The 57,671-nt window shown below is 62.2% G+C and carries 43 protein-coding genes, 1 CRISPR repeat array and 2 riboswitches (1 of these 46 running past the window's edge); of the genes, 12 read left to right on the plus strand and 31 right to left on the minus strand.

What is annotated here, in order from left to right; all coding sequences use genetic code 11:
* Positions 1–235: 235 nt before the first annotated feature.
* From JSS27_17085 to JSS27_17105, 5 genes are all read right to left on the minus strand, one after another.
* Positions 236–430, minus strand: a complete 195-nt coding sequence (locus JSS27_17085; GenBank protein MBS0210659.1) for a hypothetical protein — start codon at positions 428–430, stop codon at positions 236–238.
* A gap of 292 nt (positions 431–722) precedes the next feature.
* Complete coding sequence (locus JSS27_17090; protein MBS0210660.1) at positions 723–1,478, minus strand: isoprenylcysteine carboxylmethyltransferase family protein; 756 nt, start codon at positions 1,476–1,478, stop codon at positions 723–725.
* Between the two features lie 75 nt (positions 1,479–1,553).
* Positions 1,554–2,780, minus strand: a complete 1,227-nt coding sequence (locus JSS27_17095) for a glycosyltransferase (protein MBS0210661.1) — start codon at positions 2,778–2,780, stop codon at positions 1,554–1,556.
* Positions 2,781–2,978: 198 nt separating this feature from the next.
* The gene (locus JSS27_17100) at positions 2,979–4,661 is read right to left on the minus strand and encodes a DUF3520 domain-containing protein (GenBank protein ID MBS0210662.1); all 1,683 of its coding nucleotides are present in this window, start codon (positions 4,659–4,661) and stop codon (positions 2,979–2,981) included.
* Between the two features lie 118 nt (positions 4,662–4,779).
* Positions 4,780–5,370: an RNA polymerase sigma factor gene (locus tag JSS27_17105; GenBank protein ID MBS0210663.1), complete on the minus strand. Its 591-nt coding sequence runs from the start codon at positions 5,368–5,370 to the stop codon at positions 4,780–4,782.
* Positions 5,371–5,592: 222 nt separating this feature from the next.
* Here JSS27_17105 and ispD point away from each other — a divergent pair, with 222 nt between their 5' ends.
* From ispD to JSS27_17120, 3 genes are all read left to right on the plus strand, one after another.
* Positions 5,593–6,336, plus strand: a complete 744-nt coding sequence (gene ispD / locus JSS27_17110; protein MBS0210664.1) for a 2-C-methyl-D-erythritol 4-phosphate cytidylyltransferase — start codon at positions 5,593–5,595, stop codon at positions 6,334–6,336.
* 83 nt (positions 6,337–6,419) lie between these two features.
* On the plus strand, positions 6,420–7,709 hold the full coding sequence (locus JSS27_17115; GenBank protein MBS0210665.1) for a tyrosine--tRNA ligase: 1,290 nt from the start codon (positions 6,420–6,422) through the stop codon (positions 7,707–7,709).
* Positions 7,710–7,757: 48 nt separating this feature from the next.
* Positions 7,758–8,486: a hypothetical protein gene (locus JSS27_17120; protein ID MBS0210666.1), complete on the plus strand. Its 729-nt coding sequence runs from the start codon at positions 7,758–7,760 to the stop codon at positions 8,484–8,486.
* Here JSS27_17120 and JSS27_17125 read toward each other — a convergent pair.
* The 16 genes from JSS27_17125 to JSS27_17200 all read right to left on the minus strand — a co-directional run bounded on the left by JSS27_17125 (position 8,459) and on the right by JSS27_17200 (position 33,511).
* Complete coding sequence (locus tag JSS27_17125) at positions 8,459–8,839, minus strand: hypothetical protein (GenBank protein MBS0210667.1); 381 nt, start codon at positions 8,837–8,839, stop codon at positions 8,459–8,461. The two genes, JSS27_17120 and JSS27_17125, sit on opposite strands and share 28 nt — an antisense overlap.
* A 4-nt stretch (positions 8,840–8,843) precedes the next feature.
* The gene (locus JSS27_17130) at positions 8,844–9,902 is read right to left on the minus strand and encodes a hypothetical protein (GenBank protein MBS0210668.1); all 1,059 of its coding nucleotides are present in this window, start codon (positions 9,900–9,902) and stop codon (positions 8,844–8,846) included.
* Between the two features lie 27 nt (positions 9,903–9,929).
* Entirely contained in the window at positions 9,930–10,541 is a 612-nt protein-coding gene (tmk, locus tag JSS27_17135) for a dTMP kinase (GenBank protein ID MBS0210669.1), read from the minus strand.
* Positions 10,542–10,624: 83 nt separating this feature from the next.
* Entirely contained in the window at positions 10,625–11,626 is a 1,002-nt protein-coding gene (locus JSS27_17140) for a WYL domain-containing protein (protein ID MBS0210670.1), read from the minus strand.
* Positions 11,538–13,880 (minus strand): TolC family protein, encoded by a 2,343-nt coding sequence (locus tag JSS27_17145; GenBank protein ID MBS0210671.1) that lies wholly within the window; start codon positions 13,878–13,880, stop codon positions 11,538–11,540. Before JSS27_17145 ends, JSS27_17140 begins: the two co-directional genes overlap by 89 nt.
* 433 nt (positions 13,881–14,313) lie before the next feature.
* Positions 14,314–16,485: a hypothetical protein gene (locus JSS27_17150; protein MBS0210672.1), complete on the minus strand. Its 2,172-nt coding sequence runs from the start codon at positions 16,483–16,485 to the stop codon at positions 14,314–14,316.
* 74 nt (positions 16,486–16,559) lie between these two features.
* Entirely contained in the window at positions 16,560–18,992 is a 2,433-nt protein-coding gene (locus JSS27_17155; GenBank protein MBS0210673.1) for a DUF1549 domain-containing protein, read from the minus strand.
* Between the two features lie 24 nt (positions 18,993–19,016).
* The gene (locus JSS27_17160; protein MBS0210674.1) at positions 19,017–21,401 is read right to left on the minus strand and encodes a PPC domain-containing protein; all 2,385 of its coding nucleotides are present in this window, start codon (positions 21,399–21,401) and stop codon (positions 19,017–19,019) included.
* A gap of 327 nt (positions 21,402–21,728) precedes the next feature.
* Positions 21,729–23,030 carry a DUF1501 domain-containing protein gene (locus JSS27_17165; GenBank protein ID MBS0210675.1) on the minus strand — a complete coding sequence of 434 codons (1,302 nt, stop codon included), beginning with the start codon at positions 23,028–23,030 and terminating at the stop codon, positions 21,729–21,731.
* Between the two features lie 465 nt (positions 23,031–23,495).
* Positions 23,496–23,726: a carbon storage regulator gene (locus JSS27_17170; GenBank protein ID MBS0210676.1), complete on the minus strand. Its 231-nt coding sequence runs from the start codon at positions 23,724–23,726 to the stop codon at positions 23,496–23,498.
* Positions 23,727–23,921: 195 nt separating this feature from the next.
* Positions 23,922–24,209: a hypothetical protein gene (locus tag JSS27_17175; protein MBS0210677.1), complete on the minus strand. Its 288-nt coding sequence runs from the start codon at positions 24,207–24,209 to the stop codon at positions 23,922–23,924.
* A gap of 231 nt (positions 24,210–24,440) precedes the next feature.
* Positions 24,441–25,421, minus strand: a complete 981-nt coding sequence (locus JSS27_17180; protein ID MBS0210678.1) for a PmoA family protein — start codon at positions 25,419–25,421, stop codon at positions 24,441–24,443.
* Positions 25,422–25,671: 250 nt separating this feature from the next.
* Positions 25,672–27,749: a CRISPR direct-repeat array (repeat unit 36 nt; unit sequence GTTGCGGGTTGGTCGCAGGCAGGGATCAGTTACACT).
* Positions 27,750–27,799: 50 nt separating this feature from the next.
* Positions 27,800–28,105 (minus strand): CRISPR-associated endonuclease Cas2, encoded by a 306-nt coding sequence (gene cas2 / locus JSS27_17185; protein MBS0210679.1) that lies wholly within the window; start codon positions 28,103–28,105, stop codon positions 27,800–27,802.
* Entirely contained in the window at positions 28,093–29,034 is a 942-nt protein-coding gene (cas1, locus tag JSS27_17190) for a type II CRISPR-associated endonuclease Cas1 (protein MBS0210680.1), read from the minus strand. Before cas1 ends, cas2 begins: the two co-directional genes overlap by 13 nt.
* Positions 29,035–29,149: 115 nt before the next feature.
* Positions 29,150–32,173, minus strand: a complete 3,024-nt coding sequence (gene cas9 / locus JSS27_17195; GenBank protein ID MBS0210681.1) for a type II CRISPR RNA-guided endonuclease Cas9 — start codon at positions 32,171–32,173, stop codon at positions 29,150–29,152.
* Positions 32,174–32,740: 567 nt separating this feature from the next.
* Entirely contained in the window at positions 32,741–33,511 is a 771-nt protein-coding gene (locus JSS27_17200) for a hypothetical protein (protein ID MBS0210682.1), read from the minus strand.
* A 221-nt stretch (positions 33,512–33,732) separates the two neighbouring features.
* Between JSS27_17200 and JSS27_17205 the strand changes: the two genes are divergently transcribed.
* Positions 33,733–34,692 carry an SDR family oxidoreductase gene (locus tag JSS27_17205; protein MBS0210683.1) on the plus strand — a complete coding sequence of 320 codons (960 nt, stop codon included), beginning with the start codon at positions 33,733–33,735 and terminating at the stop codon, positions 34,690–34,692.
* Positions 34,693–34,704: 12 nt separating this feature from the next.
* On the opposite strand, the gene JSS27_17210 is transcribed toward JSS27_17205, so the two are convergent.
* Both JSS27_17210 and JSS27_17215 read right to left on the minus strand, forming a co-directional pair.
* On the minus strand, positions 34,705–35,391 hold the full coding sequence (locus JSS27_17210) for a DUF4157 domain-containing protein (GenBank protein MBS0210684.1): 687 nt from the start codon (positions 35,389–35,391) through the stop codon (positions 34,705–34,707).
* A 12-nt stretch (positions 35,392–35,403) separates the two neighbouring features.
* Positions 35,404–36,132 (minus strand): hypothetical protein, encoded by a 729-nt coding sequence (locus JSS27_17215; GenBank protein ID MBS0210685.1) that lies wholly within the window; start codon positions 36,130–36,132, stop codon positions 35,404–35,406.
* A 249-nt stretch (positions 36,133–36,381) separates the two neighbouring features.
* A riboswitch (cobalamin riboswitch) is annotated at positions 36,382–36,589 on the plus strand.
* A gap of 35 nt (positions 36,590–36,624) precedes the next feature.
* On the opposite strand from JSS27_17215, the gene JSS27_17220 reads away from it, so the two are divergent.
* Complete coding sequence (locus JSS27_17220) at positions 36,625–38,760, plus strand: TonB-dependent receptor (protein ID MBS0210686.1); 2,136 nt, start codon at positions 36,625–36,627, stop codon at positions 38,758–38,760.
* Between the two features lie 194 nt (positions 38,761–38,954).
* Here the strand turns inward: JSS27_17220 and JSS27_17225 are convergent, their stop codons facing one another.
* Positions 38,955–39,773, minus strand: coding sequence for an energy transducer TonB (locus JSS27_17225; protein ID MBS0210687.1), 819 nt, complete (start codon positions 39,771–39,773; stop codon positions 38,955–38,957).
* A gap of 220 nt (positions 39,774–39,993) precedes the next feature.
* A riboswitch (cobalamin riboswitch) is annotated at positions 39,994–40,273 on the minus strand.
* Positions 40,274–40,609: 336 nt separating this feature from the next.
* Between JSS27_17225 and JSS27_17230 the strand changes: the two genes are divergently transcribed.
* Positions 40,610–41,803, plus strand: coding sequence for a DUF1559 domain-containing protein (locus JSS27_17230; GenBank protein ID MBS0210688.1), 1,194 nt, complete (start codon positions 40,610–40,612; stop codon positions 41,801–41,803).
* 144 nt (positions 41,804–41,947) lie between these two features.
* On the opposite strand, the gene JSS27_17235 is transcribed toward JSS27_17230, so the two are convergent.
* Positions 41,948–42,415, minus strand: coding sequence for a hypothetical protein (locus tag JSS27_17235; GenBank protein MBS0210689.1), 468 nt, complete (start codon positions 42,413–42,415; stop codon positions 41,948–41,950).
* Positions 42,416–42,670: 255 nt separating this feature from the next.
* Here JSS27_17235 and JSS27_17240 point away from each other — a divergent pair, with 255 nt between their 5' ends.
* The 3 genes from JSS27_17240 (at position 42,671) to JSS27_17250 (ending at position 45,171) form a co-directional block, all read left to right on the plus strand.
* Positions 42,671–43,015, plus strand: a complete 345-nt coding sequence (locus JSS27_17240; protein MBS0210690.1) for a DUF3467 domain-containing protein — start codon at positions 42,671–42,673, stop codon at positions 43,013–43,015.
* A gap of 135 nt (positions 43,016–43,150) precedes the next feature.
* A complete protein-coding gene (locus tag JSS27_17245; GenBank protein ID MBS0210691.1) occupies positions 43,151–44,254 on the plus strand; it encodes a D-TA family PLP-dependent enzyme in 1,104 nt (367 codons plus the stop codon).
* Positions 44,255–44,289: 35 nt separating this feature from the next.
* Positions 44,290–45,171, plus strand: a complete 882-nt coding sequence (locus tag JSS27_17250) for a recombinase RecA (GenBank protein ID MBS0210692.1) — start codon at positions 44,290–44,292, stop codon at positions 45,169–45,171.
* Positions 45,172–45,227: 56 nt separating this feature from the next.
* Here the strand turns inward: JSS27_17250 and JSS27_17255 are convergent, their stop codons facing one another.
* Positions 45,228–45,545, minus strand: coding sequence for a tetratricopeptide repeat protein (locus JSS27_17255; GenBank protein MBS0210693.1), 318 nt, complete (start codon positions 45,543–45,545; stop codon positions 45,228–45,230).
* Between the two features lie 338 nt (positions 45,546–45,883).
* Between JSS27_17255 and lpxA the strand changes: the two genes are divergently transcribed.
* Entirely contained in the window at positions 45,884–46,735 is an 852-nt protein-coding gene (lpxA, locus tag JSS27_17260; GenBank protein ID MBS0210694.1) for an acyl-ACP--UDP-N-acetylglucosamine O-acyltransferase, read from the plus strand.
* 288 nt (positions 46,736–47,023) lie between these two features.
* Here lpxA and JSS27_17265 read toward each other — a convergent pair whose 3' ends face one another.
* Positions 47,024–49,759, minus strand: coding sequence for a pyruvate, phosphate dikinase (locus JSS27_17265; protein ID MBS0210695.1), 2,736 nt, complete (start codon positions 49,757–49,759; stop codon positions 47,024–47,026).
* 198 nt (positions 49,760–49,957) lie between these two features.
* Between JSS27_17265 and JSS27_17270 the strand changes: the two genes are divergently transcribed.
* Positions 49,958–50,350, plus strand: a complete 393-nt coding sequence (locus JSS27_17270; GenBank protein MBS0210696.1) for a type II toxin-antitoxin system RelE/ParE family toxin — start codon at positions 49,958–49,960, stop codon at positions 50,348–50,350.
* Complete coding sequence (locus JSS27_17275) at positions 50,347–50,673, plus strand: XRE family transcriptional regulator (GenBank protein ID MBS0210697.1); 327 nt, start codon at positions 50,347–50,349, stop codon at positions 50,671–50,673. Before JSS27_17270 ends, JSS27_17275 begins: the two co-directional genes overlap by 4 nt.
* Before the next feature lie 34 nt (positions 50,674–50,707).
* Here JSS27_17275 and JSS27_17280 read toward each other — a convergent pair whose 3' ends face one another.
* From JSS27_17280 to JSS27_17295, 4 genes are all read right to left on the minus strand, one after another.
* The gene (locus tag JSS27_17280) at positions 50,708–52,624 is read right to left on the minus strand and encodes an acyl-CoA/acyl-ACP dehydrogenase (protein ID MBS0210698.1); all 1,917 of its coding nucleotides are present in this window, start codon (positions 52,622–52,624) and stop codon (positions 50,708–50,710) included.
* A 213-nt stretch (positions 52,625–52,837) separates the two neighbouring features.
* Positions 52,838–54,553, minus strand: coding sequence for a long-chain fatty acid--CoA ligase (locus tag JSS27_17285; protein MBS0210699.1), 1,716 nt, complete (start codon positions 54,551–54,553; stop codon positions 52,838–52,840).
* A 30-nt stretch (positions 54,554–54,583) separates the two neighbouring features.
* Positions 54,584–55,744 carry an acetyl-CoA C-acyltransferase gene (locus tag JSS27_17290; protein MBS0210700.1) on the minus strand — a complete coding sequence of 387 codons (1,161 nt, stop codon included), beginning with the start codon at positions 55,742–55,744 and terminating at the stop codon, positions 54,584–54,586.
* 110 nt (positions 55,745–55,854) lie between these two features.
* Positions 55,855–57,671: the 3' portion of an enoyl-CoA hydratase/isomerase family protein gene (locus JSS27_17295; protein ID MBS0210701.1), read on the minus strand. 337 nt of this gene lie beyond the right edge of the window; only the last 1,817 of its 2,154 coding nucleotides appear in the window; its start codon lies off the right edge, out of view; the stop codon is at positions 55,855–55,857.

Consider the following 57,671-nt stretch of genomic DNA (forward strand, 5'->3'; position numbering starts at 1 on the left):
CGTCAACGTCCAGCCCGACGCGGCCGGCAACCCGGCCAATCATATCCACTGCATTTGGCGTGATATGGCGGGGGATTTCGCGGTGCCGCTGAAGAAGTGAGGCGGCGTGGAATGGTGGCTGCTTTTTGCCAGTTGTCCGTGGTCCGTTGTCAGTTGTTGGAAGTCAATACGCTCAATTCCAGCATTGAGCTCGTATCTGAATGCAACTGACAACGGGCAAATGACCACTGACAAGCTACCGCACCGCGTACCTAAGCTCTTCTTCGGTCTCGTGCAGTTCGTCGATCATCGCGCGCAATTCGGTAAATTGCCACTCGGCCCCGGCGAACGCCGGCTGCGGCCTCGTCTCGCGATGTTCCCAGTGAGTCACGCGCAAGCGGACTTCTTCGGCGCGTTCGTCCAGAAACAGCCAATTCCGCCAGCCACCCATGATCGAAGTTCTCCTTGTAACCGCACCCCGATTCCCAACTGAGCGAATCACGTTCAAGCGTATCGCAATCGAAGTCTCGCACCACGGTATCTTCGATCCAGGCGGCGCGGTCACCCCATGAAATTTCAAGCGGGGGATGCCTGGCTGGAGCAATGGGAAAACTTTGCCAGATCGCGCTCGACGCCGGTTGTCTGATCGGTACGACCGGAACGTGGGCGCGGGCTGTTTTGGCTGGAAAAGTCGGCAAAAGCGCCGGGCGCGGCGCTGCGCTTGCCGCACAAGATTTGGCGGCCTAGGGCAGCCACCAGCCGTGCGGCCACCAAGGTTGCAATTGCAACTGGGCCAGGCAATCGGCCAAGAGGGGCAAGAATATCCAGCGGAGCGCGCGACGAGCTTCGGCCGAAAGAGCAGGCACGTCGACCAGCAGCTTTTCGCCCAGGTGCAAATCGCGCCACTGCGGCCAGAAGCGCGGCGTCCGCCGCATGTACGCTTCGTAGTCGGCCCCCAGACACGCGACGAGTTGCGACTCTTCAGCAGGGATGGTGCCGACGATGTAGAACACGATCGCCGCCATGATCCCCACGGCGAAGGTAACACTATGGAGGAACACTGCGGCCGACAGCCAGATCAAGAACGTGCCAACGTACAGCGGATGCCGGCAGATCGAGTACGGCCCGGTGCAAACCACCAAGTGCGACTTGCGGCCCCCCACATACAACGTGGCCCAAAAGCGGAACGTCAGCCCAGCCAGGAACATCGACCAGGCGGCCGCGTCCCAGGCGATGTCGCTCCAGCGGCCCGAGCGTGGAAACGGCGCTGTCGAAGCCAGCACGGCCAGCGAAGCCGCCAGAATTGCCAACCCGCCGGCCCAGCCACGGGCACGGAACGACCAGGGCCTGCGCCGTGCGACGTCGGCCGTCGCCACTTGCGCTTCGGTCGTGGGCCAATCTGGCTCGGCGTTCTGAAGATCGGTGTTATGCAAATCAACGCGGTGCGGCGGGCGACCGGTGCCGTGGCGACTATCAATTCGTCTTTGTGCGGTAAGCATGCTCAAACTAATTCGGTCGGATTCGGTGTCTTGTTTCAACGGCCTGTGGTCGCGAGTTGTCGTCCGGCCTAGGCGCTAAGCGGCGCGGCGGTGTTCCTCGGCCGCGGGGGCAGCCGGTACAGGGAATCGAATCGTCGTCGGCTCGGTAGGAACATCATCCAGCGGTATCAGCCGGGTGCCCATCGCCAGCCGGTAGCGTGTGCCGCGCCAATTGACCTGCCCCTTAAAGGGCCCGGCCAGCCAGATACCGGCCATGAGGAAGTCTTTCAGCCACATGCAGGGAATGAACCGCAACTGCGGCCACCTGCCGCGAAACGATCGCATGGCGATGGATTCGCAGGTTGCCTTGAGCACCATGGCCGCGGCGAGGAACCACAGCCCCTGCCAGCCCAGCCAGAGCGACGGCACCAGTGCGATCGCCAGCGGATTCGAAAGCCATTCCAATGGGTAAGCCAGCGGCTGTAGCCGGCAACGCATCGAGGCGTGACGAACGTGACGACTGAGCGAAGCCTGAAAGGACCAGTTGACGTGAATCGCCCGCACGGGCACCAGCGAAAGCTTACAGCGCCAGCCGGCCTGGTTCATGGCCACGCCCATCAGGTAGTCTTCGGCCAGCACGTCGCGCAACTGGCTGAACTCACCAATGTCATGGAGCGCTTCGCGGCGGATAAGGATTCCCTTGCCCATCACCGCGTCAACGCCCGCCATGTGCTTGGCCAGCAAGGTGGCCGTGGCCGCCATTTCGGACAGGCGGAAGTTCTCGATCGCCGCGGCCGCGGTCTCTTCGCCTTGGCCCACGACCGGCTGAAAGACCAGGCCGACTTCCGGCTCCTGGGCTTCCGCGACCAGTAATTTCAAATCCTGCGGCTCGATGCGTACATTGCTGTCGCTGATCAGCAGAAACTGACCCTTGGCCAGCGGCAGCATCCATTCAAGCAACAGCACTTTGGGGTTGGCCGAGTAACCGTCGGCGCCGGCCACGATTTCGATCGGGCTGTTGGGGAACTCGGCGGCCACGCGCCGGGCGACATTCAGGCCAGGATCCTTGGGATCGCGGCTGCAGCACAAGATTTGCAGCGCGGGATAGTCGAGCCGGGCGAACGAGCGCAGATTCTCTTCAAGCTGTTCGTCAATGCCGCGCAGCGGCTTCAGAATTGTCACTAAAGGCCAACGCTTCAGGTCGTGAGGCTCGGCCAACCAGCGCGAACGCGCGCGACGCCAACCAATGGCCATCAGGGTGGCTACCGCATAAGCGGTCATTGCCAGCAGGAACACCAACGTAAGTGGTGGCAAGAAACCCATCAGAGGAGCCTTCCAAAGCGTCGACGCGGAGTAGCTTTCGCCTAGGGCTACAGGGGGCGTAAGTTATCAAAACGGAAGGCCCAGGACTACGGCACTTTCAGCGACTGGGGGAACTGAGCATGCCGGTGAAAAGCCGTGGAATTCACGCGGATTTTGCCATTTGCGGCAGGGGAGAATCGCCCCGACCAGCCGGGCACGCTAGCGTGGGCGAGGAAGGCTGCTGGCCAGTTGCACCAACGCGAGCAATTCGCGGCCGGCGGGATGATGGGCGATGGCCTCTTGAGACTGGCACCAGCGCGACAGCTCGCGCCAGCCAAGCGCGCCGACCGTCGCTTCGTGCCGCAGCAGCAAGCCTGCCGCCACGGCCGTCACCGCCCGCTGGGTTACCGGGGCCGCCTGGGGGACCAGCCGGGCGTCGTCAATCACGGCCAGCTCGCGCTTCTCCGCCGTCGCTTGATCCCCGCGCGTGAAGTGGACCTTCACGGTCATCAGCTCGGGACGCTGCTGAGCAGCTTGTCTCGTCGCCTGGTACTTAAGCGGCACCGAGCTGCCAGTTGCCGGAACTAGCTCGTAAACCGTGGTCGTGCTCGCACCGGCGGGCAGATCGACCGAAACCGAGCGTTCATCGCGCAACATCGTGGCCGATACCAGGGCCGTGCGCGACGAGAACGTGCGAAACGCCGCGATGCGCGGGGCGTTGACTTCGACTTCGGCCACGACGTTATGCAGCACCGAATCGCGATTCGACGGGATCGCGGAGATTGATGCCGGATCGGTCGTGATCGTGACGATCACCAATCGATGGGCCGGTTGCCAGGGACAGACGACCGTCTCGCTCCACAGGCTGACACCACGGCTGCGCTGCGTCCCTTTCAAAGTTCGATTCTTGTCCGCCGCTGGCTGCGCGAAGCGGTTGACGAATTGGGAAACATCGATGGACGACGAAGCCGGCCACCGGCCCGTCGACAGCTCGCGAATGGCCTGTTGCACCGAATCGTCGCCAATTTGCAGCGCATTGAGTAACAGCGGAGCGCCCCGTGCCGAGACGAATCGAGCGGTCGGCCCGGTCGAGGTGCCTTGTACCGAGGCTGAAATCGCCCCAACACCGATCACGTTTCGCCGACTGGCGATCGTCGGCAGGCTGTCCCCTGCTGCTGGATAGCTGGCTGCCGAGTGTTGCGCGATCGGCTGGTTCAGCACTGGTGTCAGATCGTGTAAGTATTCCGCCGAGCGATTCCAGTTGGCGCGTTCGCGCGGCAAGGCAAGTTCCAACTCGCCGATCAGCTGCGCGCCGTGTGTTACCAGGTCGCGAACCATCGCGACCGAAGTGTCGTGATCTGGCTTACGCTCGTCCCCCGCCGCCACGGTCGCTTCGCGCAGGTCGATGAGCACGGACGCTGCGTCCGTATCAGCCCGGTCCTGGCTAACCGCCATCTCGTTAGTTGTGCGTGACCGTGAACCAATCACGGGGTTGGCGTCAACGGTTGCCACTAATGCTTGATCTGCGTTGTCAGCAACTGGCGCTCGGGCCGCCGCAGCGAAGTACCAAAGCGCACCGAGGTTCAACAGCAGCGAAGCGGTCAGCCCGGCGACGAGCGCGGGCCGACGAAAGCGAGAACGCTTGTCGGGCATCAATGTCAGGGCGACGGCACGAGTTGGCTCGGCCAGTCGCGCTGCGATCAGATTGCGCAGCGAGGAACTTGCCCGGGGGAGCGGCTCTGTCCGCCGCTGGCGTCGTAGTTCATCCGCCAAGCGCGAGATCGCCTCGGTCACGGCAACCCCGTCGGGGTTGCCGGTCAGCAGACGTTCAGCCTCGGCCCGCTCGGCGGGATCAAGCTGACCAAGTGCTAACGCGGTTTGTAAGACGTCACGGTCGCTCATTACCCAGTTCTTTTCGATACTTAGAGACTGTCCGTCAGCCCACCTGATTCAATAGTTCCGTCGATTGAGTTCCCCTGCCCCTGATGACGGCCCAAGGGCCGTTTCGTTTCACCCAAGTTCACGTTTCCAGGGTTGCATTTTGCCCCAGCCACTGGGCCACCTCGGGGTCGGCACGCATCTGTAGCAAGGCCCGGTGCATGAGCACCCGGACGTACGGCTCATCGTGCCCGATGACTTGGGCAATCTCGCGATAGGCAAAACCTACGGACCAGAGGTGAACCACCTGTCGCTGCTTCTCGGGCAACAGGTCAATCAGCCGGGCCAGCCATTGGCTGCTGTCGTGAACCTCGGCCGTCAGGTGTGGGTCGGGCTCGCGGCTACAAACGGCCATGTCGGCGTGGCCCGAATCGGCCGAAGTGTCCGTTTCGAGCTGCACCAGTCGGAGGGCTTTGCGGCGGAAGTCGATCGCCCGATGGTGACAGACCGTGTAGAGCCAGGCCGCGATGTTACCGATGGTGTGGCGTTGCTGCTCGCAAAGCCGGAGGAATACGTACTGGACGACGTCGCGCGCCGATTCCCAGTCACCGGTCAGTCGCTGAGCAAAGCGGGTCAGCGGCTGCTCGAACTGATCGACACAGTCGAGCACCCAGCGACGATGGGCGTCGGCCGAATCGTGGAGGGGCTCGGGCTGGTGCGATCCGGTCGGCATGCGTGGCGGTTCCCAGTCGAGGTGCTTGCCTATCGAATGCCGATAGACAACGCGCATCCGTATTGCGACGGTCAACGAGCCCCTTTTATATCAAGAAATCGCCTGCCAATCGCCCATTTGCCGGCAAGCCAGCGGCCCAGGCTTGATTGACTCGCCGGGGCGAATCCTGACAATGTGAGCAGTTTACGCACGTACGACGCTTGTTACGCCTGGGTGAAGCCGATGGCCGCCACGTTTGCCGTCATTTTGCCGGCCGCCGGTCAAAGCAGCCGGTTCCGCGACAAGACCTACAAAAAGCCCTTCGCCCCGCTGGGGGGCAAGGCGGTTTGGCTCCATTCGGCCGAGCGGTTCCTGAACCGGGATGATGTCAAGCAGGTCTTGTTGGTGATCGCCCCCGAGGACCGCGAGGAGTTTCAGACCAAGTTTCAGGCCAATGTGATGATCCTGGGCATTGAGGTCGTGAACGGCGGCGCCGAGCGGGCCGATTCGATTCAAAATGCCCTGGCCAAGGTCCAAAGCGACATCGACTTTGTAGCGGTCCACGACGCGGCTCGGCCATGCGTGGCCGGCGTGTGGATTGACCGAGTCTTCGCCGCGGCTGAAAAGCATGGCGCGGCTGTCCTGGGAGTACCGGTGTCGAGCACGCTGAAACGGGTGAATAGCGATCAGCAGATCGCGGAAACCGTCTCGCGAGACTACTTGTGGGAGGCCCAGACGCCTCAGGTGTTCCGCCGACAATTGCTGATCGACGCCTATGCCCGGCGGGCTGGTTTCAAGGCCACCGACGATGCCCAGTTGGTCGAACGGCTGGGTCAGCACGTGGCGATGGTGCAAGGTTCGTCAATGAATTTGAAGATCACGACCCAAGAAGACTTGCGCCTGGCCGAGCAGGTGCTCAAGGCGTTGCCCAAGCCCAAGGGATTGGGGCCGTTTCATCCCTTTGCCGACGATGACAAGTGGCGCTGAGCGCGCGAAGGCGCAATATTGGCATTGATTGAATTCAAGGAAGGCTGGCTGCTGTGCGGCCGGTCGATAGGTGACACGACAAGATGAGTGGCATGGATATTGTCGACGAGCTGCGCTGGCGCGGACTGATTCACCAGACGACTGACGATGCGCACCTGGCCAAGTGGCTGCTGGAGAAAAGCCGGACGGTTTACGCGGGCTTCGACCCGACGGCCGACAGTTTGCACGTGGGGCACCTGGTGGCGTTGACGATTCTGCGCCGTTTTCAGCAAGCCGGGCATCGACCGATCGCCGTGGTGGGCGGCGCTACGGGGATGATCGGCGACCCCAGCGGCAAGAGCGACGAGCGCAATCTGCTGTCGCTCGAGCAATTGCGGCACAATGTTTCGAGTATCGAGCAGCAAATGCGCCGCTTCCTCGATTTTGGCAACGGTGCGTCGGGCGCGCTGCTGGTCAACAATTTCGACTGGATCGGCAAGTTCAGCTACCTGGAGTTCTTGCGCGACGTCGGCAAGAACTTTCCGGTGAACGTCATGCTCGCCAAGGATTCGGTTCGCGCGCGATTGGAGCGGAGCGACTCGGGCCTGAGCTTCACCGAGTTCAGCTACATGCTGCTGCAAGCCTACGACTTTGTGCATCTGAACCGCACATATGGCTGCGAGTTGCAAGTCGGCGGCAGCGATCAGTGGGGGAATATCACGGCGGGCATCGACCTTGGCCGCCGGATGCACGGGGTGCAACTGTTTGGCATCACGTCGCCGCTGTTGACCAAGAGCGACGGCACCAAGATGGGCAAGACCGAAGGGGGCGCGCTGTGGCTGGCTGCCGAGCGGACTTCGCCGTTTCAGTTCTACCAGTATTGGATCAACGTCGACGACGCCGACTGCGGCAAGTGTTTAAGGTTCTTTACCGATCTTTCGCGGGGCGAAGTCGAAACGCTCGACGCCGCTCGCACCGCGAACCCCGCGGCCCGAGAGAGCCAACGCCGACTGGCCGAAGAATTGACCCGGATGGTTCACGACGAGGAAGGATTGGCACGGGCCAAGCGAGCAACCGAGATTCTGTTCGGCGCGGAGATCAGCTCGTTGAGCGATGCCGAGTTGAACGAAATCTTCGCCGACGTGCCGAGCCACGAGTTGCCGGCGGCGGCGCTGGCGGCGCCGGGACTGGGCATTCTGGAAGCCCTGGTGAAAGCCGGCCTGGCCAGCAGCAACGGTGAGGCCCGTCGCACGGTGCAGCAAGGGGGCGCCTACGTGAACAATCGCCGGATCGACCGACACGACTTGCAATTGACGCGCGAACATCTGGCCAGCGAGTCAGTCATTGTCTTGCGAACCGGCAAGAAGAAGTACGCGCTGCTGCGTTGTCGCTAGCGAGGCTGATTCGTTCGGAAAGAGTGTCAAAGGAGCGGCGGTCAGGCGATGGCTCGGAAGCTGTTCATCATCGTGGCCTTGGTGGTTGTCGGGCTGTTGATCGCGGCGGCCAGCGGCTGGTTCGCGCTGCGGCACGAGCCCGATTTCTATGCCAAGGCGCTCGATCGCGAACCCATCGAGCAAGAGAAAGCCAGCGACGCCATGCTGGCCCAGGCCACGGGGCTGGCCAGCCAGGCGCGCAAGCCGGGCCGCTGGAGCGCGGTGATCACCGCCGACGAGATCAACGGCTGGCTGGCGGTCGACTTGCCCAAGAACCACGCGCGGAATATTCCCCCCGGAGTGTCCGACCCGCGGGTGCGCATCGTTCCTGGCGAGGCGCGACTGGCTTGTCGCTATGCCGACGCGCCGGGGGGGCCGGCGGTGATCTCGGTGATCGTCGATGTCCATGTGGCCGAGCCGAACGTGTTGTCCATCCGCCTACGCGGCCTGAAAGCCGGTGCCATTCCGCTGCCCCTAACGTCGGTGGTCGAGGAAGTGACGCGCTTCACCAACCAATGGCAACTGCCGACTCAATGGCGGACGCAGCATGGCGATCCGGTGGCGCTGGTGGACCTGAAGGCGCTGCTGGCCCAGCAGGATTCGCACTATCAGCTCGACGCCTGCGAATTCAAGCAGGGCGAACTCTGGCTGGCCGGCGAGACATTGCCGGCGAACAAGCCCGCCGCAACGAACAACGCGCCGGCAGTCCCTCAGTCGGGCGCGGCACCCGGCCGATAGTGCCAGGTCCAGTGGGTTGCATCCGCCGCGGCTCGAGTAAGCTCGACCTTTCCGAGCAGTTTCTGGCAAATTAGGCGAGCGGCAAAGTGATTTGCCTCGTCGGCGATTACTTCGTATTGGCCGGCATCCCAGCGGATGACGCTGCCGCGGTCGTCTGACACCGGACCTTCATACTCGAGATATACCAGGCGATGATCAGGTAATGCCGTGACCGGGGCGGGAACAACGACATCGGGCAAAGTTTCAATGGCCCAGGTTCGCAGCACGCCACCGACTTCGAACATCAGATCCCAATGCGATGGTCGGCCGGAGCTAGCCGGTAGCTCGTGACGCAGCACGACGAAGCGCGGCATGGGCTCACCTTGCCAGGACGGCGGACTGTTCGCGCGCCAGGTCGTCCAGCCAACATTCGATGACGTTGGCCTGATTGATGAAACGGTCCAAAGTTTCGCGCGCCGTCAATGTGCGCTCGACGCACAACGCCGCCAGCTCTTCGTCGGGCCAGGCCAAGGCCGCGTCGGCCGCCGCCTTGGTCAACAGGGGCGCACCGCTGGCTGGTCCGCCGACCAGCCGCCGCGAAACAGCCGCGAAGAAATCGGTGGTTATCTCGAACACGGGGCGAATCCGCTCGCGCTTGGCCGAGGCTTCCTTGCCCGCTTCGTCGGCGTAGGCCAACAGCATCTTGGCGGCGGTCAGTTGATCGAACGGGGCGGCCGCGAGCAATTCGAGCCAGCGCTGGCGAAACCGCTGCAAGTCTTCGCTGGCCAGTGTCTCGACGGCGTCCAAGCTGCCATTGGCCAACTCGGCCCACTGGCGAGCGGTGGCCGCGTCGGGTGCGCGGCCCGTCTTCATCAATACGCGCGCCGAGACGTCCGGCGCGAGCGGTCGGAAGCGGATGATCTGGGACCGCGAGCGAATCGTCGGCAACTGGCGCTCGATGTTGGTGCCGATCAGAAACACGATCGCGCCGGGCGGAGGTTCTTCGAGCGTTTTCAGCAGCGCGTTGGCCCCTTCCTCGTTAAAAAAGTCCGCGTCGTCGATGATCGCCATGCGGCGACTACCGGGCAGGGGCTTCTGCCAAATATCGTGACAGAGCCCTTCCTGCATCCGGTGTTCCTGGCGACCGACGATCAGCTCAACGGGGATGAAGTTCTTTTCCTTCGGCATGCCGACTTGCAGCAGGTCGGGATACGTCCCGGCCACGATTTGCACGCAGCTGGGACACTTGCCGCAGGGATCGAGCAACTCGGGCCGGCGCTCTTGGCAGACTAGGGTTTGAGCCAAGCGCAGCGCGAAGGTTCGTTTGCCGACGCCCGCGGGACCGACGAACAGGAACGTGCTGGCCAACCGCCCGCGCGCGAGAATGCGGCGGAACTGCTCGGCAACCTCGTCGTGTCCTTCAATGTCGAGCCACATGGCGGTTGGATTCCTGCTGTAATTCGATTAGCGATTCCAGGCCGGCAGCGCTTCGATCTCGCGGCGAATCGCGCCCTGCACTTCGTCGACGCTGCTCGAGGCGTCAATCACTCGGATCGAGTCGCGATGTTCGGCCGCCTCGGCCAGGAAGCCTTGGCGTACGGCGGCGAAGAAGGCTTCGCCACGTTGTTCCATGCGATCGAGCGAGCGATTGATTCTGGACCGGGCCACTTCGATCGGCAAGTCGAGCACGATGTTCAAGTCGGGCAGCAAGCCGCCGGTGGCCGTCAGCCCGACGTTCCAGATTTCAGCCGGTGGCAGCCCGCCCGCGTGTCCCTGATAGACCACGTTGGCCAGTAGAAACCGGTCGGAAAGAACCGTCGCTCCGCGGGCCAAAGCCGGGCGAATGACCTGTTCGACCATTTGCGCTCGGGCCGCCATGTAGAGGAGCATTTCGCCGCGTCGGCCGATCGGGGTGTCGTGCGTCCCCAGCAGGATTTCTCGCACCGCTTCGCCTAGTTCCGTGCTGCCCGGGTCGCGGCAAGTGACCAACTCGCCGCGCGCGGCCAGCCAGCCGGCCAGCAGCTTGAGCTGGGTACTCTTGCCGGCTCCGTCAACGCCATCGAGCGAAAGAAACATGCGCGGCCAGAGTCAGGAACCAAGGAACGAATCTCGCGACGCTCGCGACCTGCGAGCATTGTACCTGATCGTCGCGCCGCGCGTCAGGCGTCGGCCGCTTCGCCATCGCCGTTGGAGGTGGCGTATTTGTCGAGCAACTTGCGTCCTCGTTCGAGGACGATCTCGCGCAACCGCCGCGGACGAATCACTCGGGCGTGATCGGCATAGCCCAGGATCCACCACGAGATTTCGTGCAGCCCCGAGACCTGGGCGTGGAAGTCAAGTGTCCCGTCGGCTCGCCATTCCAGGCGTTGCGTCTTGTGCCAGAGCACCTCGGCCACGTTGTGGGCCACGAGCTTGTCGAAGCGGACGGTCACATGCTCGTCGGGGCCGGGCTCGGGGATCAGATTCCAGGCGTTGCCGAGCATTTGATCGACGTTGAAGCCGCGCGGCACTCGAAACGATTCGTCCAGGAGTTCCAGCGCGCAGATGCGGCCGATATTGAAGGTGCGGATCGCGCGGTGCAGGCTCGACCGGCCCACGACGTACCAACTGCGGCGATTGAAGAACAGTTGATATGGGAACAGCTTGGTGCCGATGCGTTCCCCTTCGGCTAGGCTGTCGTAGGTGATCCGCGCCGCTTTGCGCCGCTGGGTGGCTTGCAACAATTTGTCATAATGATCGTGCCGCTCGGCCAGCGGATTGACCGGCCCGAGCCTGATTCGCACGGCACGGGACGCTTCCCGCAGCTCGTCGCGCAGGGGCGATGGCAGCGAGCTTTCGATCTTGGCCGCGGCCGAGCGCGCCGCGCCGTACAGGGGGATGCCTCGCGAATTGCCCAATTCCTGACAAATGGTCAACAGGGCCAGCGCTTCTTGGGGCGTGAAATTGGTGGGCGGAAGCAAGACCGCGCCGGGCACGTGGTAGCGCTGGCGATCGTCGTTGAACTCGAGCGGCACGCCCGCCTGGCGCAAGATTTCCAGGTCGCGAAAGATTGTCCGGCGGCTGACGCCGCATTCACGCGCCAAGGAACTGGCGGTGTGACCCGGGCCGGCTTGCAACAAGCTGATTAGCTCGACCAGTCGTACGATGCGCGTCTTGGGCATGTCGTGATCCGGGCTCGGTGAACGGCTTGTCGAAGATCCCTTGGCGACGGGGCGCGGCCACGGCTTTTCGAGCCACCTGGGCGACTGGTTGCCACACCGAGGCGATCGCTGGCACATTTTGGCCAGCCACGCCAGCGGCTGCAACGCCTTCGCCGCGGCCCAAGCGGTTGATGCTGGTCGACTGGCCTGGGGCTGGCGAAGCCGGCGGCGGCGCCACCTGTTCGGCGGCGGGTTGCTCGGTGGCCGGAGTTGGCTGGGCCGACGGCGGCGAACCGAGGTTCACGCCAGGCAACTGGTTGATCGCTCCACGGCTGACCACGTTGGGCCGGGTGAAGCCATAGTTGATGAACATGCCCGAGTCGCGATTTTGAGCCCGCTTGCGAGCATCGACGTAAGCCTTGTCGGCCCAGGGGCCTTCCGACAGGTAGACGCCGTTGTATTCCAACAGCGAACCCTTGCGAGTGTGAACCTGCGAGATGGTCTGGTTGTACAGGGCCAGCACGTCGTAATAGGTGCTTTCGGCGTCGGCCAACTGGCGCTGGGCGTCGAGCAACAGGTCCAGCGTCACGGTGCCAGCGTCGTACGCGGCCCGCACGGCGGTCACCTGTCGTTCGGCGGCGACGCGGCGGTTGAAGTTGGTCTGGCACAAGGCATAGAACCGGTCGAGGTTGCGAATGGCGTTGGTCAATTGGTGCGAGACTTCGAGTTCCTGATCTTGCAGGATAGCTCGCTCGCGCGCCAATTGCAGTTGTTCATTCCGCACCGCGGCCAGACCTTGGCGGAAGCCGAGCGGCATTTGGAAGTTCACGCCCAATTGCCATTCCTGGTAGTTGCCGCCGAGCAGACTCCCCCAGGCGCTGCCGAATGGAACATTCTGGCCCAGGCGGTTGTCGGTGAACTGGTTGCTGTTGAGCAGGTTGTTGCCCAGGCCGCGCCAGCGGTATAAGGCCTGGGTAGTCAATTGGGGCAAGAGGTAGTTCTTGGCGGCAATCAATTGCAGTTCGTGCTGCTTGATGAACCAGCGCTGCTTGCGCAGTTCTGGTGCGCGCATCATGGCTTCGGAGTTGATCTCTTGCCAATCGAACACCACGCGAGCCGTGGTGGGCTCGTCGGCCGGACGAATCAGCCGGCCATCGGTCGGGGCCAGACCCATCATGTACCGCAGTTGGTTTTCGCTGGTGTACAGATCGCTGAGCGACCCTTCGACTTGGCTGCGGAACAGGAAGTATTGGGCGCGAGCCTGGGCCTCTTTTTCCGCTTCGCCGCCGCGCGAGCCGGCGCGGTACAGGGCGTAGATCTTCCGCCAGGTGGCCAACGCGCTGTCGCGGCCGGCAACCTTGGCGTCGAGATCGCGATAGTTGTAATACAGGCGCCAGTAGGTCAGTTCGACTTCCTGGACCAGGTTGCGGACGCCAATTTCGACGTCGGCCACCGATTGGTCGTGATTGATGCGGGCAATTTCCACGCCGGTGTAGTTGCCGGGAGTGGAGTTCGGACCGGCAATGCGGTTGAACTGGGCGCCGGCCCCTTGCAGCAAGGGATGGTCGAATTCCATTTCAATGTCCGGCTGCCAGACATTGTGGAACTGCAGGGTGCCCGAGTTATTCATGTCGTAGTACGTATGGTTGCGCAAGTAAGCGGTGCCGCCGGTCGCGGTCTTCTTCGACAATTGGTTGGTCTGTTGCGCGTAGTCTTGCTGGTAAATGGCCGGCTGGAAGACGACGCCGTTGATGGCCACGACCGAGTTCTGGGGGCGGTCGTTCTTCTGCCAGAAGGTGTTGCTCGAAAACTGGGCGTCGAACTGCGACAGCGCCGCCTCCACGCCCGTTTGCGGATTGCTCTCGACGATCGACGGGCCGAAGGTGGTCTGCACGGTCGCCGGCGCCGTGGTCAAACGGGTCGGGTCGCCGAACCGGCTGCCACCCGCCAGCGAGGGCGAGATGAACGCCTGGGCGCCGAGCGAACGCATGACCTTGCTGTTGCCCAGCGTGGATTGAATGGCATCTTGCAAAGTCAGATCCCAGACCTCGCGAGTTTCGCTGTTGCTGACGGTCAATGGCGCCTGGCTGCGGGTAACTTCCAAAAGAGTATCCGTCTTGGTGTCGGGATACTCGACTTTGGTGGCCACGCCCAGATAGTGCGACATGTCGCCGTCGTCGCGGAAATAGAATGGCCGCGAAGGCGAACAGCCTTGGGCCAAAGCCGCGAGCAGCATGATGGAAACGACAATGCGTTGATGGAGACGCCGCTTCATAGGTTTACCGGTCCTGCGAAGGCAACTTCGATCTCTCCCGCGTCGCACGTTCTGGAGCGGCGGAAGCATTCCGCTACCCGGCGAGCACGGCCTTGGCCTGACGCTCCGCGTTTGCTGGCTGGGTGAAGACCCTGCGCGCAAACCCCCGGTCGGAGTTTCAGGCAACTAGAAGATCGGCGTGGAGAGCCGGCAAACTTTGAAAAATCGTTAAGATCGTTCTATTCGATACAGATTGCCATGTTCGTCTGGTCAATCTGGGGGGCCGCAATTCGCGGCCTGAAGAGCGACTGGCGCGAAAATAGAGAGTCGGCGACGATGAGGCGGAGCCACACCTCGGCCACGGTGTGAAATGATGGCAACGCTAGCACCGCCTGCGTTGCGCCATCGAAGTGCTAGGTTCCGGTCAATACTAGCTGTGACAGCAGCGTCGAACTTATTTGGCCACACTGGCTTGTTGCTGCTTCTTCACGGCGTCGTAGGCTGCCCGCTCGGTCTGAGTGCGGGCCAGGGCGTCCTTGGCAGCCGCCAGACGTTCACGCAGGCCAGCCAGCGCCACCTCGCGCTCGGCCAAGGCCTTGGCGACCTCGGGCTTGGACTTGTTCAACTTTTCGAGCGTGGCCTTCAGGGCGACTCCCTGGTCCTTGGTCGGCTTCACCACGGCCACCTTGGACTCGCGGTCCTTCTGCATTGCCGATCGAGCTTCGGTGATGTCAGCGATCTGCTTGCGCACGCCGTCCAAGCGTTTTTGCGAGTCGGCCAACTTCGACTCGGCGGCTTTGCTGGCCTTGTCAGCAGCGTCCTTCGCCTTGGCCAGTTCCTCGGTCGGCTTGCTGTCCTTTTGAGCCTGCTCCAGCTTCTTGGCCTGGTCGGCCAGGGCTACTTGCGACTTCTTGGCATCGTTTTGAGCCGAGCGAAGTTGCGGCTCGACTTCGTTCTGCTGCTTGCGGAGCGCTTCGATCTGGGCGACCGCTTGCTTCATTTTGGCTTCAAGCTGCGGCAGTTCCGTCTCGAGCTTCTTACTTGCGGCGGCGTTACTTGCGGCGTCAGCTTCCGCCTTTTTCAAGGCGGCTGCATGGTCATCGACCGGCTTCTTGGCGCCGGCGACGGCATCTTCGGCCTTCTTTAATTCGGCGGTCAGGGTCGCAATCTGATCCGTCTCACGCTGAACCAACACATCGAGCGTCGGCGGGTTTTGTTGGAACGAGGCCAACAACTTGCCGTCGGTGGTTTCGAGAATGCAAATCTCGCCGGTCCAATCGCCCGCCAACACGCGGTGGTTGTCATAGGCGGCCGCCACTTCCAGTACCTGATCGGCCATGGCCGGGAAGGCCCGCAACGACTTGCCGTTTTCGTCCCAAAACTGCACTCTTTTATCGCGGCCGCCGCTGACCAGTTTACCATCGCGGGTGTATTGCACCGCCGTGGCGCCACCACTGTGAGCGCCCCAACTCTTGATCGGTTTGCCTTCGTCGACGTTCCAAAGCTTGATCGTGCCGTCTTCACTGGCGCTGGCCAGGATTTTGCCGTCGGCCCGCCAACTCAACGAGCCGACGCCGTTGGTGTGGCCAGCCAGGTTTTGGTATTCGCGCCCGGTCTTCGCTTCCCAGACCAGAATGCCGCCGCTGCGGTCGCTCGTGGCCAGGTACTTGCCGTTGGGGCTGAACTCGGCGGCGTAGATCCAATCGGTATGCTTGCGCAGGTCGTATTCCATCTCGCCATCCGAAACGTCGTACACGCGCACAATCCGGCGCGGGCCACCCAGGGCGACCAGCGTCTGGTCAGGGCTAATATCAGCGGCGAGTACCGTGTCGACTTCGTCGCCGATCTCGGTCACGCGCTCGGCCTTCTTCACGTCATACAGCGCGACGCGGCCCGATTGGCCATTGCGTCCGCCGGCGGCGAGCAGCAACGAGCCATTGCGGCTGAACCGCAACACTTGCGGCACACCCTCGGCGAACGGCAGCACGCCAATCATCTGGGCCTTGTCCGTGTTGAACAGCAAAATCTGCTTCTGGCCCGCGGCGGCGGCCAGGGGGGCCCAAGGGCTGGCGGCCAGGGCGGTGATCGCGCCGGGCCGGGCCGAAACCACGAGCGGTTGGCGGAACACCTGCTCGGGCATCGGCGGCGGACCTGCGGGCTTTTGCATCGAAGCCGTCGCGTTCAGTTCCAGGTTCTTTTTCTTGGCCGTCTTGATCTTCGAGTTGGGGTTCTCGAGCGCGCCGTCCAGAATCCATTGCTTGATGATGTTCAGCTTGGCCTCGGGCAGCTTGTCCTGCTCCGGCGGCATCTTGGGTGCTTCTTTATGCGACACCAGGGTCCACAAACGCGAATTGTCCAAGTCACCGGCAAACACCACGTCGCCGCCAGCGCCGCCACGCATGGTCGACGCATACGAGTCGAGCGCCAAATCGCTCTTGGCCTGATCCTGGTTGTGGCAGGTGTAACAATGCTCGCGGAAGACAGCCTGGACTTCGGTGAAAGTCACCCTGGGCTTGTCGCCGGCGGGCTTGGCGTCTTCGGCCATCGCGGCCGGAGCGGCCAGCCCCAGCAGGCCCCAGGTGGCGATTAAGCAAGCATGTCGCATCGTCTGGGCGGCGAACAACATCGAATCGGATACTCCTCAAACTTCGCCGTCGGGCGACGCTTGATTGGTCGAACAGGTAGGATGAACGGGCAGGTTTAGTGGTTGAACAGGAACTCACGCGAGTTCAGCAGCGCCCAAAAGACGTCGGTCAGCACTTGGGCCTGGTCCTTCTCGCCGACCATCGCCAGCAAGCGAGACTTTTCTTCCTCGGTTGGGCGCCGCGTCAGGCAGCGAATGTACATCGTGTCGATGATCTCGGCCGGCGCCTTCTTGGCCTGTAACATCTTGGTGATGATGCCGCCGGCGGCGATTTTGCCTTCGACCGTGGCGCCGTTGATCAGGTGCAACGACTGGGACAGCGTCGGGTCGGTCTTGGCGTCGGCGGCACAAACCGTCTCGCGCGTCGAGCGGCCGAACGTGGTCAGGAAGTAGCTGCTCGTCGCGCCGTCCGGAATCTCGGTCGCGTGCGAACCCTGGGCCAGGCCCCGGAACCGCTCGGGCGCTTCGGTCGCCTGGCTGATGCAGTCCAACAGGCATTCGGCCTTGATGCGGCGGATGTTGCCGTGGGCGAAGTTCTTTTCGTCGTCTTCGTTGCTGGCGTTCCGCTGAGTCGCCCGCTGGTACGCCTGCGAATTGCAAATATCGCGAACCAACTGCTTCATGTCATAGTTGTACTTCACCAATTGGTCGCCCAAAGCGTTGAACAGTTCGGGATTGCTGGGCGGGTTGCTAACGCGGATGTCGTCCACTGGCTGGACGACCCCCATGCCGAAGAAGTGTTCCCAAATCCGGTTGGCCACGCTGGTGGGAAACAGCGGATTGTCCGCCGAGGCCAGCCAGTCAGCGACCACTTGCCTGCGATCCTTACCCGCCACGGCCGGAGTCGGGCCGCCGAGGAACTTGGGGGGCATGGCCTTCTTGACAACTGGGTGATTCACTTCTCCGCCACCGCGATTGAAGATGATGTACTCGCGCGGGTCTTCGGCCTGCTTGCGGCCAACCTGGGTGAAGAACGAGGCAAAGCTGTAATAGTCGTCCATCGTCCAGCGATCGAACGGATGGTTGTGGCACTGGGCGCACTGGGTGCGAATGCCCATGAACACCTGGGCCACGTTCTCGGCTGATTTCAGCGCATCGGGCTGGGCCAAGTAGAAATTGGTGGCCGGAGTGGCGAACGAACTGCCGCTCGACGCCAACAGGTCATGGACGATCTTGTCGATTGGCCGATTCTGGTGAATCTGGTCGGTCAGCCACTTGGAATACAGGTAAATCCCCTTGGGCTGCATGATCTGGTTGTTTGAGCGCACCAGCAGAATCTCAGCCCACTTCATCGCCCACAGTTCCGAGAACTCGCGGCGTTCCAACAAGCGATCGATCAGCTTGGCCCGCTTTTGCGGATCCTTGTCGGCGGTGAATTCTAGGAACTCTTGCTCGCTGGGCAACAAGCCGGTCAGGTCAATCGTGATGCGACGCAAGAAGGTCGCGTCGTCGCATTGCTCGCTGGGAAGGATGCGCAGCTTTTCGAGCTTGGCGTTCACCAGTTGATCGATGTAGTTCACCGGCTGCATCTTCGGCGCTACATAGTCGAGACCCTTGGGCAGGACCAGCACTTGCGATCCGACCGAGAAGGTGTCGAAGCGGGCCATGATGAAGGCCTCGCCACGCGCCGCCGCCGTCACCACACCCTCGGGCGTCATTTGGGCCGAGGTTTCGTTGTTCGACGAGAAGACCGTCAGGTCCGTCACGTCGCGATCGGTGCCATCGGTGTAGACCGCCCGGGCGATGAACCGCTGCTTGGCGCCGGTCCCTTCAAGCACCGCGCTCGGCGGATAAATCTCAACGCGGACCACCTTGGGCACCTGCCCCACATCGTTCGGCGCGCCGGCTTCAAGCCAACGGAGGACCGTGGCGTAGTAATCGCTGTTCTTCTCGAACCGCTTGCCACCGGTGTGAGGCACCGAGCCGTCGGCTTTCTCCAGCAGCATGCTCTCGGCCGGCAGGGCCAAGTTCACGCGGCGGAAGCCCAACTCGTGGGTAATGCGATAGTGATCGCCGGCCGGGTCGAAGCCGAACAGCGACATGTTAAAGCCGTCCTTGCCGCGCGCCGCGCCGTGGCAGCTACCCGTGTTGCAGCCAGCGCGGGTAAAGACCGCCATCACGTCGAGCGTGAAGCTGACCGGGCGTTCGGTCTTGGCTTCCTTGACCGAGACCGCTCGTTCGACCTTGTGGCCGTTGAATTCGATTTCGAGCTTGGTGCTGCCGTCGGCGACGGGCAGGACGGTGCTCCCTTCGATCTTCGCGATCTTGCCATCGGCCAGCTTGGCTTTGGCCTGGGACGTCACGTCGAGTGTCACGCCGTCGCTGCGCTCGGCTACCACGACGAAGCTTTGCCGATCGCGCGACGTCGTCAGATTCAACTCCGGCGGAAAGACCTCGACCTTGGTGATCGTGGGGGCCGCCTCGAGCGCGGCAGGCAAAACCCAAGCGCAAATCGCCAGACAAATCGGGCGCGCGATATTCCATCCCATGCGAGTCACGTTCAACTCCTCGTGTTACTTCGACTTCTGCGCAGGTGCGGGAGCCGGCTTCTTTTCTGTTTCTTTCTTCACCAGCGGCACATCGACGCGCAACTCAGCGGGGCCGAGCATGTGGATGATCGGCTCGCCGTCTTGCATGACCGTGGCGCGGCACATCAATGACTTGTGACGGCCGCCCGGCGTCTTGGCCGTGGTATCGACCTTGAGCGTTACCTTTTCGGCCTGGGCGTCGAACTCGATCGGCTCGGCCTTGGCTTCCGCCGGCAGGCCCAGCAGTTCGAGCTTTGCCTTGCCGGCGAACTCGCGGGCCACGTCGACGTCGATGGTGAAATCAGTCGACTTCCCCTGATCGACGGCCATCGGCTTGAAGGCAAAGGTAAAGAACGATTCTTCGACCTTCAGGACCACCATCTGCGTGGCGACTTCGACCCGTTGACCTCCGACCTCGGCCGAGCCGACGACCACGATTCGCCAGTCGCCGGTCTGGGCATCCTTGCTGGCTGTCAGCGGCATGATCCCTTCGGTCTGGCCTTCGTTGATCATGGCCGAGCCCGACGAGCTGACACCCGGCGGGTTGTAAACCATTCGCATGGTGACCGGGGCCTTGTAGTCCTTGTCGCGAACGCAGCGAACCTTCAGTTCCATCGAACCGTTGCGGACCAGCGGAACCTTCGGCTCGACAATTTCCAGATGGAACGGCACCGGACGAATCACGGCCGTGGCCATCCGCGTTTCGGTGCGGCCGAACAGGACGCGGTTGTTGTTCACGCGAACCATCATGCTCAACTGTTCCAGGTGGCCGTCGATGGTCACGTCCTTGTCGCCTTGTTTGGTCTTCAACTGGCCAGTCAGGTCAACCAGTCCACCACCAATCGCGGCATCGTCCGCCGCCGAGACCAAGAACAGCGTCTGTGATTGGTTGGACGGCATCGGCACGACTTCGGCTTTGAAGCCAGGCGGCAGATCCTTGAGCGTCACGGCCACATCGCCCGAGCAATCGCGGCGCTGGGCGCTCATCATCAGGGCCATCCGGTTCCCTTGCGGCACCGGCAGCACAATGTCTTCATAGCGGCGCAGCTCGGGCAGGCTGAGCGACAGCGCCGGCTGGGCCTGGGTAATTTCGACGCGATAGACGAATCGCGGGCCGCCGCGATTGAGCATGTCCTTGACGACCACCACGTACTCGCCGTCGGCCGGGACGTTGAACTTGAGCGCGCTGTCCGGATCATTTCCCACGTCGTCGTTCGACGCCACGGCGCCACCGGCGGCGCGTTCGATCGTCAGCACCGAGTCGATCGGCGAGCGCAGACTGCGCCCGAACAGCCGGACGTCGTACGATTCACCCTTCTTGGCGGTAAACTTAAAGCGGTCGATGTCCCCCTCGGCTTGCAAAATACCGTTCAGAGCGACGGGCGCCGTCACCGGCGTGGCCTTGTCGCTCGTGTCGTTCGGTTCGGCTTCCAAGGCGTTTGCCAGCGTGCTGAGCCGGAAGGGAATGCCGCTCGGCGCGGCGCCGCGATCGTCGTGGGCCTGAATCTCGTAGCGATAGCTTGCTTTCTTGGGCGTGGCCAGGGCCAGCGTCGTATCGCCCGCCACGTCGCCAATCAGCTTGACGCTCACCGTCTGGCCAAGCGGGCCGCCGGGGGGATAAGCCGCGCGGGGCTGCGGATAGCGGCCAATGTGAACGCGATAAGCGCCATTGCCCAGCAGGGCCATGTCGCGCACCAGGATGAAGTACTTTCCCTCTTCTGGAGCGACGCACGAGGCGATGGCGTCGCAGTTGATCAGCACGTCATCATCGGAGTTGGCCAATTCGTTAAGGTTGGCATCGGAGATCGAAACGAACGGGTCGAACAAGCCGCGCCCCAGGCGAATGCCTTCGATTTCGGCCGTGAGCCGTTCCCCCTTCTTGGCCTGGACGACGTAATAGTCCAGGTCGTCGCCGTTGGCCGTGCCGTTGACCGTGGTGTCAAGTTCGATCTGCTGAGCCTTTGCCGGTTCGTTGTTCGGTTCCTTTTCGGTCACTTCGGCCAATGCGCCGATTGAAAACACGCCCAGTTCGCTGATGCCGTAAGCCGTCACCACGCGAATCGAATGTTGGCCCAAGCGACAATCGCTGCTGATGGCCAACGTGAGTTCGGCGGTGCGTTCGTCGAGCTGTTTGACCCCCTTCACCGTGATGCCGGGCTCATAGACGATCAGCCCCTCGACCTTGGACAAACCACGGCCGGCGATCTTGACCGTCAACTCGGCGCCGCGCGAAGCGCCCGGCGGAACCACGTTGGCGATTTGTGCGACCTGCTGGGCGGCGGCTTGCTGGGACGAAACCAAAATGGCGGCCAAAGCAACGATCAGCCCGGGGCACGGCGACAGGAAGCGGCGAGGAGAACTTAGTTTCATCGTCAGGTACCGCGAAGGATGTGAGGGTTCTTCGGAAGTTTTTCGGGGATCACGCGGATGGAACAGTTCAGATTGAGTGAACGCGGAACGCCAGCCACGGCGGCGCGTCTCACCCAGACGTTCTCGAAGTGTCACGCTCTGGGGAATGCGGGGTCGAGCGCGATTCAGGTTGGGCGGGCCAGGAACAAATCAGGGATCACACGGGCAGGTTGGCAATGCGCTCATCGCCGGCTGGTTTGCTGGCCAGCCGGCGACGGTGCGCTTGGTTTCATTCTAATTGCGAGGCGCGATTCGTCGACGATTTGTTCGCCGGACGAATTGCGAAAACTAGGCAATCAATTCCTTGAGCAGTTTACCGCCGTCGCAAATCTCAATCGGGCGGTCGCCCGGAGCCATCAACTCCTTGTCGGCCACGATGCCCAACTGGTTGTAAACCGTGGTCGCCAGGTCGGCGGGCCCGACCGGATCGTCCTCGGGTTCGCTGGCCGTGGCGTTCGACGTGCCGTAGGCCATGCCGCGCTTGACGCCGCCACCGGCGAGAACCACGCTGAACACGCGGGCCCAGTGATCGCGGCCGGCCGTACGGTTGATCTTCGGCGTGCGGCCGAACTCGGACGACACCATGACCAGCGTTTCGTCGAGCAAGCCCTGCTTGTCGAGGTCGCCGATCAACATGGCAAAGGCCTTGTCAAAGTCAGGCAACGTGCGCTGCATGCTCGAGGTGATCCGATCATGCATGTCCCAGCCACCGTAGGTGAGCGAGACAAACCGCACGCCAGCAGCCACCAGCCGGCGAGCCATCAGCATCCGCTGGCCAGCCTGGTTGCGACCATAGGCGTCGCGAACAGCGGCCGGTTCGGCGTCGATGTTGAACGCTTCGCGAGCTTGCTTCGAGCTGATCAGGCTATAGGCCCGATCATAGAAGGTGTCCATCGCCTTCAGACCGTCCGACTTTTCCTTGGCGGCGAAGTACGAGTTCACCGCTTCCAGGGCGGTGCGACGACGGGTGAAGCGATCTTCGGTCATGCTCCCTTGCATGCTCAGGTCGCGGACCTGGAAGCCGCCTTGAGCGGGGTCCGAGCCCAGCGCGAACGGCGCGAACGACGAGCTCAGGTAGCCCGAACTGGCGAACTCGTTCGGCACATTCGGAATGCAGACATACGGCGGCAGGTTGTTGCGCGGGCCGTATTCGTGACTAACCACCGAACCCATGCACGGGTAAGTGAGGGCCGGGCTCGGCTTGTAGCCGGTGAACATGTTGTGCGTGCCACGTTCGTGGGCCGCTTCGCCGTGGGTCATCGAGCGGATGACCGAAATCTTGTCGGCGATGTCCGCCGTACGGGGTAGCAGTTCCGAGAACTGCACGCCGGGGATCTTGGTGTTGATCGGCTTCAGTTCGCCGCGATACTCGATCGGCGCGAACGGCTTGGGATCGAAGGTTTCTTGGTGGGCCATGCCACCTGGCAGATAGATGTGAATCACGCTCTTGGCCTTGGCGGGCAAGAAGTCGTAATTCTTTTGTCCAGCCTGAGCTTCCTGAACGCGGAAGAAGTCAGCCAGGCTGATGCCCACGCCGGCCAACGCGCCGACGGTGAGAAAACCACGACGGCCAGGATTAAAGCTACTCATTGCCTACATCTCCCTGCTACCAAAGGTGGGTCTTAATGCAGCCCTGTGCGGGCCAGCGGGTGGGGCGTTCGCAAACCGATTCAAACCAGCGGTGGGGTGCGGCATGCGCGCCGCGGCTGGAGTCGTTCTGCAACTAATTGCCAGCAGAGTTTCAAATGTTACGTGAAAAATCCAAAAACATTGATCTGTTCTGCTGGCAGTCCAAACTCGGGCAAGTGTCGGCAAGTGGTTATTCGTTACCTGCCAAGAGTTTAGTTAAACAGGCCGAACCGTGTCAAGCAAATCGCAGGTGGGAGGTGGCGGGAGTTTGGCGCTAGTTCAGCGCCGAACTGGGGCAGGGGGGAAGGGCGCCACTGCTCCCCGCGGAGTCGGCCCGAACCGGTGAGTTCGGGGCGTACTCCGCGAGGAGCCGTTGGCAGCCAAGAAGACTATCGCAGCCAAGAAGACAGTCGCAGCCAAGCGGTATCAACCGGCCCGGCTCATGCCACCGGGGGTGGCAGAAATCGTGGCCGAAGCCGCCCGGTTGGCGGCGGGGTGAGGAATCGCGTTTGGCTCCAGTTCTTGCCGTAAAACCAGCATGTCGGCAGGGGCCTGGATGCCCAGTCGGACCTTGTCACCGGCGACTCGTACGACGGTAATCACAATCGAGTCGCCGAGCTTAATGCTCTCGTTCTCGCGTCGGGACAACACGAGCATCATTCACCTCCGTGTGAAGCGTGCAAAAGCGGGACGAGAACCGGGGTTCGGCTCGGCCGAACGTCTTGCCTCGGGGCATTGGCAGCCCCACAGTTCGTCCCGCTTGGGTTTCAGTTATGTGAATCTATGTACACTATCTTGGGGCGGCTTGTCAAAGCAATTCCGGGTGTGAATTCGGCCGTCCCATTCGGTTGGCTAGCTGAGGCTGGGAGCCTGGGCGAGCACCGTCTGCCGAAAGCGTTCTCCCGTCGAGTTATAGAACAAAATCGTGTTGCGGTCGGTTTCCCAAATGGCCGAGAAAACGACCGAACGAGGTCCGCGAAGGCTGAAAAACATTCCGCAAGGGCGGTCGCCGCGAAGCAGCAATTTCTCCGTAAACGGAAAGGCGTCGATCTCGAGTTGTTCGTGCTGGCACAAAATGTAATTGACGTACTGACGAAGCTCATTCAGGGATGTAAGACGTTCAATTTCTTTCGCCGGCATGGCTAATAACTCATCTCCATAGACAGCGTGAAACGCAGTTCTGGACCGTAACGAAGCAGGGCGTTTGCTAGAGATTGCCGACTAGCGTGCCCCGCTGACATGGGGAGTATCGGCAAGTTGGGCAAACTGAATTTGCCGCGAAGTTAGGAAATTGTTGCGCAGCGCAAATCAGCGCCCCGCAAGCGCGGCACGTTTGGTTTTTTCTTCAAGCGACTCAAATTCAAAATTGCCTCAAGGCGCGGCCGAATACCGCTCGTACTCGGCGGCAATATTCGCCGTTTCGGCGTCGCCCAGATGGAACACATAGCGGTGTCGCAGCGTCAGCGACTTGCCCGATTCAATCTTGGTGACACGAGGCTCTTTGGTCTTGTCGAATTCATGTTCGCCAAATGGATTGGCGGCGAACAAGCCGTAGTCGCGCACATGCCAGCGCGTGGGATGGCGGAAACTGCTCGGATGATTCAGCACCGCGATGCCGACCGACTGGCCGTCGACCTGGCCCGAGTAATCGACCCACCGCGCCGGCTTGCCCCACGCTTCGGTGTCGCGCATGCCTTCGCTGGTCAGGATGTGACCGTTGCCGCCTTTGACGTCCATCACCGTCGGCACGCGAATGCCCATTGCCCCTTCCTTTGTGTCGCGAAACTCGACGTCGCCGGCGGTCGCGTTGATGGTGACGTCGAAGTCAATCACGCGCGACGTGCCAATCACCTGGAACGTGAGCTTGCGAGTGTCTTCGCAATGCTTCTTGCCGTTCTGATCGATCCAGTCGTTGGTGGTCACCAGGATCGCGCGGCCGTCCTCGACACCCACCTTGTCGAAGCGGCGATGAACGATCTGGCCCAGCACTCGGCCGTTGGGAATCCCCTTCGGATAGGACGCCGGCTCGGACCAGAAGTCCACGCCGTCGACGTCGCCGTGGGTGAACCAGAGCGAGCGCTGATGGACGTGATCGCGTTTTTCCCCTGCGACGTCCGCCATCGGATAAGCCCGGCTGATCGGCTTACCGGTCGGCCCGATGATTGGCCAAACGATCGGCTTGCTGCCGCTTTTCACGAGGTATTCGGCGAACGGCTGGCCGTCGATGGTGATCTTGGCACCGGCGTCGTTCTGTTCAATTTTCACTGTTTCTGCCGCGGCCACGGCGCTCAACAGGCACAGTCCGACCAGGCTCAACGAGGCAGTCCAACGGAAGCGCGGCGCGCAAAGCATGGGCAATTCTCCAATCGCGTCAGAGCGAAAATCGCGGTGGGGCGGCGTAGGGGGCAGGCCAGGGGAGCGGCATCGATTATCAGCTACGCCCAAGCCCATGTCCACGCGCGGCGGAGAAATTGTGAACCGGCTAACGCCGAGCGAAATTGAGTTGCCAGGCCAATGACACCGACGGAGGCGCTCCACGTCGATGGAACCTTTCTGTAACGGCGAGGCGATGGCCGGCGTAGTCGCCGGCCATCGCCTCGCCGTTGCGGGTTGGTCGCAGGCAGGGATCAGTTACACTCGCCGTTGGCGTTGAAGTTCGCGACCGTGGGTTGCGGGTTGGTCGCAGGCAGGGATCAGTTACACTACCGCGCGTCGCGCTTGCCGGCGAGCGCCAGTTGCGGGTTGGTCGCAGGCAGGGATCAGTTACACTGGGCGATGTCTCCGCGCGGCAACGCGATGGGTTGCGGGTTGGTCGCAGGCAGGGATCAGTTACACTAGGTCGCAGCATCAATACTGCACCGCTGCGTTGCGGGTTGGTCGCAGGCAGGGATCAGTTACACTGCGGCGGCAATGTTTGGTGTGGGGCTTCGTGTTGCGGGTTGGTCGCAGGCAGGGATCAGTTACACTTTCCCAACGTCTGGACCAACCTCGCGGAGCGTTGCGGGTTGGTCGCAGGCAGGGATCAGTTACACTCCACCGCGCCGGCTTGCTGCTGGAACTGGTGTTGCGGGTTGGTCGCAGGCAGGGATCAGTTACACTTTTTGGAGGCGTTCAAGTGGCGACCACAATGTTGCGGGTTGGTCGCAGGCAGGGATCAGTTACACTCGCGGCGAATAGATTGTCCTTCAAGCTCAGTTGCGGGTTGGTCGCAGGCAGGGATCAGTTACACTCTCCGCGTGCAAGAGCGCTCGTCCTCGCGTGTTGCGGGTTGGTCGCAGGCAGGGATCAGTTACACTACCTCGTTGAGTTTGTAAACGGAACCATCGGTTGCGGGTTGGTCGCAGGCAGGGATCAGTTACACTTGTCGGCGATGGCGTGTCAGTGCTTGTCTGGTTGCGGGTTGGTCGCAGGCAGGGATCAGTTACACTTCCCTGGTAGCGCAAGTCTCGTTGGGTTGGGTTGCGGGTTGGTCGCAGGCAGGGATCAGTTACACTCGTCCATGATGCAGTGGTGCCCCTCTCCCTGTTGCGGGTTGGTCGCAGGCAGGGATCAGTTACACTCGTCGGACTGATATAGAAACTAGCGTTACTGTTGCGGGTTGGTCGCAGGCAGGGATCAGTTACACTTTTTCAGCGGCGCATCCAGCAGCGCCTCGGTTGCGGGTTGGTCGCAGGCAGGGATCAGTTACACTTTCTTTCTCCTGTGAAACAAACGGAACGGGTTGCGGGTTGGTCGCAGGCAGGGATCAGTTACACTACAAGCTGTGGAAAGACATCCGACATGCCAGTTGCGGGTTGGTCGCAGGCAGGGATCAGTTACACTAATGAGCGCTACATCTCGGCCGGCGCTAAGGTTGCGGGTTGGTCGCAGGCAGGGATCAGTTACACTCGTTTGGCGTGGTCACCGATGAGCGCGACGGTTGCGGGTTGGTCGCAGGCAGGGATCAGTTACACTATCCCAATCGCGTTCTATCGGCTGCTTTTGGTTGCGGGTTGGTCGCAGGCAGGGATCAGTTACACTGACGCCAATCACGCCCGCGCCTGTCTGGCCGTTGCGGGTTGGTCGCAGGCAGGGATCAGTTACACTGAGAAGCGATCTGTCGTCTCCCTCATTATAGTTGCGGGTTGGTCGCAGGCAGGGATCAGTTACACTGGCGGCATGATCGCATGCGCGCTGACCAAGGTTGCGGGTTGGTCGCAGGCAGGGATCAGTTACACTTCGATCGCTCGACGGTAGCGCATCACATCGGTTGCGGGTTGGTCGCAGGCAGGGATCAGTTACACTACCCGCCGACCGCGCAGGTCCCGGGCTTGTGTTGCGGGTTGGTCGCAGGCAGGGATCAGTTACACTTGACCGACGCCTGGGCCGACGCGGCCTGGAGTTGCGGGTTGGTCGCAGGCAGGGATCAGTTACACTGTAGATTCGGCAACGTGACGTTCGCGCGTCGTTGCGGGTTGGTCGCAGGCAGGGATCAGTTACACTCACAGAGCGCGACGGCCGCAACCGCGGCGAGTTGCGGGTTGGTCGCAGGCAGGGATCAGTTACACTCCCAGCCGAAACGCCAGCTCGCCATCCTTCGTTGCGGGTTGGTCGCAGGCAGGGATCAGTTACACTGCCACGTCCGATCTGCCGTGCAGCGTGTCAGTTGCGGGTTGGTCGCAGGCAGGGATCAGTTACACTGTTCCCCTGCCAACTGACGGGACCAATTGGGGTTGCGCCCAATCGGTTCACTAGAAAAGTTCGAGTTGATGCCCCGGTTGCTCGGGGCGTCGACGCATTTTTCCCCAAAATATCTGCATCCTTTCAAACTGCTTGTCGGTGATGGTGAGCATGCGCACCTCGCCGTCCGGTGGCAGTCGGCCTTTCACGCGCCGTTGGTGAACCACGGCATTTTCCTCGCTGGGGCATGGCCGGCAATATACCGAGAACTGCATCCGCCGAAAGCCGTCCTCAAGCAAGAACTTGCGGAAGCGGGCATACTCGCGCCGCGCTTGCTTGGTGTCGACCGGCAGGTCGAACATCGTCACGACCCACATGCATCGGTATCCGCTGATTCGCATGGTTCGGGAATCTCCAGCCGACGGCCTTGGCCTTGGAAGCAGGCGGCAAGCGACGCGACGTAAGCGTGCAACTGCACGAACAGCGGACCTGCTCCCGTGCCGGTGCGAACCGGCAGCGTGAGCAATTCAAGCAACGCAGCTTTGGTCGGCTGGTCGAGTTCCGTCTGCCCCGCGAACGCCAATTGGCGCACGCGATCATCGACCAGCGGCCGCAACGGTTCGACCAAGTCGTCGGCCAGACAAAACGGGTTGGCTCGATGCCGATGGTGCAAGCCCCAGGCCGGCAGCAACCCGCCCGATACCAGCGCTCGCGCCACGGCGGCCCGCACAATCGCGTAGCCGTAGTTCAACATCCCGTTCAGGCCGCGTTGATCGGGATCGCGATGAAAGGGAAGCTGATCGGCCAGGCTGGCGGGCGCATTCACCAGCCACGCCGACCAATAGGCTCGCGCCGCCTGGGCCTCGATGTTGCTGGGATCGCCCGAGCGAACCTGCGTCATCAACTCGCGCATTCGCCGTGCTGGGGGCGAAGCGGGATCAAGGTTGTCGGCTTGGGCCTTGATCTTGGCACGGACAATCTGCTGCCACAGCCGCTTGCGCAGCGGGAGCGGCGCCGTGATCTGTTCGCGCAGTCGCCACACGACCTGCGAGTGGTCGCCCAGGGGCAGCAACATGCCCACGGGCAAGTGATCGCGGCCACACACGATTAGCGTGGCGTCGGCGGCGGCCAGCGAGGCCAAGGCGTGATGGGTGTAGGTCGCCTGGGGATGATCGACGACGACCACGCCAACATCTTCACAGGGAAACTGGCCGACGGTTTGTTCGCCGCGGCGGAGCAGAAGTTGATCGAGGCGGACACAGAGGTGCGCCGGCTCGCGCGAGATTTCGATCGTGCGTTTAATCACTGCGGCGGCCCCACGGCGGTAGCGAACGACCGTCCGTGGCCCGGGCTGCGAACCGATGCAAACTGAGCGCCAGGCTAATTCGCGCCCACAGGGGTTTCCAGAGGGGAGGCCAAAATCAATCGTTGGCCCACCGAATCCGGCCTAAAAGGTCAACGGTGACCTTTTTGCCGTTCAGCGTGCTGGCTTTGACGGCGTATTTCGTGGCGTCGGAACTCGGCCGCGCATCGGTGTGCGATATAAAATAGATTTGTCCTTGAATTGCCCCTGCCGTTCGGTAAACAAACAGCCCCTGGGTGCCACGGATGTCGGCCAAGATAGCCTCGTTGTAGCTCAGCGACATGAGGAAGCGTGCATCGCTTCGCTTGGGGTGAACCCGCCGAATGATCGATTCACCGGCTTGATGACGCCGAATCGCTTCGAGCATCGTCGTGGCAATCATTTCGCGTCGGGCTTTGCCCTTGGCGTCGGTGAATTCATAGATGGCAATGTGGTGGGTATTGCCAGGCTTGACCATAGCCGCGTCGCGGAGTGGTTGAATCGTCAGGTCTGCCTTCTTCAATCGCACTTTCTTGATCTGCACGCCTGACGGCATCAGCAAGGGTTCACGCCAAACCTCCTTGGATATGGACTTCTTGTCTCCCGGCTCGATGCCAAACTGCTTCAGACGCGCGACGACAATGCGGCGAATCCCCTCGTCGCGAATGTCCTCGATCATGGCCGTTGTCAGCGCCTCGAGTGGCTTGCGATAGACAAATACTCCGGCCTGTTCGGTTGGGCCGTAGAGCGTTTCTTCATGCAGCGCGCCGGCCAACTTCCGCCGCACGCGGTGCGAAACATTGATCTGATTGACGGCGCTTTCCACTTGCTCGCGAAAACCCTTCCAAGGGGCGGGCAGTTCCGTTTGGCCGCGCGAACGAGCCAGTTGTTGCAATCGCGAACGATCCAACAGGGCGATCACGATGGCATCGACGGCATGATGGCGGTGGTCGTCGCGATTCTTGCGGTCTTCCCCGCTGAGATTGAGTACCTTGTTCAGCCCCCACTGGTGACGAAGTTCGGCGGTAAGCTGCCCCTTGCTGGCCACGACGTCGACACCCAGTTTTTGCAGATAGCCGTGAACGGCCGACGTAATGTAGGCGGTGTCGTTCAACTGCCGCGCGATGAACTCATCTTGCTGGCAGGACTTCTGACTGAAGCGAGCGCGCTTGTTGAAGGCCAATCGCGCGACGCGCTGCAATAACTCCTCATACCGATCAGGATGTTTCGCGACCAGCCATTCATGGGGCGTTTGGTTCCCTTTGGCGTCGTTTTCGCTGCGAAAGCAGACGACTTTGTTTGCCAACGAGTCATCAAGCGTGCGCGAATAGGGCAGAATATGATCGACATTCACTTCGCCCCCCAGGAGTTGCTTCTCGCTGATGACGCGGCCCGAGTAAACGCAGCAGCGATCTTGCTCTTCCCACAGCCGGTACAAATCGATCTTGGACCGCGTCGGCTTTTCACCGAATTCCGTGAGAATCTCCGCCACTCGGTCTCGTTCACGGGCGCGTTCGCGGGTATCGCGTGTGTATCGGGCGCGTTCGATGGAGTTTCCCTTCACCTCCCGGGCCAACTCGATGTGAATTGCGTCGGGCCGACCGAACTCGCGGACCACGGCGTTGACGAGCTTGCGAACTTCGTGGATCGCCTGCCGCACTAGAGGATTGGTGATGTCCGGCGGCTCGGGCAGGTACTGGCCCGCTTTGACGGGGCGTTCCCACGGCGCCAAAAAGCCAGCCAATCGCAACGCGCAGGGCGCTCCGTCCCGCGTCATCAACGGCAGCCTGCGTTCAAGGTGCGGCAACAATCGTTCGATCGTTTCGCGCCCCAGGCTGGCATACCCTTCCGGCAGCGGGGCATCGAACAACCTCGCCGCCAACTCGGCGTCGAGGCCGAATTCTTCGCCCGCGCGACGCACGAAAGTTTCTTCGTCGTCGTGGATCAGCGAGCGGACAATCGCGGTCTTGGTGGCTTCGGGTAGCTTGTGCCATTCCTTGCCGTAATACTTCTTGTTTGCCAGGATGGCGTCGGTCTTCATGCCGTCGAGCTTGTGACGATCGCCGCGTTCCAGGTTGAACGCGTCGCTTTCGAGCAAGCCGAGCAGCTTTCGCAGCTTGTCGAACTCGACGGCATCTTTTTCGGCGAGTGCAGCCAACACCTTGCCGCGCTGGTCGTCGGTAAGTTCACAGATTTCCCCGTCGCCGCGCATCACGCGCAGGTTGTTCACTTCCTGCAATACCCGAAAACGCTGCGCTGCGCGATCGGCGCGTGGACAGCGTTTCTGCTTGGGATCGTACTCGCACTGGCCCACGACGCTTTTCGGCGGTTTCAACTTGCGTTGAAAGAAGGTCAGGCCGAACAGTCCGACTTCTTGCACCGCTTGCCGCGGATCTTTGCCAATGCGCTCAGGTCTGCGCGGGTAAGTCTGTTGACCCCGACGGCCGTACTTCAACTGGTCAGTCAGCAATTCCGGGTGATAGGATTGTTGCTGCGCCCAAATCTGATCGAACTCGGCAACGAACATCGAGCGGCGTGTGTGCTTGCCCCGCAGACGCTCCAAGGGGTTCGCCGCATAGGCGGACGCCAAATGCTCGCCGAGCGTGCGATGACCAGCGGCCTTGATGTCTTGCTCCAACTGGCTGATCTCCGCCAAGGTTTTGGAGTCTTCCTTTTGTTTGTCGCGATCCCCCTTCTTGTTCGAGAGAAACCCGCGGCGCTGGTTCAGGTGAATCAAGATGCGCCCGATTTCAAACGGTTCCAGGCGCGAATCGAGCGCGCGGCTGCGCAACGAATAGGGATCGAGTTGATCGAGGCGAGCTTGTTCTTGCGGGTCGACTGGATAGAGACCAGCGCGAATCAATGCTTGTCGCACGCGTTGCTTACGCCGCGAACGGCGGGCGATTTGCCGGCGCATGCCCCGCGCAATGCGGCGGGCCTCATTCTTCGAGTGTTCCGCCCCCTGTTGGTCGCGATCGACCCCTTCAGGAAAAATCCTCGCGCCCGTGGCAACGACCTGTGACTGGTCTTCGTCGAGGTCTAACAGCGCCCAACCGATTGAATTCGAGCCAATATCCAGACCCAGTACGCGCCGCTTCGCCATTCGCCTGCCTCCTACAAAAAAACTTGACTGCCGAGCCAGAGTTGCTAATCTAAGCGGCAGTGTAACTGATCCCTGCCTGTAATTGACCTTCTCGCAACAAGAAGAAAAATTCGCAGGCAACGCTCTACGGAGCGACCAGCCGCCTTGGCAACAGGGCGGCTTTTTTTATTGCCGCATGAGAGTTGATAGACGGCTCGCCGAGCGGCTTGCGGTCAGGCTACACCCGCGCGTCTTGGGTGGCACCGATGGCTTGGCCATCGGTGTTGCGCAGCAACAAGAAACTCGATGGGCACGCGCAACCCAATGGTAACTTGCCACCCGCGCGGGACGGCGCCCGAGGTTTCTTGCGGCCTTCGGCCGCCCAGGTGCAAGCACCTGGGCCACCCCACGAGACCGCTTTTGATGGGGTTGCGTCCGGGACGCTGCTTTGACGACGCGAACGCAGCGCTCCGACGCGTTCCAAGCCGGTGGCTTTGCCACCGTTCTTGGCGGCAGAGCCGCCGGCTTGGGTGAGCAAGCGATGCACGCTTGCCAGAATCGCCCTCGACTCGGGATCGCGGCCCGAGGCTACTCGCCGGCTTCGGCGGCTGGCTTGGGCAAGTACGGCTTCTGATATTCGCGCAGGTTCACTTGCTCGAACGTCGCCAGCCAGGTGGCCGCCTCGTTCAGCCGATCTTGCTCGGCGCTCAGAATGCGCCATTGCAGTCGATGCTCGGCACGCAACGTGACATCCTTGCGAGAACCCTTGGGCGAGTGGCGCGTGGCCGTCACTTCGGTCGGCATCAAGCCCCGGCTGTCGAGGGCCGAGTTCAATTGCAGCCGCGCGAACGGCGGCAGCGAGCCGGGGCGCAGCATCGTGTTCAGCTTCGTCTGCCAGTTGATGAAGTCGGCGTACAGGTCCGCCGCGTCGGGCAGCTTGGGGGTCGTGGCCTGCACGCGATAGGTCAGCCATTCACTGGTCAGCGTCAGCTCTTGCTTCGTTGGGTCAAACTCTTCGGCGAACTTCGGCTCGGCCAGAAACGCCAGCAGCGGCACGATGCTCCGCTTCATGGTCTCGCTCTTCAGGTTATTCGTGAACGCTTCGATTTGTTCGAGCGTGACTTCGGTGCGGACCTTGCGCTCGGGATCGAGCACGACGAACTTGTTGCCCGGCGCGTCAAAGACCGTCACCTCGCGCGGATTGTCCAGAAAGTCGTAGGCCCGGCCGGCCTGGAACACGGTCGTGCTTTCGACCACGTCCTTGTCGACGTGCAATTTGCTGTAGATGCAAAAGTCGGCCGCGAACACCGACGAGGCGACGGCACAAACCACGATCGTTGCCAGAGAGCGCTTGAACATGGCGAAAGTCCAAATCCGGGGATGACGGGAGGCCCTGCCCGAGTTTCGGGCGCGGCAGGATACCTGAGGGTTATTCCGGGTGTAAACGTCAGAATCGTCGCCAGCGGCCCGTGCTATCACTTGCCCGACCCCGCCGCCATGCTAGGGTTGAATAGCGCCACAGCCTGACGCGGCTGGGGAAGGTCTGCGCAGGCGTGTCGCCCACCATCCGAGGGTCTGCAATGCGTTCGTTCCTGGTTACCGGCGGTGCTGGCTTTATAGGGTCTCATTTGACCCAGGCGCTCGTCGAGCGCGGTGACCGAGTGCGCGTCTTCGACAACCTCAGCACCGGCAAGCGGGAAAACCTGCAGGAGTTCGCGGCCGACGTCGAGTTCGTCGAGGGGGACATCACCGACCCGGCCGCCGTGGCGCGAGCCATGCGCGGCGTCGATGTGGTGTTTCACCAGGCGGCCTTGGCCTCGGTGCCCCTGAGCGTGGAACGTCCGTTGGATTGTCACGCCGCCTGCGCGACCGGGACATTGACGGTGCTCGATGCCGCGCGGCGCGCGGGGGTCAGCCGGCTGGTCTACGCGGCCAGCAGCAGCGCCTATGGCAACACGCCGACCAGCAGCAAGCGCGAGACCGATCTGCCCGCGCCGATTTCGCCGTACGGCGTCGCCAAGCTGACGGGCGAGTATTACTGCCAGGCGTTCGCCGACACTTATGGCTTCGAGACCGTCAGCCTGCGGTATTTCAACGTGTTTGGCCCGCGCCAGGATCCCGACAGCCCCTACTCGGCGGTGATTCCGCTGTTCCTGACGGCGATTCTGGCGAACAAGCGGCCGATCGTGTTTGGCGACGGCGAGCAATCGCGCGATTTCACGTTCGTGGCCAACGTGGTTCACGGCAACTTGCTGGCCGCGGACGCCTTGAACGTGTCGGGGCGCGTGTTCAATTTGGCCAATGGCCAGAGCATCAGCCTGTTGCGATTGCTGGCCGCGTTGAACGAGCAACTGGGCACGCAGGTCGAGCCGATTCACCAGCCGCCACGCGCTGGCGATGTGCGCGAGAGCCAGGCTGACATCACCCAAGCTCGCGCCGCGTTGGGCTACGAACCGCAGGTTGGCTTCGACGAGGGGATTCGCCGCTCGATCGATTACTACCGAGCGCTGGTCGAACGCCGGCTGGCCGCGGCACGCTAGCGCCGCGAGGTTCTATTTCGCCGCTGGAACCAGTTCGTCGATATAGTCGGCCCACAGTCGATCGACGCTCTTGCCGGTCAAGCGCCGGAAGGTTTCGTAGTCGTATTTCCCGTTTCGCAGCGCGCGATTCAACTCGGGCACGACGTTCGCCCCGTGCCGCTTCTCGACCCAGCCGAGAAACAAACCGCCGGTCTTGTAACCGTCGCGATAGTTTTGTCTTAGCGGGTCGAGGTGCGTAGGCCCGGCTTGCGGTTCGTAATGGACGTAGCGCACGTAGTCGGCAATTGACTCGACCAGCCAGGGCGCGCCGCCGCGCGGATAGCCTTGGATGACGTGCGTCAGCTCATGCACGACCATCCCTAAATCCTCGGGATGCTTCTCGACCCAGCCGACCGAGATCGAGATCGTATTGCCGCTGGTGGCCGCGACCGCTTTCAGATTGCGCCGAAATACGAGCTTGATCTCTGCCGGACGAACGTCGCTTTGCAGAATGGCGGCGATCTTGGGCTGCCACGTACGGACCAACTCCTTGGCCTGCTCAGCCCAGGGGGCCAGATGCGGCGCTTCCGACACGTCAAAGACGAGGCTCGCAACGTGGCCCGCGTCTGGCTCTTGGCCCCATGTCGGATAAGCCGACGCCGAGGCCAGCCAAAGCCCGATCGCCAGCATTAAATAGGAACCAATTCGCAGTTCCGGCATTTGACGCGGCCCCTAGTTCGCGAAGGCCGGCGCCGCTTTCTTCTCGGCGCTCGGCGACCAGACGCGGATGTTCGACACCTTGCCCGTGTCGTCAAACGAGCCAAAGCCCAGCCAGCCGGTGCCGAATGTTTTGTCCTCGGCCACCATGATCGGCTTGGTCAGATCGTCGAAATAGACGCGAATGCTTCCGTCGCTCACCTGGCGGTGGACTCGCACGCGATGCCAGACATTCAACCCCCAGTTGTTCCCTTCGTTGCTGACCTTCGAGATCTTCAGCCGCGCCGCGTCGTTGACGATGAAGATATTGTTGGCGTGATCGTCGGCCTTGGTGGCGATGTGGGTGTAGTAATACTGCGACGGCGACTGAAACCCGAAGAAGATCACCATGTCCCGATGGCCGTACTCCTTGCCGGTTTGCAGGCAGTCGGCCTCGATCACCACGTCGCCCACGCGCAGGTCGCGGACCAGGGCAATGTTCACCGGCGAGCGATACGGCGGCTTGTACTTGCTCTGTTTGAACAGTTCGAGCGCGCCGCGGTTGTCCTCGAGCGCGTGTTTCCAGGCGGCCGCGTCGGTCATCTGAAAATCGCCCACGGCATCGGCGCTCTTGAAGTCCTGGGAATAGACCAGTTGGTAGTTCTCGGGAATCCCGGCCGGGCGTTCTTCGGCCCAGGCGGTGGCGCCCCAGGCGGCGATTCCACAAAAGGCAAGGATCAACCAGCAGGCGGCGGCCATTCGCATCGTCTTTGCAGCTCCTCAAAGGCGGCATTCGGCAGAGTGAACGGGACTGATCTTAATTCACCGAGATATTGCTTGCCACTACAACGCTTGCCACCGAACCGCACGGCAAACTTTACCTAGGCGGCGCGACGCCTAGCAAAGTTACGCCTGGCGCTCCCCAGGCGGCATCTCCCGTGGTTCGCTCAGCTTGCGCTCAATCGGCTCAAAACGATTGACCGAAAGCATCGTTACATGACCGTCATGCGTCGCTCGACGCGCGGCGGCCGTGGTCCATTTGGTTCACGTCGGAATCCAGGGAAGTGGAGTGCAAAGCTCCCGCCGCCCCGCGACTGTAAGGGTGACAACGGTCATGAAACCGCCACTGGGCATTCGACTCTCCGGAGTGCGAACGCCCGGGAAGGCAGGCCCGCGGATGACCCCCAGCCAGGATATCTGGTCCACGTGGTGTAACGAACGCGACTTTCCTCGAGGGAACAGGAAGGAGCTCCTTTCATGACTGTCTTGCTGCGCGCCCGCACTCGGGCGCTGCTGGCCGCGCTAGGCTTCTGCCTGGGTAGCGCCGATCTGGCCAGCGCTGAATCGCCCGCACAAGGCGCAACCACGTCAACGTCCGAAATCAATCTGGTCGCTCAGGAAGAACTGGCGGCGGCGCAACCGACGCCCGACGCGCCGGCGACCACCACGCCCTCGGTGCAAGGTCCGGCCACCCCGCGGCCGCAATTCAATTTGCCCGAGACCGTCGTCACCGGCACCCCCTATGGCGTGGGCGCTCCGGGCGGGGCGACGCCGGGTTCGACCGTCGTGAACAGCGCTTCGCTCGGCGGGACGCCGCTCGGTCAAGCGGGCTCATCGGTGACCGTGATCACCGCCGAGCAGATTCAGCAGCGCCGGCAGACCAGCGTGCTCGAAATGTTGCGCGGCTTGCCGGGGCTGAATGTCGTGCAATCGGGCGGACCTGGTCAGCCGGCGTCGGTGTTCATTCGCGGGGCCAGCAGCGAACAAACCAAGGTGATTCTCGACGGCATCTGGATGAACGATCCGTTGACGACGGGGCGGCTGTTCGACTTCTCGACGCTTTCGGTCGACAACATCGATCGGATTGAAGTCATTCGCGGCCCGCAAAGCACCCTCTACGGTTCCGATGCGATTGGCGGCGTGATCAACATCGTCACCAAGAAAGGAAGCGGCCCGCGCAGCTCGACCGCGACTGCCATGGGAGGCTCGTTCGGCATGGCCCGCGAGTCGTACAGCGTCAGCGGCGGCAATCAGAAGATGAATTATTCGGCGGCTGGTTCTTACTATCAGAACACGGGCATCTCGGCCGCCGATTCACGGTTGCCGGGAAACACCGACCCGAATGGATTCAACAATACGAACCTGTCGACGCGGCTGGGCTGGACGCCCACCAAGAACTTCGACGTGGAGTTCATCATGCGTTACATGCACGGCGTGTCCAAGACCGACCTGTTTGGCGGGCCGTTTGGTGATGATCCGAACGGCCATTCCGACACCGATCAGCTCTTCACGCGCACGCAACTGCATTACCGCGGCGAGGAAGAGATCTATGAAACCTGGCTCGGGTACAACACCTCGAACACGACGCGCGACTATCGCTCGGACCCCGGCCCGAACAGCACGGCCTTCCAGTTGAGCCACACCAATGGCACGACCAACATGGTCGATTGGAAAAATGCCGTACACTTGACCAAGCGCAACACCTTGTTCGCCGGCGCTAGCTACATCAGCGAATCGGGTTGTTCTTCGTTCAGCTTCTTGGATCCCGCCTTCCCGCCAGCGTTTGTTGACGTGGCGTCCCCGAGCACCATCACCGACACGGCGGTTTATTGTCAGGATCAGATTCAACTCGGCGAACGCTGGTTCACGAATGTTGGCGTGCGGCAAGACAACTACAGTCAGGCCGGCCTGGCCACCACGTATCGGCTTTCGTCGTTGTATCGAGTGCCGGGTTCCGAGACGGCGGTGCGCGGCAGCTTGGGCACTGGATTCAAAGCGCCGTCGATCTATCAGTTGTTCGACGCGCAGTTCGGCCGGCCCAATCTATTGCCCGAGCAAAGCCAGGGGTATGACTTTGGCGTCGACCAGCCGCTGTTCGACAACCAGGTGGTGCTGAGCGCGACATACTTTCGCAATCAGTTCACGAACCTGATTCAATTTCAAAGCGCCGGCTTCTCGGGTTTCTATACCAACGTGGGTCGCGCCGCGAGCGCCGGCCTGGAGTTTACGGCGTTGGTCAGGCTCGATTCGCGCACCACCCTGACCGGCATGTACACCAAGCTCGATACGCGCGACGAAGTGAACGATGTAAAGCTGCTGCGCCGGCCCGATGACGCGGCCAGCATCGGTCTCAATCGCAAATACTTTCGCGATCGAGCGAATCTGAATCTGACGGTGATGTACGTCGGCCAGCGCGACGACATCGATTACATCGGCAATCGCGTGCAGCTTGACCCGTACGTCGTCGCCTACGTGGCGGGGTCATACAACCTGACCCAACGCGTGCAGTTGTTCGGCCGCATCGACAACTTGACCGATACTCGCTACCAGGAGGTCTCGGGCTTCGGCGTGATGCCATTTTCAGGTTACGCTGGAGCCAGCGCGACCTGGTAGCTGGACTCGCGGGGCATGAACAGGGCGCTCAATCTGAGGTGCGAAAGGCCTGGCCAGCTTCCGTTCGCCGCTCGTTGCTGAACCTGCGGATTTAACCACGATGATACGACGATCACGATGTCAGATAATCTGAATCTACGTCGTGCCATCGTGATCGATTTCTTTTCCGCGGCGTTGGCCGAGCAAATCGCCATTTACTCGGCCAGTCGGAAGCGAATCGGCACGCCGATCGTGTGGTCGATCGGTTGACCGTGGCGCAAGGCCGGACGAAACCGCCAGCGCCAGATCACGTCGAGCGCCGCCGCGTCGAGCGATTCATTACCGCTCGATTCGAGCACCGTGGCGGCTTTCACCGTGCCCGTCGCCGCCACCGTGACCGACAGCAGCACCGTGCCGACGGCGCGCACTCGTCGGGCGTCGGTCGGATAGGCTGGACTCGGGTTGTAAAGCGGCGACGGCTGCCGATCGATGTCGGCCCCGGCGATCGGATCGGAACTGGGTGAAGGGTCCGAGCGCACGGCCGACGATACTTGCTCGATCTTCAACAGCGGCTCGACAATCGCCCGGGGCAGCGTCACATCCTGTTCCGAGTTCATCGTCGGGTCGCCTCCCGACTCGACCCGTTCAAGCACCGGCGTGAGCATGGCCACGGGAACATCGGACGTTGGTTCGCGCGTGGTTTCGCTTGGCGACGAAAGGCGAGTCAGATCGCGCACCCGGCTGTGCCGGGCCAGATGAAGTTCGGGGGCCAATTCCGGCGCGACCGTTTCGCGGTCGGGGGGCAGCTCGGTCGGCAGCGTGATGTCAATGGCTTCTTGTTCGCCGCGGTCGGCGTTGCCTGCGCTGGCCATCGAGGCCATCAGCGCCATCGAGTTCGGGCCGGCCTCGATCGGCAGCGCGCCGGCCGGCCGAAACAGGGCGTGGAGCACCACGGCCGCGCAGGCGACACCGACGTGAAACGCCAGGCTCACGCCCACACCGGCGGCCCAATAGCTGCGTCGAATGGTTGGCATTTCAAACACGTGAGCGTCGGTTCCCGAATGCTTTGTGCGCGAGGGGGCGCGCAGGGCACTGCGCGGCTCATTCGCGAGCGTTGGATCAAGCAAGTTGCGAGCGCCAGGGATTCATGCCGACAAATCGTGTGCGCAAGCGGAACAGGGGCGCAGCGCAGGCGACTTACCAGCCAATGAAAGCCGAGGACGCTTGGCCGCGCGCTGTCCCGAGCAGCACGTGGCACGCAAAACCGACGTTGGTAGGTCTTCTGACTTTCAGGCTGGGGCGAACCTCGCGGCACGGGCCTTGTGAGCCGTGTCGCGCTGATCGTGGGCCTCGACCCTTCTCACCGGGAGCAATTGGTCCGGTCGGAACCACGTTGCTCGGCAATGGGTTGGCGATGGAGGCGCCCTCGTAACACCTGATTACAGCGGCGGGGCCGTCCCGGAGTTACACCGGGTTCCCTGTTTGCCGGTCGGGTCCATCGACCCGGCCGGCCACCAACGTCCAGACCCGGGTTAGCCTACCCCCCGGTCGTGGCGGCGTCAACGCGGCCTGGCCTGGGAGAAGCCCCTGGAAAGCCCGCTGTTTGGCTGGCGAATCGCGGTGTCGCTCGAGGGCACGACGACCCGTCGCAAGTGGTTGATGGGAGGGTAATTCTCGTGCAAAAAAAATGGCATTCCCCAGGTCGGCTGATAGAATCAGAGGTTGAATGCATGAGGGACATGCATGCTCGGCTCGCTACGTTCGGCGGTAGGGGGGGGAATGCCCCAACCGAGATCGCGTTAGCGCTGCCCAAGAAATTCAAACGCCATTCGGCCTGCTGGTAGTCAGCAACTCGAGGAGAAACACGTTTATGGCTCGCCGCGTCAAGCGCCATGGTTTTACCCTGATCGAACTGATGGTGGTGATCGCCATCATCGCGCTGTTGGCCACGATGTCATTCCGTGGCATCACCAAGGCTCGCGAAACCGCGCGCAAGCTGCGTTGCAGCCAGCAACTGCGCGACATCGCGACCGCCTTGAATCAGTACGAAATCGATCGTCGTCAGTATCCGGGCTATCGCAACGTGTTGCTGATGACGAACAACGCCTCGTTCACCAACCCGAACAATCCGGGTCAAGGTGGCGTGAGTTGGGCGGTGCCGGTGCTGCCGTACTTGGACTACACGGCGGTATACGACGCCATGCGTACGCCGGTGACGGGATCTCCCGGCGGCAGCGGCAGTGGTTCGGGCGGCTCGGGTGGTGGTGGTACCACGGGGCCGATTGTCTCGTCGAACTATGCTCAGATCACGATCGAGAACTTCTCGTGTCCTTCGGACCCGCCATCAACGGCTGGCGGCACGCCATTGGCTTATGTGGTGAACTCGGGTTGCATCGACACGCAAGGAACCCCTCGCACCACGACGACGGCCGGCGTGCCGCGCGACTGGCCGGCGAACGGGGTGTTCTTTGATCGCTTTACGGGCAACCCGACCGCGTCGTATACCGGCAGCGGCGGCAGCCAGGCCAACACCGCGAACATGATTCCTCAAGTTCAACAGAGCAACAGCTGGATCGGCCAGCGTGACGGTCTGGTCCAGACGATCATGTTGACCGAGAATGTCGACCACGGCCAATACATGGACGTGCTGGAACAAGCGCTCGGCTGCATCTGGGATATTATGGCCCAAGTGCAAGGTAACCAGCAGTCCCAGCCCGGCAGCCCGCCGCCGCAAGCCATGCCGACCCAGCCGAACTATCGTATCAATGCGAATAAGGGCGTCGGGGCCTCGACTCAGGCGGGCTCGCTCTTTACGCAAAGCTCGGGTAGTAGCGGCTCGCCGCAGCAGTACCAATACACGCGCCCGTCGTCGATGCATATTGGCGGCGCGAACGTGGCGTACTGCGATGGCCACGTTGGCTTCTTGAATGAGCAGATGGAGTACTTCGTCTACTGCTTGCTGATGTCGGCTGACGGCAAGAACGTCAAGCAGCCCGGTCAGACTCAACCGCTGCAGAACAACTGGTTCAAGCTGCCGGTGGACGACGCCTGGGTCAACCCGTAAGGAGCCTGACGGTTTGCTGATCGCCCTGCTCGATGACGGCGGGGCTCAGCGGAACGATGAAACGCAGAGGGGCTCGGCGGCGCGAAGGCGCTGCCGAGCCCGCTTTTTTGCTCGACGCGCGTTATCCAGTTACGCGAATCGCGGCTAGTTGGCACGCAGTGGGTTGGACGTCTCGGCGGACTTGTTGAGAGGGCCAGGTTCATCAATCGGCGTTCGAAGCGGATTGATCCGCAAGCACGACTGAGGCGCGTCCTGGGCTGACGGGTTCTTGGCGGCGTCGGTTTCGACCGTGGCGACGGCTGGCACGATTGGCGAATCGTCCGAGATGACGACCGGCGCTTGGTGCGACGCCGGTTGGACGCCATCCCAAAGGGGCGCGGGGGCCGGCGTGGCCAGCCGCGCGGCCAGCGAACCCAAGGCGTGTGACACTCCGGCGGCTTTCAGGTCCGGCCTCGTCTTGTCGGCGGGCTTGGCGTACCGCACACTGCGGCGCAGCGCGTCGAGCGTTTCCTGCCGCTCGGCCGAATCATCGGCTCGCGTGAGCGATGTTGCGCCGCAAACGCCGCCGATCACCACGATGGCCATTGCCCAACGAGCGAAAGCGCGCTTCATGTTAAAACCTCGTGGGCTGGCCGACACGTCGCCGGAATTGGAAGTGGAAATCGCACGCATTGACGAATCTTGAAGAATCGCCAGCGCGAGCGAATTATCGGTACAATCGCTCCAGCTTCTTGAATTAGACCGGCGCGACAGCATGACAGCACGTTGCGAGCAACGCCGCCGCCCCCTATAAAGTCCGTTGCGCATCCGCTTTGTTCCCGCTCGGCATGGTTGCCGCTGCTAGCAAGCCACGATCAGGAGTCGACGATGTCCACAACTCCCAAGCCCGGCGACGCCGCCGCTGCGAACCAGGTGCAAGTCCGCTTTGACGAATCGAAGCTGGTGGCGATGTACGCCAATTTTGTCCGCGTCACTCCCACGCCCGAGGAGTTGGTCCTCGACTTCTGCCTGAACGCCCATCCGCTGGGGGCGACCGAGGATCCGATTCCAGTCGGCCAGCGGATTGTGATGAACTATTACTGCGCCAAGCGGATGATGATGGTCTTGCACCAGCAGTTGTCGCGCCACGAAGCGGCCTTCGGCGTGCTCGAAACCGACGTGCAGCGTCGGCTGATTCCCTCGGCCCGACAAGGGCAGCAGCGGGGCGAGTAGATAAAACCACTGGTGCGGCCTGGCCTGCTTGGCAGGCTGACGCGCGATTCGCACTGGTGGCCTAGCCACCAGTGGCGCTATGTCGGCGATGTGTTTCGATCATTGCTCCTCAGCGCTTAGGGTGCGGCGGATAATATGTCCTGGTATCACCTGACTGATCCTAGCTCGACCCCTTCGCCGGCGTTGCTGGTCTATCGCCAGCGCGTCGTGGATAACATCCAGCGGATGGTCGCCATCGCGCAGAATCCAAATCGGCTCCGCCCGCACGTCAAAACGCACAAAATGGCCGAAGTCGTCGCGCTCGAGCAGGCCGCCGGGATCGACAAGTTCAAGTGCGCGACGATCGCCGAGGCCGAGATGACCGCCCGCTGCGGCGCGGCTGACGTGTTGATCAGCTACCCGCAGGTGGGGCCGAATATCGGCCGGTTGGTCAAGTTGGCCGAGACGTTTCCCGACACGCGCTGGTCGGTCACGTTCGACAACCTGGAACAGATGCTCGCCCTGGACGAAGCCGCCGCGCCAGTCTCGGGACGCATTGAGATGCTGTTGGACCTCGACGTCGGCATGCACCGCACCGGCGTGGCGCCCGACGAAACCGCGGTGGCCTGGTATCGGCGTTTGGCCGAGGCCCGGCATGTGCGCCCCGGCGGTTTGCACCTCTATGACGGTCACATTCGCCAGCGCGACGTCGCCGAGCGTCGGGCGGCGGTCGACGAGGCCTTTGCTCCGGTGGCCGAGCTACGCACCTTTTTGAAGTCGCAATCGTTGCCGGTGCCGCGCGTGGTGGCCGGTGGTTCGTTCAGCTTTCCGATTCACGCCCATCGAGCGGACGTGGAACTGAGCCCTGGGACGACGACCTTCTGGGACCGTGGGTATGGTATAAACATTCCCGACCTGCCGTTTGAGCCGGCGGTGATGCTGCTCACCCGAGTCGTCAGCCGACAGCCCGGCAATCAGCTCTGTCTGGACCTGGGCTACAAAGCCGTCTCGGCCGATCAGGCCGACGGTCGCGTTTACTTTCCCGACTTGCCCGACGCGCGAATGGTGGGCCATAGCGAAGAGCATCTGGTCGTTGAATCGGCGGCGGGCGCGAACCTGCGGGTGGGCGACGTCCTCTACGGGATGCCGTGGCATGTCTGCCCAACCGTGGCCTTGCATGCCGAAGCGCTGGTCGTGCATCGCGGCCAGGTGATCGATCGCTGGGCTGTCGCGGCGCGCGATCGCCGCTTGACGATCTAAGTCGCTCTCATTTACTGCAAGGTTCAGCACCGCGCATGGCCGAAACTCGCTACTCGACGGGCGTTCCGGGACTCGACGACATGCTCGGCGGCGGCTTGTTGCCCGGCACGCTGACCGTGGTGCTGGGAGCGACCGGCATCGGCAAGACGCAATTGGGGGTCCACTTTGCCGCGGCCAGCGGACCAAATGAGCGACGGCGCGGCATCTTTTTCGACATGGGCTGCCGCGGCGACGCCCAGAACCATCAGCAATACGCCCGGCGGATGTATGACTGGCCGCTCGTGCCGGTCGACCCGAGCAAAGCGCCGGTGGTGGCCGATTTCTTCGCGCCTGGTCGCGCGCACGGCGACTATTTGCACGTCTTCGACTATCACGGCCGCCGCGTGACGCGCTCGGACCTGGGATTCGAGGCCTGGCAAGATTGGCAAGCCGAAATCGCCCGCAAGCTGGGGGTGACGATCGCCTTTTGCTACGGCAACTTCGTGCAAGGGGCGCGGCGGGTGGTGATCGATGGCATCGAGCCGGTCGACAAGCCAAGCGAGTCGATCCAGTTCGAGCTGTTCGAGTACCTCTACCATCAACTGTTTCGCAAGGACGCCGAGTGGGTGGCGCGCGATCTGTTCCGCGAGCATTACCGCGAATTCGCCACCGCGGCCGCCGAGCACACGTATCCGGCTGGCGAAGTGGCGAGTCTGCTGCTGGTGACCACGGCCGAGACGATGCTCGAACAGTTGATCAGCCGGCCGCTCGACGAAGGGGACACGCTGGCCAATGCCAACACGCTGATCTACCTGGGCAAATTGCGCGAAGGGAACAGTCTGAAGCGCGCGGTCTACGTGGCCAAGCATCGCGGCAGCGCGTGCAGCGATGAGATCGTACCCTTCACGATTGGCGATCGCGGCTGGCAGATGGAATAGCCTAGCGATTAGCGGTTAGCTATTAGCGATTAGACCAAGGCATAAAAAAGGCTGCGCTAGCGCCGTGGGCCGAGCATGTGGGCCCGGGCCTTGGCGTCTTCGGCTTCCTGGATGCGACCCGCACGGACGCACGTCACGCTGAGGGCCGTGAAGCTGAATGAGTCGTTGGGCTGCAATTCACAGACCCGCTGGGCGTGACGAATCGCCTCGTCGTGTTGGCCCAGCTTGCCCAGCACGATGGCCAGCTTGGAATGGGCCAGGGCAAAGGCCTCGTCCTGGGCCAGGATTTCCTGCAATTTGGCCACGGCTTCGGGGAGTTTTCCTTCGTCTTTCAGGGCGTCGGCCTGATCGACCAGTTCAAATTTGCTGGGCATGAGAATTCTTGATGGTGCTAGCAGAAGTGGGATGGATTGCGACCGCCGTTTGTGGGTATTCTACGCCCCCTTCAAGGCCGGCGGTACCAGAGAGTTGCGGAGGTTTCCGCCACGCCATGCTACCAGATGCCGGCCGCGTGAGGGGACGAAAAAGGTCGCCGACTGTTTTTCGGGTTAAGCCTGTCCGAACCGTCTAACCGATACCACCGTTAGACCGCGGCCACCGGTCACGCCGGCCCGCATCACTCGCCATGCCCGCGCGAGAGTCCTTCGACCACCGCCGTCGAAGCACACGCCACAACGGCAGTCGGGCCCGGATCGAACAAGGGATTCACGCCGTGGGCATTCATCCGCTGGCTGTGGTCGACTCACGCGCCCAGATTGGCGCGAATGTCGACATCGGACCCTTCGCCATCGTCGAAGCCGACGCCGTCATCGGCGACGACTGCACCATCGACGCCTACGCCATGATCAAGTCGGGCGTCAAGATGGGCCCGCGGAACCATGTCTTTGAACGAGCCGTCATCGGCGGCGCGCCGCAGCACCTGCGGGTGCCCGATGAGATTGGCGACGTGGTAATCGGCGAAGGCAACACGTTCCGCGAGAACGTGACGATCCACCGGGCCCTGCATGCCGGCGCGACGACTCAACTGGGCGACAATAACTTTCTGATGGTCGGCGTTCACGTCGCCCACGATTGCGTCGTGGGAAGCAACGTGATCTTCGCCAATGGCTCAATGCTGGCTGGCCACGTTACCGTGGAAGATCGGGCCTATATCTCCGGCGGCGTCGCCGTGCATCAGTTCTGCCGCGTCGGCAAGCTGGTCATGGTTGGCGGCACCGCATTGGTCACCAAGGACGTGCCTCCGTACGTCACGATTGACGGCTGTACGGGTTACGTTGTGGGGTTAAACTCCGTGGGCTTGCGCCGGGCTGGTTATACGGCCGCGCAAATTGCCGAACTCAAGGCCGCCTATCGCGTGATTTACCGCAGCAGCCTCCGCTGGCAGGAGATCATCGAACGACTCAAGGCCGAGTTCACCAACGAGCCCGCCGCCGATTACGGCCGCTTCCTGCCGCTTGTCACACGGGGCATTATTAACGAACGCCGCTTGCCGCCGGGCGTGGGTGTGAAGATCGGCGAAGAAGCCACGGTCGTGCAGAACGATTCGCAGCGGAAGGTTGGTTAATCGCGATTAGCGGTTAGCCATTAGCGATTAGACAAGAATTGCGATAAGGCCATGCAAACCCAGAGGTTTAGCTCCTGGGTTTTTTGTTGCGCAATCGGAATTTGAACCGCAAAGACGCGAAGGACGCAAAGAAGACCGTAGACACTCAAGTAATCGTTCTGTACATCTGCCCGCCGCGCATTCCCTTTGCGCTCTTTGCGTCTTTGCGGTGAAATAAAAAAGCCCAAGGAAAGAGTTCCCCTGGGCTTTGATTGTTAATACACGAGGTCGCCATCCAGCGACGCCGTGTTACTTCTTCTTGGCCTTGTCGGCCACGGCGGCTTGGGCGGCAGCCAGCCGGGCAATCGGCACGCGGAACGGCGAGCAACTGACGTAGTCGAGCCCGATCGTGTGGCAGAACACCACGCTGGCCGGATCGCCACCGTGTTCGCCGCAGATGCCGATCTTCAGATCCTTGCGGATGCTGCGACCCTTTTCCACACCTACCTTCATCAGGGCGCCAACGCCGTCCTGGTCGATCGTCTGGAACGGATCATTTGGGACGATGTCCGTTTCCTTGTAGTGGTTGATAAAGCCGCCGTAGTCGTCGCGGCTCATGCCCAAGGTGGTCTGCGTCAGGTCGTTGGTGCCAAAGCTGAAGAACTCGGCACCGCTGGCGATCTGATCGGCCACGGCACAGGCCCGCGGCACTTCGATCATCGTACCGACCAGATAGTCGACCTTCACACCGGTCTCGGCGAACACCTTGTCAGCTTGTTCGCGGATGACCTTTTCCTGGTTCTTGAACTCGGTCACAAAGCCGACCAATGGAATCATCACCTCCGGCTTCACATCGATACCCGACTTCTTGACGGCGCAGGCCGCCTCGAAGATCGCCCGCGCTTGCATGGCGGTGATTTCGGGGTAGACGATGCCCAAGCGGCAGCCGCGGTGGCCGAGCATGGGGTTCGCTTCGTGCAGTTCATGCACGCGGCGCGAAATGTAATCGACGGGGATGCCCGTCTTGGCCGCCAGGGCCGACTGGGCCGCGTGGTCGTGCGGCAGGAACTCATGCAGCGGCGGATCCAACAGGCGAATCGTCACCGGTCGGCCATTCATGGCCCGGAACAGCCCGTCAAAGTCCTTGCGCTGGAAGGGCAGCAACTTGGCCAGTGCCTTCTCGCGAGCCGGCAGGTCGGCCGCCAGGATCATCTCGCGGAACTCGTCCACGTGATCAAAGAACATGTGCTCGGTTCGGCACAGGCCGATCCCCTCGGCGCCGAACGAGACGGCTTCGCTGGCTTGCTTGGGCTCGTCCGCGTTGGTGCGAACCTTCAGCTTGCGATGCTGGTCGACCCAGGTCATCAGCTTGGCGTAACGCTGATAGACCGGCGACTCCTCGGCCTTCATCGTCTTGGTGATCAACACCTGGATGACTTCGCTGGGCTTGGTTTCGACCTTGCCCGAGAAGACTTCGCCGGTGAAGCCGTCGACGCAGATGTATTCGCCTTCTTTGAAGACCTTGCCGCCGACGGTCAGGGTAGCGGCTTCGTAGTCGATGTTCAGTTCCGATGCGCCCACGACGCAGACCTTGCCCATCTGCCGGCTGACCAGCGCGGCGTGCGAACTGGCGCCGCCGAAGGCGGTCAGAATGCCCTTGGCGGCTTTCATGCCGCGCAAGTCTTCGGGCGTGGTCTCGCGACGGACCAGAATCAATTCGACATTCGGGTTGGCGAGGAACTTCTTTTCGGCGTCATCGGCGTGGAAGACGATCTGGCCCGTGGCGGCGCCAGGGCCCGCGTTGATCCCCTTGGTCATCAAGCGGCCCGCGGCCACTGCGGCCTTCTTGCCAGCCTGATCAAACACGGGCTGCAACAACTGGTTCAAGTCGTCGGCCGGAATCCGCTTGGCCGACAACGCTTCTTCCGCGGTGATCTTGCCTTCGTCGACCAGGTCGACCGCAATCCGCACGGCCGCGAAACCGGTTCGCTTGGCGTTGCGGGTTTGCAGCATCCAGACCTTGCCACGCTCGACGGTGAACTCGATGTCCTGCACGTCCTTGTAGTGCCCTTCGAGAATCTTGCCGATGTTGTCCAACTCGGCATACGCCTTGGGCATCGCCTTGGCCAGGGTTTCCTCGATCCGTTCCGGAGTGCGGATGCCGGCCACGACGTCCTCGCCCTGGGCGTTAATCAGATAGTCGCCGCAATAGCCCGGCGTCCCCAGCGCGCCGTCGCGTGTCAGCGCCACGCCCGTCGCACAGTCGTCGCCCAGGTTGCCGAACACCATCGCCTGGACGTTGACGGCGGTGCCCCACTCGTGAGGAATGCCGTAGGTGCGGCGATACACCATCGCCCGGTCGTTCATCCAGCTATTGAACACGGCGCCGATCGCGCCCCAAACCTGCTGCTTGGGATCGTTCGGAAAGTCCTTGCCCGTGCGCTGCTTGATGGCGGCCTTGAACTCGGCGACCAGTTCCTTCAACTGGGCCACGCTCAGTTCGTTGTCGAACTTGACCTTGGCGGCGTGCTTTTTCTTTTCGAGCAGTTCCTCGAATGGATCGATGTCGGTCTTCTTCTCGGGCTTCAGGCCCAGCACTACGTCGCCGTACATCTGCACAAAGCGGCGATAGCTGTCCCAGGCGAACCGCTCGTTGCCCGAGGCCTTGGTCAGGGCCTGGACCGTGGTGTCGTTCAAGCCGATGTTCAACACCGTGTCCATCATGCCCGGCATCGAGTCGCGAGCGCCCGAGCGGCACGAGACCAACAGCGGGTTGGTCGGATCGCCGAACTTCTTGCCCATTTCCTTTTCGAGCTTGGCCATGGCCGCTTCGACCTGGCCGGCGAGTTCGGGCGGATATTGCTTGCCGTTGGCGTAGTAATACGTGCAAACGTGGGTGCCGATGGTGAAGCCGGCCGGCACGGGCAGGCCGATCTTGGTCATTTCGGCGAGGTTGGCCCCCTTGCCCCCGAGGAGTTCGCGCATCGAGGCGTCGCCGTCGGTGCCGGTTTGTCCAAACGAATAGACGTACTTCGTACTAGCCATTGACGATGGTCCTTAGCGAATTGGCGTAAATCAGATTAGCCCAACAGTTTAGTGGTGCTCGGGCCAGATCGTCAAGGAGCCGACGGCCGCCAACGTAAACAAAAGCCGGATGGGACGTTACTCTGCCACGTTGAGAAAAAAGCCGCTTACGGGCCGGCGAGGCAATTTGACACAATATCCCAAAAAAGGGATAATAAAATGATGGGAGATGAAGGCGAGCAACCTGACTTGAAGCCGTTGGAATGGGTGGCTTCATCCAAGGGCGATTTGATCGAGTTTCCGATTCCTGTCAGAAAGGAAATGGGCTTTGCGCTGTACCTGGCGCAACTGGGAGCGCGCTCGCCGAGCGCCAAGGCACTGCGCGGGTTCGGCGGCGCAGGCGTCGTCGAGATTGTCGTCACCCATGACGGCAATGCCTATCGCGGCGTGTATACGGTGCGGTTCGCCCAGGCGATCTATGTGTTGCACTGCTTCCAAAAGAAGTCTCATCGCGGCATCGCGACACCAAAGCCCCACATTGAGCTAATTGAGCAACGACTGAAAGTCGCCGAGGCGCATTACCAGCGTCACTACCAGAAACGCTCATCATGAAGAAAAAACAACTCGTTCAACCCAGCAGCGGCGATGTGTTTCAGGACTTGCGGCTGCCTGATGCTCAGGAGTATTTGGCCAAGTCGCAGCTTGCCGCGCGCATCTTCCAGGTCATCAAAGCCCGCGGATTGACGCAAACAGCGGCGTCCAAAGTCTTGGGAATCAATCAGCCCAAGGTTTCGGCGTTGCTCAATGGCCGGCTCGACGGTTTCTCAACAGACCGGCTGATCCGGTTCTTGAATGCCCTGGGATGCGACGTGCGAATTACAATTTCGACGCCTCACCCGCGTAAATCGGGGCACGTCGAAGTGCTCGCGGGCTAATCGAGGCACTGATCGCTGGCGTCGCGAAGACGCATCATTCCGTGTACGGCATCAGCACTTCCGGCGCGGCCACACCGGCCAGGCTGGCCAGCCCGCCGTTGGCAATGGCTTCGCCCAGCTTGTTGGCCGTGCGGAAGTAGCGGTCGCTCGGCCGCTGGCCGGTCAGGCGATGCGACAGATCCTGGCACAGCAGATCGGCCGCCTGATGCACGAGCGGGTCTTTTTGGCGACCGGCGTACAGCGTCGTACACAAAATGATCATCGCGTCCTGCACGCGTTGCGATAGCTCGGCCATCCGGCATTGGCGGTCGGCCAGCGCCAACTGGTACTTGCGCATCACGCCGCTGATTTCCAGGGCGGCACCCTGCAACCGCTGGCACGCGAACTTGGCATGTTCGGCCAGCTCGTTCGGCAACTGCGGAAGTTGCGGCGCGGTGTGCCCGCGCAGCTTCTGGCCGGCAAACCACTTGGCGTACTCCCACAGCGGTTCGCGCAGCACGGCCAGGTGCATGGGGTTGGCCATGTTCGGCTTTTTGATACCGGCGGCCGCCAGCGCTTTTCCGATCGGCTCGAAGAATTGCGTGCCGTGCTGTTTGACCAGCGACTTGAAGTAGGCCATGCCGAGCATTTCGCCTTCGCCTTCGTAGATGCACGGGGCGAGGAACTCGTGGACGTTGTCGCCGAACAGGTGGCCGTGCAGAAACGCCCGGCCGCCGTGCGTCTTCATCATCAGCTCGATAGCCGCGTCCTTTTGCGCCTCGCTGCCGAATATCTTGGCGATAATACATTCCATTTCGCCGCGGTAACCCTCGTCGATCAACCGCGAGCACCACGCCACCAGCGCGTCGGCTCCGACAATCAGTCCCGCCAGTCGCGCCATCCGGCGCCGCACCAATTCGCGTGTGGCAATCGGCTGGCCGTAGGTGCGGCGGAACTTGGCCCAGGGCAACATGCTGGCCAGCATGATCCGCATGCTGCCTGCCGCGGTGGCGCACAGCGCGATCCGCCCCAAGTTCAGCCCGTGGTAAGCAATGGTCAATCCGTCGCCGCGCGATGGCTTAAGCAGATTTCCCGCGGGCACGCGCAGATCGCGGAAGACGATCCCTTGATTGTAGGTATGCTTTAGCGCATAAAGCCCGTACTTCCGCAGTTGGAAGTGTTCGTTCTCTTGCTCCGGCAAATCGACGACCAAGACGGCGGGCTTGTTGTCGATCAGGCAGACGAGCCCGATGGTGCGCCCCGGCACGACGTTGGTGATGAACAGCTTTTCGCCGTTGACGACGTAATCGCCGCCGTCGAGAACGGCCCGGGTGCGCAGCGCCGTCAGATCGCTGCCGGCGTTCGGTTCGGTCAGCGCGAACGCGCTCAACCGCCGCCCGCTGGCCAAGTCGGGGAGCCAGCGCTGCTTCTGCTCGGGCGTGCCGAACGTCCGCACCGGGTCAACCGCGCCGATACAGCCATGCACGCTGGCCATGCCCGCCACGGTTGGTTCGACAGTGGCCATGCGCGTCAGGAACGGGGCAAAGGCGGCGAACGGCGCTCCGCTGCCACCGAATTCGCGATCGACCAGCAGGCCCCAATAGCCCGCCTGGCCCAGTTCGTTCAGCACCGACTCGGCGATCTTGTGATCGGCGTTGTACAGAGTGCCCGCTTGGCGATGCGCGCGGACCAGTTCGATCGAACGGTCCATGATCTGTTGCACGTCGGCCGGGACTTTGGTCTCGCTGCTGGTGAACAACTCGACCGGCACCTGCGATTCCCAGACGGCGCGATGGGCCGGGCTGGCCACGGTCTGGAACCGCGCCGCGAACAAGGCTTCGACCTGATCGTCGGCGCGATCGATCGCGCCGGTTCGCCGCGCTTCTTCCTCGCTCTTGCCGCCGAGCTTCAAGGCGGTTTCGGCGAACGACTGTCCTTCGCCGGTCGACGGCTGCTCGAGATCGTCCTTCATGGCGTGGCTCCCTGATGCCAGGTGTTGGCGTCCATCAACCCTTCTCCCCTCGGGAGAAGGTGGCCGAAGGCCGGATGAGGGCCCCCGTCGCCCCGTGGGTTCTCGTCGCAAACTTGCGCGACGCGTTTACCCTCCCCCCGCCCCTCCCTGCGAGGGAGGGGTGTTCGCATGCTCTGAATTATACCTCGCTTGTTAGTTCCAGGCGGCCGGTCATTAAGGACTGCAATGAACCCGTGTCCGCTGGTACATGGCCTCGATTTGTTCGGCAAAATGCTCGGCAATCACGCCGCGGCGCAGTTTGAGCGTCGGCGTCAGCTCGCCATTCTCGACCGTCAGCCCCCGGTCCAACAGGACGAAATCGCCAATCTGCTCGTAGCGCGAGACCCCTTTCAGTCGCTCGTCGATGTTCTGGCGGAACAACTGCCGCACTTCGGGATGGGCCAACGCCTCGGCCACCGACGTGACTTGCAACTCGCGTGCGAACACCCAGGGACGCAACTGATCGGGCTCGGGCACAATCAGCGCCGACAAGAAATTCCGCCGGTCGCCGATCACCACCACCTGGCGAATGAACGGATCGGCCGACAGCAAGCCTTCCAGGTAGGTCGGCGCGATGTTCTTGCCGCCTGAGGTGACGATCAGGTCCTTCTTGCGACCCGTGATCTTCAGGTAACCTTCGGCATCGATCTTGCCGAGGTCGCCGGTATGCAGCCAGCCGCCGCGCACGATTTCGGCCGTCGCCTCGGGCTTGCGCCAATAACCCTGCATGACGTGCGGCCCGCGGGTCAGAATCTCGCCATCGTCGGCGATCTTGACTTCGACGCCAGGAATCGGCGGCCCGACGGTCCCCAGCTTGTGAGCCAGGTGCGTACACGTCGAAATCACGGGCGACGTCTCGGTCAGGCCGTAGCCTTCGAGCAATCGCACGCCCTGCGCGCGGTAATACTCGCCCACGTGTAGCGGCAACGGCGCGCCGCCGGCGATGCCGGCCCGCAACCTTCCGCCGAACACTTCGGCGAGGGTGATGTTGTTCCCTTGTTCCTGTTGCGTGGTGACGTAGCGCTGTACCTTTTCAAAGAAGTACGGCACGCCGTTCATCAACGTGGGGTGGTATTCCTTGCACTGCGGCACGACCGTTTCGGGAGCGTCGGCCAGGACCATCTCGCACCCTTGGGCGATCCAGGTAAATGCGTCGCACGTGCGGGCAAAAATGTGACTCAGCGGCAGCCAGGAGAGCCGCCGGTCGCCGGCCTGCGGCCCGAACGCGTCGAGCGACGAAACCGCGTTGAACGCCAAATTGCCGTGCGACAGCATCACCCCCTTGGGCTCCCCCGTGGTGCCCGACGTGTAGAGAATCGTACACAAATCGCTCGGCTTGATGGCCGGCAAGTTGTCGGTCACTCGGGCGAGTTGCGCGGGCGATATATCCGCCGTGAACTCGGTCAGCGTTTCGACGGACATGGGCAGCGACAGGCTAACGCACGAATCGAACGAGACCCAACGAACGCGGCCACGCAACGCATCGACGCTGCCCGCCAGTTTCTCGGCTTGTTCCAGGCCGGACAGGAACACCAATTGCGCCCCGGCGTCGGCGATTTGCCAGGCGATCTGCGGACCCGACAACGCGGCATGGATGGGTACATGAACCGCGCGGGCGAGTTGCGTCCCCAGGTCGGCGACGATCCATTCGTACCGATTGGGGGAAATCACCACCACGCGATCGCCGGCCGAGACGCCATCGCGAACAAGTCCAGCGGCGAAGCGGCGAACATCGTCACCCAGCTCTCCCCAGGTGTGCGGACGCAATGCGTCACCGCGCCGGGCGATGATTGCCGTCTCGCCGGCCTTTTCCGCCACGCGACGAAAGAAGATCGACGTGATCGGCTCATCGCCGGGCCTGCTTGCGATCGCTGTTTCAGCAGTTGGCATACTTATTGGCCCCGAGTTGCGGCGCGCAGATTAGTTGACACGTTCAAAAATCGTCGCCACACCCTGGCCCAGGCCGATGCACATCGTGGCCAGCGCGATCTCGGCGTTCCGGTCAACCATGGCATTGACCAGCGTGGCGGCGATGCGGGCGCCGCTGGCCCCCAGGGGGTGGCCAATCGCGATCGCCCCGCCACGCACGTTCAGCTTCTCTTGATCGATGTCGAGCGTTCGGCAGCAGGCGATCGTCTGGGCCGCGAAGGCTTCGTTGATTTCGATCAGGTCGATGTCCTTCAAGCTCATGCCGGCGCGTTTCAGAACCTTCTGCACGGCAGGTACCGGCCCGGTCCCCATCACGGCCGGGTCGACGCCGACGATGGCCGTGGCCAGAATACGCACCAGTGGTTTCAAACCCAGCTCGCGTGCCCGCGCCTCGGACATGATCAGCACCACGGCCGCGCCATCGTTCAGCGGCGAGCTATTCCCTGCGGTGACTGTGCCAACGACGGGCATAAAGGCCGGCTTCAGCGCGGCCAGCGCTTCGGCCGACGCATCGAAGCGGATGCACTGGTCGACGTCCACCAGGAATCGCTCGCCAGCTTCGTTGTGACCCCAGATCGGGATCATCTCGCGGCGGAACTCGCCCGCCTGGTGCGCGGCTGCGGCCCGTTGATGACTGCGCAGGGCGAAGGCGTCTTGCTCTTCGCGCGAGATGCCCTGGCTTTGCGCCAGGAACTCGGCCGTCACCCCCATCAGCAGCGCGCCTTTGCTGGTCCGCGCGAAGAGCTTGGGGTTCAGGTCAATGTCTTTGTCCATCGGAATGTGAAGCATGTGCTCCAGCCCGCCGACGATTTGCACATCCTCGGCCCCGGCCACGACGGCGTGCGACGCCTGGTTAATCGCCTGCAAGCTGGACCCACACAGTCGATTTACCGTGGCCCCGCCGGTGGCCATTGGCAGCCCGGCCATCAGGCCCACGTGCCGCGCCACGCAGAAGCCTTGCTCCCCTTGCTGCTGGGTGTTCCCCAGGATCAAGTCCTCGATCACCTCGGGATCGATTTTGGTTCGCTCGACAATCGCCTTGACGACGGCAACCGCCAAGTCGTCGGATCGGACGTTGCGGAACCAACCTTTTTCAGCGTGCGCGCGCCCGACCGGCGTACGGACGGCATCGACAATTACGGCGTGGGACATGGTGAGGTCCGTTGTCAGTGGTCAGTTGCAAAGGAAACAAACGGTACGTCGGTGATGGGTTCACAACAAAAGCCCAGGAGTATCATGCCCTGGGTTGCAGCAGTGAAAATCTATCCTGGCCCTTCTTCGTAGAACCGGCGGCCGGACTTGGCTAACTCAAGCAGCATGGGCGTCGGCTGGTACCGCGCGCCGAGCGATTCGTACGGCTTCAGCATTTCGACCACCTTGGCCGCCCCCAGCGTATCGGCCCAGAACAGCAGCCCCCCTTTGAACGGCGGGAAGCCAATGCCGAAGATCAGCCCCAGATCAACGTCGCGTGGATCGCGAACGATCTTTTCGGCCAGAATCCGCGTCGCTTCAAGCACCATCGGCAGGAACAACCGCTCGGTGATCTGCTTGTCCTTCATCGTCGCGCCCGGCTTGATGTGCGGGGCCAGCAACGCCGCGACCTCGGGATCGTCGATCGCCCGCGGCTTTTTGCCGTCGTACTTGAACAAGCCACGCCCGGTCTTCTGCCCCAGTCGGCCTGCCTTGACGAGCGCCGTGAGAATCGGCGACTCGCGCACACGGTCGGGAAACGCCTGGTGCATCACGTGGCCGGCGTGCAGTGCTGTGTCGAGCCCAACCACGTCGTAAAGCACGAGCGGTCCCATGGGCATGCCGAACCGCTTGGCCGCGTCGTCAACCGCCTTGAGCGAGACCCCTTCGGCCACCAGTTCGAGCGCTTCGTTCATGTACGGCAGCAACAGCCGATTGACCAGAAAGCCGGGCCCGTCGTTCATCACGATCGGCGACTTGCCGACCGCTTTGGCATAGGCGACGGCCGTAGCCACGGTCTGGTCGCTGGTCTTTGGCCCGCGAATAATCTCGACCAGCGGCATCTGTCGAACCGGGTTGAAGAAGTGAATCCCCACGAATCGGTCGGGATGTTTCAACCCTTCGGCCAGTTGGCCGATCGAGATGGCCGACGTGTTGCTGGCCAGGATCGTGTTCGGGCCCAGGTGTGGTTCAAGCCGCGCGTAGAGTTCCTGCTTGGCGGCGGGCTGCTCGATGATCGCTTCGATCACCAGATCGGCCTGCGCCAGTTCTTCATCGGCGGTCGTCGCGCGCAGCAGCGGCGCGAGCTTCAGCGCCTTTTCGACGTCGGGCCCCTTGGTGGCCTTGTTATACGACGCTTCTTCCAGGGCCTTGCGCGCGCCGTTGGCCAGCGAATCGGGGCGCGAATCAGTCAGGGCCACGGTGATGTCGCGCTTGATGCTGGCGGCCGTGATGCCCGAGCCCATGATGCCTGCGCCAATCACCGCCATGCTCTTCACCGCCGCCGGTTTGATGTCCTTGGCGGCGATGCCAGGGTCTTTCTTGTTCCGGTCGGTCAGGAAAAAGACGTTGATCAACGAGCGGTTGATCGGCGTGCCGAACAGTTCGGCGAACGATTCCGACTCTTGGCGTCCCGCCTCGTCCTGCTCGACGCTCGATGCGGCCAGCAGCAGTTCCAGCGCCGCCACCGGCGCCGGGTATTGCCCCTTGGTCTGCTGTTGAATGAACGCGGCGGCCGTCGCCCCCAGGAAGGTCAGCTCGGTCTCGGACATTTCGATCGGCTGGGCCCAACGCTTGCGGTCGGCGAGATAGGCCTTCGACTTCTGCTCTTCCCGGACCAGTTGCCGCGCGGCTGCTTCGAGGTGTTCCGGCGCGACGCAATCGGTGGCGACTCCCATCAAAGCCAGCGCGCGACCGTCGATCGACTCGCCGCTGGTGATTAGTTCGGCGGCGTTGCCCAGGCCCGCCACTCGTGGGAAGCGAACCGTGCCGCCCCAGCCCGGGAACATGCCGAGCTTCACCTCGGGAAAGCCGAACTGGGCCTTGGGATTGTTCGTGACCAGCCGGCGATCGCACCAGATGGCCAGCTCGGCCCCGCCACCGACGCACA

It is taken from the genome of Planctomycetota bacterium, from assembly GCA_018242585.1.
GTDB lineage: Bacteria > Planctomycetota > Planctomycetia > Pirellulales > PNKZ01 > JAFEBQ01.

Bases quoted from the DNA above. Each gene is read 5' to 3' on its own strand.
- tmk (MBS0210669.1), bottom strand. From the start codon at position 10,541: ATGTTTCTTTCGCTCGATGGCGTTGACGGAGCCGGCAAGAGTACCCAG.
- JSS27_17180 (MBS0210678.1), bottom strand. From the start codon at position 25,421: ATGCTTTGCGCGCCGCGCTTCCGTTGGACTGCCTCGTTGAGCCTGGTC.
- JSS27_17285 (MBS0210699.1), bottom strand. From the start codon at position 54,553: ATGCCAACTGCTGAAACAGCGATCGCAAGCAGGCCCGGCGATGAGCCG.
- JSS27_17120 (MBS0210666.1), top strand. From the start codon at position 7,758: ATGGCTCGGAAGCTGTTCATCATCGTGGCCTTGGTGGTTGTCGGGCTG.
- JSS27_17170 (MBS0210676.1), bottom strand. From the start codon at position 23,726: ATGCTCGTGTTGTCCCGACGCGAGAACGAGAGCATTAAGCTCGGCGAC.
- JSS27_17290 (MBS0210700.1), bottom strand. From the start codon at position 55,744: ATGTCCCACGCCGTAATTGTCGATGCCGTCCGTACGCCGGTCGGGCGC.
- JSS27_17230 (MBS0210688.1), top strand. From the start codon at position 40,610: ATGGCTCGCCGCGTCAAGCGCCATGGTTTTACCCTGATCGAACTGATG.
- JSS27_17250 (MBS0210692.1), top strand. From the start codon at position 44,290: ATGGCCGAAACTCGCTACTCGACGGGCGTTCCGGGACTCGACGACATG.
- ispD (MBS0210664.1), top strand. From the start codon at position 5,593: ATGGCCGCCACGTTTGCCGTCATTTTGCCGGCCGCCGGTCAAAGCAGC.
- JSS27_17200 (MBS0210682.1), bottom strand. From the start codon at position 33,511: ATGTTCAAGCGCTCTCTGGCAACGATCGTGGTTTGTGCCGTCGCCTCG.
- JSS27_17225 (MBS0210687.1), bottom strand. From the start codon at position 39,773: ATGCCAACCATTCGACGCAGCTATTGGGCCGCCGGTGTGGGCGTGAGC.
- JSS27_17145 (MBS0210671.1), bottom strand. From the start codon at position 13,880: ATGAAGCGGCGTCTCCATCAACGCATTGTCGTTTCCATCATGCTGCTC.
- JSS27_17090 (MBS0210660.1), bottom strand. From the start codon at position 1,478: ATGCTTACCGCACAAAGACGAATTGATAGTCGCCACGGCACCGGTCGC.
- JSS27_17100 (MBS0210662.1), bottom strand. From the start codon at position 4,661: ATGAGCGACCGTGACGTCTTACAAACCGCGTTAGCACTTGGTCAGCTT.
- JSS27_17270 (MBS0210696.1), top strand. From the start codon at position 49,958: ATGATGGGAGATGAAGGCGAGCAACCTGACTTGAAGCCGTTGGAATGG.
- JSS27_17265 (MBS0210695.1), bottom strand. From the start codon at position 49,759: ATGGCTAGTACGAAGTACGTCTATTCGTTTGGACAAACCGGCACCGAC.
- JSS27_17240 (MBS0210690.1), top strand. From the start codon at position 42,671: ATGTCCACAACTCCCAAGCCCGGCGACGCCGCCGCTGCGAACCAGGTG.
- JSS27_17215 (MBS0210685.1), bottom strand. From the start codon at position 36,132: ATGCGAATGGCCGCCGCCTGCTGGTTGATCCTTGCCTTTTGTGGAATC.
- JSS27_17095 (MBS0210661.1), bottom strand. From the start codon at position 2,780: ATGGGTTTCTTGCCACCACTTACGTTGGTGTTCCTGCTGGCAATGACC.
- JSS27_17130 (MBS0210668.1), bottom strand. From the start codon at position 9,902: ATGTGGCTCGACATTGAAGGACACGACGAGGTTGCCGAGCAGTTCCGC.
- JSS27_17150 (MBS0210672.1), bottom strand. From the start codon at position 16,485: ATGTTGTTCGCCGCCCAGACGATGCGACATGCTTGCTTAATCGCCACC.
- JSS27_17115 (MBS0210665.1), top strand. From the start codon at position 6,420: ATGAGTGGCATGGATATTGTCGACGAGCTGCGCTGGCGCGGACTGATT.
- JSS27_17160 (MBS0210674.1), bottom strand. From the start codon at position 21,401: ATGAAACTAAGTTCTCCTCGCCGCTTCCTGTCGCCGTGCCCCGGGCTG.
- JSS27_17140 (MBS0210670.1), bottom strand. From the start codon at position 11,626: ATGCCCAAGACGCGCATCGTACGACTGGTCGAGCTAATCAGCTTGTTG.
- JSS27_17125 (MBS0210667.1), bottom strand. From the start codon at position 8,839: ATGCCGCGCTTCGTCGTGCTGCGTCACGAGCTACCGGCTAGCTCCGGC.
- JSS27_17105 (MBS0210663.1), bottom strand. From the start codon at position 5,370: ATGCCGACCGGATCGCACCAGCCCGAGCCCCTCCACGATTCGGCCGAC.
- JSS27_17165 (MBS0210675.1), bottom strand. From the start codon at position 23,030: ATGAGTAGCTTTAATCCTGGCCGTCGTGGTTTTCTCACCGTCGGCGCG.
- JSS27_17175 (MBS0210677.1), bottom strand. From the start codon at position 24,209: ATGCCGGCGAAAGAAATTGAACGTCTTACATCCCTGAATGAGCTTCGT.
- JSS27_17280 (MBS0210698.1), bottom strand. From the start codon at position 52,624: ATGAAGGACGATCTCGAGCAGCCGTCGACCGGCGAAGGACAGTCGTTC.
- JSS27_17220 (MBS0210686.1), top strand. From the start codon at position 36,625: ATGACTGTCTTGCTGCGCGCCCGCACTCGGGCGCTGCTGGCCGCGCTA.
- cas2 (MBS0210679.1), bottom strand. From the start codon at position 28,105: ATGTGGGTCGTGACGATGTTCGACCTGCCGGTCGACACCAAGCAAGCG.
- cas9 (MBS0210681.1), bottom strand. From the start codon at position 32,173: ATGGCGAAGCGGCGCGTACTGGGTCTGGATATTGGCTCGAATTCAATC.
- JSS27_17255 (MBS0210693.1), bottom strand. From the start codon at position 45,545: ATGCCCAGCAAATTTGAACTGGTCGATCAGGCCGACGCCCTGAAAGAC.
- JSS27_17085 (MBS0210659.1), bottom strand. From the start codon at position 430: ATGGGTGGCTGGCGGAATTGGCTGTTTCTGGACGAACGCGCCGAAGAA.
- JSS27_17245 (MBS0210691.1), top strand. From the start codon at position 43,151: ATGTCCTGGTATCACCTGACTGATCCTAGCTCGACCCCTTCGCCGGCG.
- JSS27_17235 (MBS0210689.1), bottom strand. From the start codon at position 42,415: ATGAAGCGCGCTTTCGCTCGTTGGGCAATGGCCATCGTGGTGATCGGC.
- JSS27_17205 (MBS0210683.1), top strand. From the start codon at position 33,733: ATGCGTTCGTTCCTGGTTACCGGCGGTGCTGGCTTTATAGGGTCTCAT.
- JSS27_17275 (MBS0210697.1), top strand. From the start codon at position 50,347: ATGAAGAAAAAACAACTCGTTCAACCCAGCAGCGGCGATGTGTTTCAG.
- JSS27_17210 (MBS0210684.1), bottom strand. From the start codon at position 35,391: ATGCCGGAACTGCGAATTGGTTCCTATTTAATGCTGGCGATCGGGCTT.
- JSS27_17155 (MBS0210673.1), bottom strand. From the start codon at position 18,992: ATGGGATGGAATATCGCGCGCCCGATTTGTCTGGCGATTTGCGCTTGG.